At 75.5% G+C, this 55,980-nt stretch carries 54 protein-coding genes and 1 tRNA gene (2 of these 55 running past the window's edge); 22 read left to right on the forward strand and 33 right to left on the reverse strand.

The genetic code is table 11. The annotated features are described in order from the left end of the window. Window positions 1–113 carry the 3' end of an alpha/beta hydrolase gene (locus tag EDF32_RS03725; RefSeq protein ID WP_123307269.1) on the forward strand. Its footprint begins 880 nt before the window's first position, so only the last 113 of its 993 coding nucleotides appear in the window; its start codon lies off the left edge, out of view; its stop codon occupies window positions 111–113. On the opposite strand, the gene EDF32_RS03730 is transcribed toward EDF32_RS03725, so the two are convergent. Then, window positions 110–1,369: a hypothetical protein gene (locus tag EDF32_RS03730; protein WP_158614048.1), complete on the reverse strand. Its 1,260-nt coding sequence runs from the start codon at window positions 1,367–1,369 to the stop codon at window positions 110–112. The two genes, EDF32_RS03725 and EDF32_RS03730, sit on opposite strands and share 4 nt — an antisense overlap. A gap of 214 nt (window positions 1,370–1,583) precedes the next feature. On the opposite strand from EDF32_RS03730, the gene EDF32_RS03735 reads away from it, so the two are divergent. Beyond that, window positions 1,584–2,435 carry a bile acid:sodium symporter family protein gene (locus tag EDF32_RS03735; RefSeq protein WP_158614049.1) on the forward strand — a complete coding sequence of 284 codons (852 nt, stop codon included), beginning with the start codon at window positions 1,584–1,586 and terminating at the stop codon, window positions 2,433–2,435. Window positions 2,436–2,438: 3 nt separating this feature from the next. Here the strand turns inward: EDF32_RS03735 and EDF32_RS03740 are convergent, their stop codons facing one another. The 6 genes from EDF32_RS03740 to EDF32_RS03765 form a co-directional block, all read right to left on the reverse strand. Next, window positions 2,439–2,741 carry an MTH1187 family thiamine-binding protein gene (locus tag EDF32_RS03740; RefSeq protein ID WP_123307144.1) on the reverse strand — a complete coding sequence of 101 codons (303 nt, stop codon included), beginning with the start codon at window positions 2,739–2,741 and terminating at the stop codon, window positions 2,439–2,441. Between the two features lie 27 nt (window positions 2,742–2,768). Then, on the reverse strand, window positions 2,769–4,292 hold the full coding sequence (locus tag EDF32_RS03745) for an NAD(P)/FAD-dependent oxidoreductase (RefSeq protein ID WP_123307145.1): 1,524 nt from the start codon (window positions 4,290–4,292) through the stop codon (window positions 2,769–2,771). A gap of 1 nt (window position 4,293) precedes the next feature. Next, window positions 4,294–4,908 (reverse strand): nitroreductase family protein, encoded by a 615-nt coding sequence (locus EDF32_RS03750; protein ID WP_123307146.1) that lies wholly within the window; start codon window positions 4,906–4,908, stop codon window positions 4,294–4,296. A 161-nt stretch (window positions 4,909–5,069) separates the two neighbouring features. Beyond that, entirely contained in the window at window positions 5,070–7,940 is a 2,871-nt protein-coding gene (locus EDF32_RS03755) for an FAD-binding and (Fe-S)-binding domain-containing protein (protein WP_123307270.1), read from the reverse strand. Window positions 7,941–8,294: 354 nt separating this feature from the next. Next, on the reverse strand, window positions 8,295–10,499 hold the full coding sequence (locus EDF32_RS03760) for a YhgE/Pip domain-containing protein (RefSeq protein ID WP_123307147.1): 2,205 nt from the start codon (window positions 10,497–10,499) through the stop codon (window positions 8,295–8,297). Beyond that, window positions 10,496–11,227 carry a hypothetical protein gene (locus EDF32_RS03765; RefSeq protein ID WP_123307148.1) on the reverse strand — a complete coding sequence of 244 codons (732 nt, stop codon included), beginning with the start codon at window positions 11,225–11,227 and terminating at the stop codon, window positions 10,496–10,498. Before EDF32_RS03765 ends, EDF32_RS03760 begins: the two co-directional genes overlap by 4 nt. Before the next feature lie 82 nt (window positions 11,228–11,309). On the opposite strand from EDF32_RS03765, the gene EDF32_RS03770 reads away from it, so the two are divergent. Together EDF32_RS03770 and EDF32_RS03775 are read left to right on the forward strand one after the other, a co-directional pair. After that, entirely contained in the window at window positions 11,310–11,969 is a 660-nt protein-coding gene (locus EDF32_RS03770; RefSeq protein WP_123307149.1) for a TetR/AcrR family transcriptional regulator, read from the forward strand. Window positions 11,970–11,985: 16 nt separating this feature from the next. Next, window positions 11,986–13,137, forward strand: coding sequence for an NAD-dependent epimerase/dehydratase family protein (locus EDF32_RS03775; RefSeq protein ID WP_123307150.1), 1,152 nt, complete (start codon window positions 11,986–11,988; stop codon window positions 13,135–13,137). 21 nt (window positions 13,138–13,158) lie between these two features. Here EDF32_RS03775 and EDF32_RS03780 read toward each other — a convergent pair whose 3' ends face one another. Then, window positions 13,159–13,599 (reverse strand): OsmC family peroxiredoxin, encoded by a 441-nt coding sequence (locus EDF32_RS03780; RefSeq protein ID WP_123307151.1) that lies wholly within the window; start codon window positions 13,597–13,599, stop codon window positions 13,159–13,161. 160 nt (window positions 13,600–13,759) lie between these two features. Between EDF32_RS03780 and EDF32_RS03785 the strand changes: the two genes are divergently transcribed. Continuing rightward, the gene (locus EDF32_RS03785; protein ID WP_123307152.1) at window positions 13,760–15,610 is read left to right on the forward strand and encodes a DUF4012 domain-containing protein; all 1,851 of its coding nucleotides are present in this window, start codon (window positions 13,760–13,762) and stop codon (window positions 15,608–15,610) included. A gap of 234 nt (window positions 15,611–15,844) precedes the next feature. Continuing rightward, window positions 15,845–16,564 (forward strand): peptidase, encoded by a 720-nt coding sequence (locus EDF32_RS03790; protein WP_148061561.1) that lies wholly within the window; start codon window positions 15,845–15,847, stop codon window positions 16,562–16,564. Window positions 16,565–16,673: 109 nt separating this feature from the next. Here the strand turns inward: EDF32_RS03790 and dtd are convergent, their stop codons facing one another. From dtd to EDF32_RS03830, 8 genes are all read right to left on the reverse strand, one after another. Beyond that, window positions 16,674–17,099, reverse strand: a complete 426-nt coding sequence (gene dtd, locus EDF32_RS03795; RefSeq protein ID WP_123307154.1) for a D-aminoacyl-tRNA deacylase — start codon at window positions 17,097–17,099, stop codon at window positions 16,674–16,676. Between the two features lie 13 nt (window positions 17,100–17,112). Continuing rightward, entirely contained in the window at window positions 17,113–18,108 is a 996-nt protein-coding gene (locus tag EDF32_RS03800) for an asparaginase (protein ID WP_123307155.1), read from the reverse strand. Between the two features lie 4 nt (window positions 18,109–18,112). Next, complete coding sequence (locus EDF32_RS03805) at window positions 18,113–18,445, reverse strand: DUF2516 family protein (protein ID WP_123307156.1); 333 nt, start codon at window positions 18,443–18,445, stop codon at window positions 18,113–18,115. A 21-nt stretch (window positions 18,446–18,466) separates the two neighbouring features. Beyond that, window positions 18,467–18,892, reverse strand: a complete 426-nt coding sequence (locus EDF32_RS03810) for a type II toxin-antitoxin system VapC family toxin (RefSeq protein WP_123307157.1) — start codon at window positions 18,890–18,892, stop codon at window positions 18,467–18,469. Window positions 18,893–18,895: 3 nt separating this feature from the next. Then, window positions 18,896–19,165 carry a type II toxin-antitoxin system prevent-host-death family antitoxin gene (locus EDF32_RS03815; protein WP_123307158.1) on the reverse strand — a complete coding sequence of 90 codons (270 nt, stop codon included), beginning with the start codon at window positions 19,163–19,165 and terminating at the stop codon, window positions 18,896–18,898. A gap of 79 nt (window positions 19,166–19,244) precedes the next feature. Continuing rightward, window positions 19,245–20,342 (reverse strand): FUSC family protein, encoded by a 1,098-nt coding sequence (locus tag EDF32_RS03820; protein WP_123307159.1) that lies wholly within the window; start codon window positions 20,340–20,342, stop codon window positions 19,245–19,247. A 14-nt stretch (window positions 20,343–20,356) separates the two neighbouring features. Further along, entirely contained in the window at window positions 20,357–21,511 is a 1,155-nt protein-coding gene (locus EDF32_RS03825; RefSeq protein ID WP_123307160.1) for a folate-binding protein YgfZ, read from the reverse strand. Further along, window positions 21,508–22,083, reverse strand: coding sequence for an FABP family protein (locus EDF32_RS03830; protein WP_123307161.1), 576 nt, complete (start codon window positions 22,081–22,083; stop codon window positions 21,508–21,510). Before EDF32_RS03830 ends, EDF32_RS03825 begins: the two co-directional genes overlap by 4 nt. A 163-nt stretch (window positions 22,084–22,246) precedes the next feature. Between EDF32_RS03830 and EDF32_RS03835 the strand changes: the two genes are divergently transcribed. Continuing rightward, on the forward strand, window positions 22,247–22,660 hold the full coding sequence (locus EDF32_RS03835; protein WP_123307162.1) for a DsrE family protein: 414 nt from the start codon (window positions 22,247–22,249) through the stop codon (window positions 22,658–22,660). On the opposite strand, the gene EDF32_RS03840 is transcribed toward EDF32_RS03835, so the two are convergent. Further along, entirely contained in the window at window positions 22,657–23,397 is a 741-nt protein-coding gene (locus tag EDF32_RS03840; RefSeq protein WP_123307163.1) for a hypothetical protein, read from the reverse strand. The two genes, EDF32_RS03835 and EDF32_RS03840, sit on opposite strands and share 4 nt — an antisense overlap. Before the next feature lie 271 nt (window positions 23,398–23,668). Between EDF32_RS03840 and EDF32_RS03845 the strand changes: the two genes are divergently transcribed. After that, the gene (locus EDF32_RS03845) at window positions 23,669–24,412 is read left to right on the forward strand and encodes a response regulator transcription factor (protein WP_123307164.1); all 744 of its coding nucleotides are present in this window, start codon (window positions 23,669–23,671) and stop codon (window positions 24,410–24,412) included. Next, on the forward strand, window positions 24,409–25,332 hold the full coding sequence (locus tag EDF32_RS03850; protein WP_123307165.1) for an alpha/beta fold hydrolase: 924 nt from the start codon (window positions 24,409–24,411) through the stop codon (window positions 25,330–25,332). The genes EDF32_RS03845 and EDF32_RS03850 overlap by 4 nt, the downstream gene beginning before the upstream one ends. Here the strand turns inward: EDF32_RS03850 and nth are convergent. After that, entirely contained in the window at window positions 25,310–26,023 is a 714-nt protein-coding gene (gene nth / locus EDF32_RS03855; RefSeq protein ID WP_123307166.1) for an endonuclease III, read from the reverse strand. The two genes, EDF32_RS03850 and nth, sit on opposite strands and share 23 nt — an antisense overlap. Window positions 26,024–26,243: 220 nt before the next feature. Between nth and EDF32_RS03860 the strand changes: the two genes are divergently transcribed. Then, the gene (locus tag EDF32_RS03860; protein WP_199734814.1) at window positions 26,244–26,879 is read left to right on the forward strand and encodes a Crp/Fnr family transcriptional regulator; all 636 of its coding nucleotides are present in this window, start codon (window positions 26,244–26,246) and stop codon (window positions 26,877–26,879) included. Window positions 26,880–26,983: 104 nt separating this feature from the next. Here the strand turns inward: EDF32_RS03860 and EDF32_RS03865 are convergent, their stop codons facing one another. Together EDF32_RS03865 and EDF32_RS14650 are read right to left on the reverse strand one after the other, a co-directional pair. Continuing rightward, window positions 26,984–27,484 carry a RidA family protein gene (locus tag EDF32_RS03865; protein WP_123307168.1) on the reverse strand — a complete coding sequence of 167 codons (501 nt, stop codon included), beginning with the start codon at window positions 27,482–27,484 and terminating at the stop codon, window positions 26,984–26,986. Continuing rightward, window positions 27,484–27,648 (reverse strand): hypothetical protein, encoded by a 165-nt coding sequence (locus EDF32_RS14650; protein WP_199734804.1) that lies wholly within the window; start codon window positions 27,646–27,648, stop codon window positions 27,484–27,486. Before EDF32_RS14650 ends, EDF32_RS03865 begins: the two co-directional genes overlap by 1 nt. Before the next feature lie 113 nt (window positions 27,649–27,761). Between EDF32_RS14650 and EDF32_RS03870 the strand changes: the two genes are divergently transcribed. From EDF32_RS03870 to EDF32_RS03885, 4 genes are all read left to right on the forward strand, one after another. Next, window positions 27,762–30,068, forward strand: a complete 2,307-nt coding sequence (locus EDF32_RS03870) for a transglycosylase domain-containing protein (protein WP_123307169.1) — start codon at window positions 27,762–27,764, stop codon at window positions 30,066–30,068. Next, window positions 30,065–31,024, forward strand: a complete 960-nt coding sequence (locus EDF32_RS03875) for a metallophosphoesterase (RefSeq protein ID WP_233565672.1) — start codon at window positions 30,065–30,067, stop codon at window positions 31,022–31,024. Before EDF32_RS03870 ends, EDF32_RS03875 begins: the two co-directional genes overlap by 4 nt. A gap of 96 nt (window positions 31,025–31,120) precedes the next feature. After that, window positions 31,121–31,194: transfer RNA gene (locus EDF32_RS03880), tRNA-Pro, on the forward strand. 143 nt (window positions 31,195–31,337) lie between these two features. Beyond that, entirely contained in the window at window positions 31,338–32,591 is a 1,254-nt protein-coding gene (locus EDF32_RS03885; RefSeq protein WP_123307170.1) for an NAD(P)/FAD-dependent oxidoreductase, read from the forward strand. 6 nt (window positions 32,592–32,597) lie between these two features. Here the strand turns inward: EDF32_RS03885 and EDF32_RS03890 are convergent, their stop codons facing one another. The 4 genes from EDF32_RS03890 to EDF32_RS03905 are packed head-to-tail and all read right to left on the reverse strand — an operon-like array spanning window position 32,598 to window position 37,064. Next, complete coding sequence (locus EDF32_RS03890) at window positions 32,598–33,734, reverse strand: bifunctional 2-methylcitrate synthase/citrate synthase (protein ID WP_123307171.1); 1,137 nt, start codon at window positions 33,732–33,734, stop codon at window positions 32,598–32,600. 40 nt (window positions 33,735–33,774) lie between these two features. After that, window positions 33,775–34,668: a methylisocitrate lyase gene (gene prpB, locus EDF32_RS03895; protein ID WP_123307172.1), complete on the reverse strand. Its 894-nt coding sequence runs from the start codon at window positions 34,666–34,668 to the stop codon at window positions 33,775–33,777. After that, complete coding sequence (locus EDF32_RS03900) at window positions 34,668–36,242, reverse strand: MmgE/PrpD family protein (protein ID WP_123307173.1); 1,575 nt, start codon at window positions 36,240–36,242, stop codon at window positions 34,668–34,670. The genes prpB and EDF32_RS03900 overlap by 1 nt, the downstream gene beginning before the upstream one ends. Before the next feature lie 24 nt (window positions 36,243–36,266). Further along, window positions 36,267–37,064, reverse strand: coding sequence for a GntR family transcriptional regulator (locus EDF32_RS03905; protein WP_123307174.1), 798 nt, complete (start codon window positions 37,062–37,064; stop codon window positions 36,267–36,269). Window positions 37,065–37,123: 59 nt separating this feature from the next. On the opposite strand from EDF32_RS03905, the gene EDF32_RS03910 reads away from it, so the two are divergent. The 3 genes from EDF32_RS03910 to EDF32_RS03920 all read left to right on the forward strand — a co-directional run bounded on the left by EDF32_RS03910 (window position 37,124) and on the right by EDF32_RS03920 (window position 40,965). Then, on the forward strand, window positions 37,124–38,494 hold the full coding sequence (locus tag EDF32_RS03910; protein WP_148061562.1) for a DUF4232 domain-containing protein: 1,371 nt from the start codon (window positions 37,124–37,126) through the stop codon (window positions 38,492–38,494). Window positions 38,495–38,633: 139 nt separating this feature from the next. Then, on the forward strand, window positions 38,634–39,347 hold the full coding sequence (locus EDF32_RS03915) for an SDR family oxidoreductase (protein WP_123307176.1): 714 nt from the start codon (window positions 38,634–38,636) through the stop codon (window positions 39,345–39,347). A 73-nt stretch (window positions 39,348–39,420) separates the two neighbouring features. Next, entirely contained in the window at window positions 39,421–40,965 is a 1,545-nt protein-coding gene (locus EDF32_RS03920) for an FMN-binding glutamate synthase family protein (RefSeq protein WP_123307177.1), read from the forward strand. A gap of 123 nt (window positions 40,966–41,088) precedes the next feature. Here EDF32_RS03920 and EDF32_RS03925 read toward each other — a convergent pair whose 3' ends face one another. The 3 genes from EDF32_RS03925 to EDF32_RS03935 form a co-directional block, all read right to left on the reverse strand. Further along, on the reverse strand, window positions 41,089–41,736 hold the full coding sequence (locus EDF32_RS03925) for a hypothetical protein (protein WP_123307178.1): 648 nt from the start codon (window positions 41,734–41,736) through the stop codon (window positions 41,089–41,091). A gap of 54 nt (window positions 41,737–41,790) precedes the next feature. Beyond that, entirely contained in the window at window positions 41,791–42,552 is a 762-nt protein-coding gene (locus EDF32_RS03930) for a methyltransferase domain-containing protein (RefSeq protein WP_123307272.1), read from the reverse strand. Between the two features lie 156 nt (window positions 42,553–42,708). Then, window positions 42,709–43,500, reverse strand: coding sequence for a class I SAM-dependent methyltransferase (locus EDF32_RS03935; RefSeq protein WP_123307179.1), 792 nt, complete (start codon window positions 43,498–43,500; stop codon window positions 42,709–42,711). Between the two features lie 205 nt (window positions 43,501–43,705). Here EDF32_RS03935 and EDF32_RS03940 point away from each other — a divergent pair, with 205 nt between their 5' ends. Continuing rightward, window positions 43,706–44,782 (forward strand): HoxN/HupN/NixA family nickel/cobalt transporter, encoded by a 1,077-nt coding sequence (locus EDF32_RS03940; RefSeq protein ID WP_123307180.1) that lies wholly within the window; start codon window positions 43,706–43,708, stop codon window positions 44,780–44,782. A 27-nt stretch (window positions 44,783–44,809) separates the two neighbouring features. On the opposite strand, the gene EDF32_RS03945 is transcribed toward EDF32_RS03940, so the two are convergent. The 4 genes from EDF32_RS03945 to EDF32_RS03960 all read right to left on the reverse strand — a co-directional run bounded on the left by EDF32_RS03945 (window position 44,810) and on the right by EDF32_RS03960 (window position 49,371). Then, window positions 44,810–45,586 carry an anti-sigma factor gene (locus tag EDF32_RS03945; RefSeq protein ID WP_123307181.1) on the reverse strand — a complete coding sequence of 259 codons (777 nt, stop codon included), beginning with the start codon at window positions 45,584–45,586 and terminating at the stop codon, window positions 44,810–44,812. Beyond that, window positions 45,579–46,154: a sigma-70 family RNA polymerase sigma factor gene (locus EDF32_RS03950; protein WP_123307182.1), complete on the reverse strand. Its 576-nt coding sequence runs from the start codon at window positions 46,152–46,154 to the stop codon at window positions 45,579–45,581. Before EDF32_RS03950 ends, EDF32_RS03945 begins: the two co-directional genes overlap by 8 nt. A 68-nt stretch (window positions 46,155–46,222) precedes the next feature. Then, window positions 46,223–48,034 (reverse strand): glycoside hydrolase family 76 protein, encoded by a 1,812-nt coding sequence (locus EDF32_RS03955; RefSeq protein WP_123307183.1) that lies wholly within the window; start codon window positions 48,032–48,034, stop codon window positions 46,223–46,225. Window positions 48,035–48,270: 236 nt separating this feature from the next. Continuing rightward, window positions 48,271–49,371 carry a 3-deoxy-7-phosphoheptulonate synthase gene (locus tag EDF32_RS03960; RefSeq protein WP_233565688.1) on the reverse strand — a complete coding sequence of 367 codons (1,101 nt, stop codon included), beginning with the start codon at window positions 49,369–49,371 and terminating at the stop codon, window positions 48,271–48,273. 306 nt (window positions 49,372–49,677) lie between these two features. Here EDF32_RS03960 and EDF32_RS03965 point away from each other — a divergent pair, with 306 nt between their 5' ends. The 4 genes from EDF32_RS03965 (at window position 49,678) to EDF32_RS03980 (ending at window position 54,989) form a co-directional block, all read left to right on the forward strand. Next, entirely contained in the window at window positions 49,678–50,559 is an 882-nt protein-coding gene (locus EDF32_RS03965) for a putative protein N(5)-glutamine methyltransferase (RefSeq protein ID WP_123307185.1), read from the forward strand. An 80-nt stretch (window positions 50,560–50,639) separates the two neighbouring features. After that, window positions 50,640–52,544 carry an ABC transporter ATP-binding protein gene (locus EDF32_RS03970; protein ID WP_233565673.1) on the forward strand — a complete coding sequence of 635 codons (1,905 nt, stop codon included), beginning with the start codon at window positions 50,640–50,642 and terminating at the stop codon, window positions 52,542–52,544. Further along, entirely contained in the window at window positions 52,541–54,358 is a 1,818-nt protein-coding gene (locus EDF32_RS03975) for an ABC transporter ATP-binding protein (protein WP_123307186.1), read from the forward strand. Before EDF32_RS03970 ends, EDF32_RS03975 begins: the two co-directional genes overlap by 4 nt. 133 nt (window positions 54,359–54,491) lie before the next feature. Then, the gene (locus EDF32_RS03980; RefSeq protein WP_123307187.1) at window positions 54,492–54,989 is read left to right on the forward strand and encodes an NUDIX domain-containing protein; all 498 of its coding nucleotides are present in this window, start codon (window positions 54,492–54,494) and stop codon (window positions 54,987–54,989) included. A gap of 20 nt (window positions 54,990–55,009) precedes the next feature. Here the strand turns inward: EDF32_RS03980 and EDF32_RS03985 are convergent, their stop codons facing one another. After that, on the reverse strand, window positions 55,010–55,744 hold the full coding sequence (locus tag EDF32_RS03985) for a glutamine amidotransferase (RefSeq protein ID WP_123307188.1): 735 nt from the start codon (window positions 55,742–55,744) through the stop codon (window positions 55,010–55,012). After that, window positions 55,741–55,980: the final stretch of a bile acid:sodium symporter family protein gene (locus EDF32_RS03990; protein ID WP_123307274.1), read on the reverse strand. It continues 735 nt past the right edge of the window; the window shows 240 of its 975 coding nt (coding positions 736–975); its start codon lies beyond the right edge, outside the window; it ends in the stop codon at window positions 55,741–55,743. The genes EDF32_RS03985 and EDF32_RS03990 overlap by 4 nt, the downstream gene beginning before the upstream one ends.

The raw sequence follows: 55,980 nt of genomic DNA on the forward strand, positions 1-55,980 counted from the left end.
CCCTCGTGCGGATCCCCGGGGGCGTGCACGACCTGACGATGTCGGCCCCCGCGGTCCGCGCGCGCCTGTACGCCGAGATCACCCGGTGGGTGGCCGGGTACGGCTGGGACTAGGAGAAGCGGGAGCGGAACGCGTCGGTGAGCGACGGGCCCCGCTCGCCCAGCCGCCAGACCGACCAGCCCTCCGCGGTGTAGCTGCCGGACGCCGCCACGGCCGCCGAGTCCGGGCTGCGGTAGCGCGTGCCGTCCGCCAGCTCGATGTAGCCGTCGACGAGCAGCGTCGCCTCGAAGCGCTGGCCGCGGCGCGGGCGCGTCCACACGAGCGGCGTCGGGCGCCCGAGCGCGCGGGCGAGCGCGTGCAGGTCGGAGTCGTCCTCGTCGAACGGCGCCGGGCCGGGGTCCGGCGGGACCGGGGCGAAGGGCGCGGGCTCGTCCGGCGGCGCGTCGTAGGTCGGCAGGTCGTAGCTGGGCGGCGCGTAGACCGGCGGCTCGAACGACGGCGCCTCGTCGACGGGCGGCTCGTCGGCCGGGGGCACCGGCGCGGGCTCCTCGTGCGCGGGCCCGTCCTGGGTGAACGCCCGGAACGGCTGTGTGTCGAAGGTCCCTGCGGCGAACCGGTCCTCCCGGGACCGGCGCGAGCGCCGGCCGAGCTCCGCGCGACGCTCGCGCTCGTCGTCGAACACCGAGACCGGCGCGTGCCAGACGGGGGGCGCCTCGGGCTCGGCGGCCGCGGCGACCGCCTCGGCGCGCCGCCCCGCGTCCTCGGGCTCGATCGTCATCCGGCCGGGCGCCTCGCCGGTGGAGCCCTCGATCGCGAGCGGGGAGACGTCGACGAACCGCCGCCCGTCCTCGGCGTGCACGACGCCGGCCGTGAGCACGGTCGTGCGGCCGCCGGCCTGGCGGACGAAGTCGACGGCGTCGAGCACGTCGTCGCGGGCGCTCGAGCAGATCACCACGAGCCGCGCGCCGGAGCCCGGACGCACCGACGGCGGGCGCCGGCCCGCGAAGGGCAGCGTGTCGAAGAACGTCTCGAGGTCGGCCGCGAACCGCTCCGGCCCCTGGGCGTAGCGCCGCGCGAGCTCGCCCCGCGTCAGGCGGCCGGCCGCCCCGGCGCGCCGGAGCGCGGTGTGCAGCGCGGACTCGTCCAGGTCGGCGACGACCTCGATGACCACGGGCGATCCCGTGGCGTCGATCGCCAGCAGGTGGGGGTCGTCGGCGCCCGAGCGTTCCGCCACCGGGAAGATGCGTTCACCGAGCAGGGAGTCGATCTGGCCGTCCACGACCCGCTGCGCGGTCGTCGGGAGGCGGTCTCCGTCGTGCTCGTTCTGGACCAGGACAGGCTGTTCGGGATCGACCTCGAACAGGGGCATCGTGACTCTCCAGGGGTGGCTCGGTGCGCCTAGCCTACGTCCCTGGCGGGGGTGCCCGGAACGGGTCCGGGCGAACTTCTGCGACCCGTCCCCCGGGCCCCGGGGAGCGCCGCCGACGCGGTGCCGGCGCGCAGCCGCTAGTGTCGCGACGACACGACCGACGACACGTCCGGCGCACGGCCGGGCCCGGGCGCGGCACCGAGGGGACATCGACATGGACGACGCGCTGATCGCCGTCACGAAGGTCGGGATGCTGGCGTTCGTGGTGGCCGGCATGCTCTCGATGGGCCTGCGGCTGACCGTCCGGAGCATCGCCGCGCCGCTGCGCGACGTGCGTCTCGTCGTCGGCCTGGTGCTGGCGAACTTCGTCGTCGTCCCCGGGCTCGTCGTCCTGCTGACCAAGGTGCTGCCGATGGACGACGCGACCGGCTCGGCCCTGGTCCTGCTGGGCTGCTGCGCCGGCGCGCCGTTCCTGCCGACGCTCGCGAAGCTCTCCCGGAGCGACCCCGCGCTGGCCGTCGGCAGCATGGTGCTGCTCATGGTGCTGACGATCGTCTACGCGCCGCTGGTCGTCCCGGCCGTCATCGAGGGCGCGACGGTCTCCGCGGGCGACATCGCGAGGTCCCTCGTCGTGCTCATGCTCGTCCCGCTCGTCATCGGCCTCCTCGTCCGGGCCCGCTACCCGGAGGTCGCGGACCTGTGGGACGACGGCGTCGGCAAGCTCTCGACGCTCGGGCTCGGCATCGGTCTCGTCGCGGGGCTCGTGGTCAGCTGGCAGGACGTGCTGAGCTCGATCGGGTCGTGGATCTTCGTCGGGACGCTGCTGCTGCTCGTCGTCGGGCTCGTGGTCGGCTACCTCGCCGCGACCGGACGCCCCGGCGGCGACAAACAGCTCGTCGCCCTCGGCGCCGCCCAGCGCAACATCTCGGCGGCGCTGGTCATCGCGGTCTCGCTCGGGGACGACGTCGTCGTGCGCACCCTCGTCGCGGCGCTGATCGTCCCGATCCTGCTCATCCTGCTCGCGGCGGAGCTGGGCAAGCGGCACGAGGCGCGGGCGGGCGCCTGACGCTCAGTCCTCGCGGGCGAGGCGCTCCTCGACGCGGGCGACCTTCCCGTCGATCTCGCCGGTGCGCCCGGGCCGGAGGTCGGCCTTGACCACCAGCGAGACCCGGTGGCCCCCGGCGCCGACGGCCTCGGTCGCCGCCCGGATCACGGGCATGACGTCGTCCCAGTCCCCCTCGATCTCGGTGAACATCGAGGTGGTGCGGTTCGGCAGGCCCGACGCCCGGACGATGCGCACGGCCTCGGCGACGGAGTCCGCGACGGACTCCCCGGCGCCGAGCGGGGACACGGAGAACGCGAAGATCGCCATGCCCCGGATGCTACGCGGCGGCCCGCCTCACGCACCCCGCCCGCGCACCGGGGCGTCGCCGGGGCCGAGCTCGGGGGTGCTCCGCACGCCGAACACGTCGCGCAGCGCCCGGCGCGCCGCGTACCAGCCGCCGAGCCCGTGCACCCCGGGACCGGGCGGCGTCGACGCCGAGCACAGGTAGACGGCGGCGGGCCCGGCCGTGGGCACCCGGTAGGGGTCCGCCCGTGCCGTCGGCCGCGCGAGCATCTGCCGCATCGAGACCGCGCCCGCCGCGATGTCGCCGCCCGCATAGTTCTCGTCGTGCTCGTCCATCCGCGCGGCCGGCACGCACCGCGAGGCGACGACGACGTCGCGGAACCCGGGCGCGTAGCGCTCGACGTGCGCGGTGACGGCCTCGGTGACGTCCGCGTCGGAGCCCGCCGGGACGTGCGCGTAGGTCCACAGCGGGCGCAGCCCGCCCGATGCACGCGTGGGGTCGACGACGGTCGGGTCGCTGAGCAGCGTCATCGGCCGCGCGGCGTGCCGGCCCGCGGCGACGTCGGCCTCGGTCGCGGCCATCTCGGCGCGCGTCCCGCCGACGTGCACGGTCCCGGCGCGGGCGACCTCGGGGTCTGCCCACGGGACCGGGCCGTCGAGCACGAAGTCGACCTTCGCCGCGGCGTCGCCGTACCGGAAGCGGCGCAGCGCGCGGGCGGCCCGGGGCGCGACCCGGTCGCCCAGCACCGCGAGCAGGGTGCGCGGCGTGGTGTCGAACAGGTGGGCCCGCGCGGGCGGCAGGTCCCCCGGCCCGCCGACGCGCAGGCCGGTGACCACCGTGCCGCCGTGCGCCTCGAGGTCCGCGCGCAGCGCCGCGACGACAACGCCCGAGCCGCCGCGCGGCACGGGCCAGCCGTCGCCGGCGTGCGCGAGAGCGGCGAGCAGCAGCGCCGTCCCGGCACCGGCGAGCGACGGGAGCCGCGTGATCGCGTGCGCCGCGACGCCGGTGAGCAGGGCGGGCGCCACGTCGCCGCGGAACCGCAGGTCCCACGCGCGCGTGCCCTGCTCCGCGACGGCCGCCCCGAACCGCGCGGCGGTCGTGATCCCGCCCGGGAGCAGGCCCGCGGGCAGGGAGCGCTTGTCGCCCAGCGCGAGCCGGGCGACGTCGGGCCACTCCTGCGCGAGGCGGCCCACGAGCGAGCGCCAGGCCGGACCGTCCTCCGCCAGCCGCTCGACCGTGCGGTCCAGGTCGCGGTACGCGATCCCCGCCGGGCCGCCGAGCAGCGGCTGCGCGTACGACACCTCGGGCACCAGCAGCTCGACGCCGCGCGCGGCGAGGCCGAACGCGCGCAGGAAGGGCGACGCCCAGGCCATCGGGTGCACGGCCGAGCAGACGTCGTGCACGATCCCGTCCGCGAGCCCGAGGTCCAGCGTCCGCGCCCCGCCCCCGGCGGTGGGCTGCGCCTCGAGCACGGTGACGCCGAGCCCGGCACGCGCCATCGTCACGGCGGCGGCGAGGCCGTTGGGCCCGGACCCGACGACGACGATGTCCCGCGCCCCGCCGCGCCCGCTCACCTCAGCTCCCCCACCGGCCACGGTGCACGACCTCTGCGAGCGGGCGCCGCGCCCGCCGCGTGACCGAGCCGCGCGGCGCCTCGCCCGGTGCGGGGTGACCGACCGTCACCGCCCCCGTCGGGGACCAGGCCTCCGGCACGCCGAACGCCGCGCGGAACGCGCCCACCCGCGCGGGCGGGACGCCGAAGAAGCACGCCCCGAGCCCCTCGTCGACCGCCGTCTGCAGCATCAGTAGCGCCGCCATGCCGGCGTCCACGTGCCAGTACGGCGCGGACCAGCGCTCCTCCGCCCGGTCCGCCCAGCCCTTGTCGTCCTGCGCGTACCGGTCGAGGTAGGCGTCCTTCGACGCGAGGACCACGACCACGACGGGCGCGGTCCGCATCCCCGCCAACCACGCCGACGGCGGGTCGCCCGCCTCCGCGGGCGACGTCGCCGCCCAGAACCGGGCCACGTCCTCGGGCGCGTCGAGGACGAGGAACGACCAGCCCTGAGTGAAGCCCGCGCTCGGGGCGCGGACGGCGTTGCGCAGCATCCGGTCCACGGCGCCGGCGTCGACCGGCTCGGGCGAGTAGCGCCGCACCATGCGCCGGCGTCGGACGACCTCCTGGAGCTCCATCGGGCCATCCTCCCCCGACGCGCGGCCGGGACTGCCCCGAGCAGCTCCGCGAGGTAGTGACTTCTCGTCGAGCCGGTGGTTCGAGGCCTCTGCCTCGACGAGAACTCACTACCGCGGCGCCGGGCCGGCTCCGACGGGGGGCCCGGGCCGGCGCGCGAGGGTCAGAGCCGCGCCGCGAGCAGCTCCGCGAGCGTGGTGCCGGCGACGCCGGCGAGGTCGTCCGCCTGGGTGCGGCACGAGAACCCGTCCGCGAGGTACACGTCGCCTTCCTCGGCGGCGGCGAGCGCGGGCAGCAGCGACGCCTCGGCGACCTTCACGGAGACCTCGTAGTGGCCCTTCTGCATGCCGAAGTTCCCGGCGAGCCCGCAGCACCCGGCGAGGGTCTTGAGGGTGGCGCCCGCGTCGGTGAGCAGCTTCTCCTCCGCGCGGAAGCCCATGACGGCGTGCTGGTGGCAGTGCGGCTGGACGACGGCGCTGACGTCCGAGAGGTCGGGGACCTGCCAGCCCGAGGCCGCGTCGGGCCGCGTCGCCGGGTCGGTGAGCAGCTGGGCCAGCGTGCGCGTCGCGTCCGCGACGGCCCGGGCGCGCGGGTCCTGCGGGAACAGGTCGACGAGGTCCGAGCGCAGCACCGCGGTGCACGAGGGCTCGAGACCGACGATCGGGATGCCGTTCACCGCGTACGGGCCGAGCACCGAGAGCAGGTTCGCGAGCCGCTTGCGCGCGCCGTCGAGCTGGCCGGTGCTGATCCACGTGAGCCCGCAGCAGGCCTCCTGCTCGGGGACGACGACGTCGTACCCCGCCGCGCGCAGGACGCTCAGGGCGGCCTGGGGCACGGTCGGGTCGAAGGCGTCGGAGAACGAGTCCGTCCACAGCACGACCCGCGGGCGCCGCGAGACGACCGGCCGCCCGGGCGCCGCGTCGAGCGCCAGGCCGGGCACGCCGTGCGTCGCGCCGCCCCGCTTCCACCACGTGCGGAACGGCACCTCGGCGAACTCCGGGACGCTGCGCCGGGTGTCCATGCCGCCGAGGGCGAGGACGGTCCGCGCGAGCGGGCGCCAGGACAGCAGCCGGTTCGCCAGGCGCGGCATGCCACCGGCGAGCCGCGCCCACCGGGGCAGCCAGCCCAGCGAGTAGTGGTCCACCGGGCGGAGCCGGCCCCGGTACGTGCGGTGCAGCACCTCCGACTTGTACTGGGCCATGTCGACGCCCGCCGGGCAGTCGGACGAGCAGGCCTTGCACGAGAGGCACAGGTCCAGCGACTCGCGCACCTCGGGCGCCGCGAGGCCGCCGACGAGCGTGCCGTTGATCGCGTCCTGCAGCACCCGCGCGCGGCCGCGCGTGACGTCCTTCTCGTCCTTGGTCGCCAGGTAGGACGGGCACATGAAGCCGCCCGACGCCGTCGAGTCGGCCCGGCACTTGCCGACGCCGACGCAGCGGTGGACCGCCTGGGTCAGGTCGCCGTGATCGTGGGCGAAGGAGAACCCGACGTGCCCGGTCCCGCGCGCCGCCCGGCCCGAGCCCGGCCCGGCGATCGAGAGGACCGGCTTCGCCTGGGGGCGGCGCAGGTCGGCGTCCACGGGCCGCGGGTGGACGACGACGCCGGGGTTCAGCAGGTTCTTCGGGTCGAAGAGGTCCTTGAACCGCTCCATCAGCCGCATCGCCTCGGCCGAGTACATGATCGGCAGCAGCTCCGAGCGCGCCCGCCCGTCGCCGTGCTCCCCGGAGAGCGAGCCGCCGTGCTCGGCGACGAGCATCGCCGCGTCGGTGAGGAACGTGCGCAGCACGGACCCGGACTCCTCGAGCGGCACGTCGATGCGCAGGTGCACGCACCCGTCGCCGAAGTGCCCGTACATCAGCCCGTCGAGCCCGTACCGGGCCATGAGGGCCTCGAGCTCGCGCAGGTAGGCACCCAGCCGGTCTGGGGGCACCGCGGAGTCCTCCCAGCAGGGCCACGCCTGCTCCCCGGCCGGCGTGCGACCGCCCAGCCCCGCGCCGTCGGCCCGGATCTGCCACATCGCGGTGGCCTCGGGCCCGGCGGGCAGGATGCGCGTGGCGGTGCTCGCCGAGGTCGCGACGATCCGCTCGGCGTTCGCCAGGGCCTCCTGCGCGCTGGCCCCCGCGACCTCGACCATGAGCCAGCCGCCGCCCGCGGGCAGCTCGGGGACGGCGCCGGCGCCCTTGGCGCGGCGGACCACGTCGACGAGCCGCGCGTCGAGACCCTCGATCGCGAGGGCGCCGAGCGGCAGGAGCGCCGGGACGTCGTCGGCCGCCGCGGGCATGTCGGGGTAGCCGAGCACGACGAGGGTGGGGCGGCTCGGGACCGGGACGAGCGCGACCGTCGCCTCGAGGACGGTGACGGCCGTGCCCTCCGTGCCGACGAGCGCCTTGGCGAGGTCCGAGCCGTTCTCGGGCAGCAGGTGCTCGAGCGAGTACCCGGACACCTGCCGGCCGAACCGGCCGAACTCCGTGCGCAGCAGCGCGAGGTTCTCCTCGACGAGCTCGGCGAGGCCCGGCACCTGAGGGAACGTGCGGTCACCGGCACCCGCGACGAAGCGCCGCCCGCGGCCGTCCACGACGTCGAGGGAGACCACGTTGTCCACCGTGCGCCCGTAGGCCACCGCGTGCGGCCCGCAGGCGTTGTTGCCGATCATCCCGCCGAGGGTCGCGCGGTTCTGCGTCGAGGGGTCGGGGCCGAACCGCAGGCCGTGCGGCGCGGCCGCCCGCTGCAGCGCGGACATGACCAGCCCGGGCTGCACGCGCGCCGTGGCCGCTCCCGGGTCGATCTCCAGGACCTGGTCCAGGTGCCGCGAGACGTCCAGGACCACGCCGGGCCCCACCGAGTTCCCGGCGGTGGAGGTCCCGCCGCCGCGGACCGTGAGGGGGACGCCGAGCTCGCGGGTCAGGGCGGCCGCCGCCGCGAGCTCGTCCGTCGACGCCGGGAACGCCACGACCTCGGGGACCACGCGGTAGTTCGACGCGTCCGTGGAGTACTCCGCCCGGCGTCGCGTGCCCGTCTCGACCTCACCCGACATCACCGTGCGCAGCGCCACCGCGAGCGCCTCGCGCGCCGTCGCGGACGCCCGCGCGGCGTCCGCCCGCGCCTCCTGGACCGTCGTCGCGGTCACGTCGGAGCCGCGGGGCGCGGGGGTCGGTGCCGGGGTGTCTGCCGTGGGTCCTGCGGGTGAGATGTCGGGCACCGTCGGATTCTCGCACCACCCGCCACCTGCCCGCAGGGCCCTCCCACCCGGCGGACGCGCGCCCCGGCCGGGATCGGGGCAGGGTGGTCTGGCGCGTGGAGGAGCGCGAGAACGACCTGCCGGGGTTCACGCTGCCGACCTGGGACGAGATCTCCCGCACCGCGCGGGAGTACCTGCGCGACCCGGGGCTCAGAGCACGAGCTCGGGCTGCAGGCGCGTCGCCGTCCACACCCGCTGACGGCGGGCCGCCCACGTCGTGAACCCCAGCGCGACGACCAGCACCCCGCCGAGCACGAGCGCGTCGGCGCCCGCCGCGGCGAGGCTGCCGCCGTACAGGAGCTGACGCAGCCCCTCGACCCCGTAGGTCATCGGCAGCAGGTAGTGGATCGAGCGCAGCGGCTCCGGCAGCGTCTGCCACGGGAACGTCCCGCCCGCGGTGACGAGCTGGACGAGCATCAGCACCAGCCCCAGGAACTGCCCGGCCGCCCCGAGCCAGGCGTTCAGCGCCTGCACGATCGCCATGAACGCCGCGGTGACGAGCACGAGGAACCCGAGCGTGAGCCACGGGTGGGCGACGTCGATGCCGAGCGCGAGGGTCGTGACGAGGAACATCACGGTCACCTGGGCGACGCCGAGCAGGAACGGCGTGAGCCACCCGCCGACCGCGACCATCCAGGACGGCCGGCCCGCGGCGAGCGCCCGCGTGGACAGCGGACGCACCAGCAGGAACAGCACGTACGCGCCGATCCACGTGGCCAGGCTGAGGAAGAACGGCGCGAGGCCGGCGCCGTACGTGCCGGCGGAGGAGAGGTCGTCGCTGTGCACGGCGACCGGGTCGCCGAGGTTCGACGCCGTCGCGTCGGCGGTCTTCTGGTCGGGGTCGGGGACCTGCCCCAGCCCGTCGGCGAGTCCCGCGTGCAGGCGCGTGGCCCCGTCGACGAGGTCGTCGGAGCCGTCCGCCAGGTCGGACGTGCCCGAGGCGAGCCTCGCGGCACCCGAGGAGAGCGTCGCCGTGCCGTCCGCGAGCGAGCCGGCGCCCGTGGCCAGGGTCCCGGTGGCGTCGTGCAGCGACGCGGCGCCGTCGGCGAGGTCGGAGGCCCCGGAGTCGAGCGTGCCGGCCCCGTCCGCGAGGTCGGACGCGCCGTCGTCCAGCGTCGCCGCGCCGTCGGCCGCGTCGTCCACCCCCTGCGCGAGGGCCGGGGCGGCGTCCGCGAGCCGCGCCGCGCCGTCAGAGACCTGCTGCGCCCCGGACGAGAGGGTGTCGAGCTGCGTGGAGGCGTCCTTCACCTGGTCGCCCGCCGCGTCCAGCGGCGCGCGGGCATCGTCGAGGTCGGCGAGGAGCGCGTCGATCTGGTCCTGCGACAGACCCTGGTCCGCGAGCGTCGTCGAGGCGTCGGCGCGCCACGCGTCGAATCGGTCGCCGAGCTCGTCGACGCCCTGGGCGGCCTCGTCGCCGTACTGCGCGACCTGCGCGTTCCCGTCGGCGACCTGCGCCGCACCGTCCGCGAGCTCCTGCGTCTGCCCGGGCAGGTCCTTCGTCCCCTCGCGCAGGGTGCCGAGGCCCGAGGACAGCGTGCCGGCCCCGTCGGCGAGGTCGTCCGCGCCGTCGTGCAGCCGGCTCGCTCCGTCCGCGGCGTCGGACGCGCCGGACGCGAGGCGCCCGGCGCCGTCGTCGAGGTCCTGAGCGCCGGAGGACAGGCGGGCGGCGCCCTCGGCCGCCGTGCCCGCGCCGTCCGCGAGGTCGTGCGCGCCGTCGTCGGCGGTCCCGATCCCGTCCTGCAGCGTCCTGGCGCCGTCGGCGAGCCGTGCGGCACCGTCCACGGCGTCGGACAGGTCGGTGTGGATGTCGTGGAACCCAGCGAGGAACGTCGACGCCGCCTCGGTGCCGACCTGCGACGCGACCGAGTCGCGGACCTCGCCCACGATGGTGTTCGCGATGGTCGTCGCGAGGTAGTTGTTCGCGTCGTTGGTGACGAGCTGCAGGCTCGCCTGGTGCGGGTCGAGCTCACCGCTGGAGACGAGGTCCGCGGAGAAGTCGGGGCCGACGATCAGCGCGGCGTCGTACGTGCCGTCCCGGACCCCGTCCTCGGCGTGCTGCCGGTCGGTCTCGGTCCAGTCGAAGCCGCCGTCGTCCTGGAGCTGGTCCGCGACCTCGGCGCCGTAGCGGACGTGGGTCTCCTTGCCCGACGTGGCGTCGGTGGTCGTCGCGCCCTCGTCCTCGACGACGACGGCGGCGGGCACCTCGGCGAGACGCCCGTACGGGTCGTGGTTGGCGAAGAGGTAGAGGCCGGCGTAGAGCGTCGGGATGATCGCCATCGCGAGGATCGCGAGCCGGGGCATCGTGCCCGTCGTGAGCCGGCGCAGCTCGCTGATCGAGAGCCGGAACGGGGTCATCGGGGGTCCTCCGAGTCGGGTGCGGGCGTCGCGGTGAGCGCGACGACGGGCGGCGCGTGCCACGGGTCCACGCCCCCCGTGCCGCGGGCCTCCGGCAGGTCGGCCCCGAGCATCCGGGCCGAGGACCGCGTGGCGCCGACGAGCACGCCGTACCCGCGCGCCGCCCACGCGAGCGCGAGGTCCCACCACTGCGCGGGGTCGCCGCCGTGGCGGTCGGGCAGCACGAGCACGAGGAAGCGCACCCGCGGGTCGGCCGCGCCGAGCGCGAGGAGCAGGGCGACGCGCTGCGGACCGGTGAGCTGGTCGACGCGGGTGCCGCGGTCGACGTCGCGCGTGCTCGCCGCGATCCAGCCGCGCACGTCGCGGGGCCGGTCGGGGCGTCCCGCGAGCGAGAGGCCCTCGGCCACGACGTCCGCCACGGTCAGGGCCTCGTCGGGCTCGGACACGCCGGGCACGTCGACGACGGCGGTGACCTCGCGCAGGAGCGCGGGCAGCGGGCCCTCGGGCGTCGCGGCAGCATCGGCGGAGCCGGCGTCGCCGCCCGCCAGCAGCACGAGCCCCTCGGAGGGGTGCATCCGCCCGGACGCGACGAGGGCGAGCGCCGTGTGGCCGTGGCCGGGCTCGCCCGCGACGAGGACGGCGCTGCCGGTGGCGACCGCGACGGAGAACCGCGACAGGAGCGGCTCGCGCCGCCCCCGGACTCCCACCTGCTCGAGCGTGATCTGCACGTCGACGACCCTTCTGTTGACCTCGGATCAACAGCGTACGCCTGCTGTTGACCAGAGGTCAACGACCTGCTACCACTGGACCATGAGCGCACGCACCGCCGCCCGCCGCGACCCCACCGAGCGCCGCGACGAGCTGCTGGACGCGGCCCTGCGGGTGGCGACCCGCCACGGGCTCGTCGGGCTCTCCCCCGCGGGCGTCGCCCAGGAGTCCGGCCGGTCCAAGGCGCTCGTCTTCCACTACTTCGGCTCGACCGACGGCCTGCGCCGCGCCGTCGCGCGCGTGGCGATCGACGACCTGGACGCCCAGGTGCACGCCCCCGAGGACGTCCCCGCCGCGCAGCGCCCGGCGCTCGTCGCCCGGCGGTTCCTGGACGCAGTGACGGGACGGGCCCCCGTCTGGCGCGACGTCTGGCGCGGCACGCTCGCCGCGGACGCCGAGACCGCCGCGGCGCTCGAGGCCGTGCGACGTGCCCTCGTCGAACGCATGGCACGCGCGGCCTCCGACGCCGGCTTCGACCCCAGCCCGCGGGCCGCCACCCTCGCCCGCGGCTGGGTCGCCCTCGTCGAGACCGTCACCGCGCAGTGGCTCGACCAGGACGGGCCGGGCCCGCTCGGGCGCGCCGACGTGGAGTCCCTGGCCGTGCAGAGCCTGGCCGTCCTGGTCCCCGAGGTCCCCGCGGACCTCGGCCGCCGGCTGACCGCGGTCGCGCGCGCGGCGGCGCGCCCGGACGCGAGCCGATAGCGTCGGAGCACGAACGGTGCGGCGCACCCGCGACGCACCCGCGAACCAGGAGGTCGGCATGCGCGTGGTCGTCGTCGGTGCGAGCGGCAACGTCGGGACGGCGGTGCTCGCCGCGCTCGCCGTCGAACCGGTGGTGACCTCCCTCGTCGGGGTCGCGCGCCGCGTGCCCCGCGCGGGCGGCGCCAGCACCGTCGACTTCCCGCACGACGCCGCGAGCTGGGTCCGGCTCGACGTCACGGCCGGTGGCGCGGACGACGTCGTCGACCGGCTCGCCGGCGTGATGGCGGGGGCAGACACCGTGGTCCACCTGGTCCGCACGCCGCGGCGGCGCACCTCGGCACGGGACCGCCGCACCGGTGACGTGGAGGCCGCGCGGCGCGTCTTCGCCGCCGCCGGCCGCGCGGGCGTCCGGCACGTGGTCGCCGCGTCCTGCACCGGCGCGTACGCCGCGAGCGGCGGCGACGAGCCGCGCGTCGAGTCGTGGCCGGTGCGCGGCGGCGACACGAGCGGGAGCGCCCCGTGGGCCCGCGCGGAGAACGCCGACGGCACGTCCGCCGCGACGGACCGGCCGATGACCGCGACGGCGGAGGTCGAGCGCCTGCTCGTGCGGCTCTCCGCAGAGCACCCCGTCGTGGTGACCTCGGTCCGCTCGCCGATCGTGCTGCACCGGAGGGGTGCGAGCCAGCTGGTGCGCGACGTCGTCGGTCGCCTGCCGTCCGTCCCGCTGCGCAAGGACGGGACCGTGCCCGTGGTGCTGTGGCCCGAGGGCCTGCGCGTCCAGGTCGTGCACGCCGACGACCTCGCCCAGGCCTACCGGCGCATCGTGGTCCAGCGCCAGCCGGGCGCGTTCAACATCGCCGCGAGCGACGTGCTCGACGGCCAGACGTTCGCCGACGTCGTCTCCGGCGGCAGGCTGCGCCCGATCCCCGAGCAGGTCGCGCGCATGTCGCTGTCGTCCGCCAAAGCGCTCGGCGTCGCGCCGGTCGACGCGCGCTGGCTCGACACGCTGTTCGACTCGCCGGTGCTCGACACCACGCTCGCCCGCGCGATCCTGCACTGGGCACCGCAGCACGACGCCCGCTCGGCGCTCGAGGAGATCGTCGCCGGCATCCGGGACGGGGCGGGCGCCCAGACGCCGCCGCTGCTGCCGCTGCGGCCTACCGACTGACCGCCCGCCAGTCGCCCCGGCTCAGGACTCCAGCGTCGCCTCGAGCGTGATCGAGGTGCCGGCCAGCGCCTTCGAGACCGGGCAGGTCGCCTTGGCGTTCTCGGCGGCCTCCTGGAACGCGGCGGCGTCCATGCCGGGGACCTCGCCCTTGACGGTGATCGCGATCGACGGGATGCGGAACCCGCCGTCGGGGTCCGGCTCGAGGGTCACGGTCGCGCTGACGTCGAGCGACTCGGGCGTGGCGCCGGTCTCGCCGATGACCGCGGAGAGCTGCATCGCGAAGCACGAGGAGTGGGCCGCGGCGATGAGCTCCTCCGGGCTGGTGACGCCCTCGGCGTCGTCCGCGGCCCGGCGCGGGAAGGAGACGTCGTAGGTCGCCAGGCCCGAGCTGCTGAGCTCCACCTGCCCCGACCCCTCGGTCAACGAGCCGTTCCAGGCGGTCCGCGCGGTACGTGCAGGCATGTGCTGCTCCTTCGGTTCGGGGATCCGGCCGCGCCTCCCGGGCGACGGCCGGCGGTGGTGCCCCGGGTCGTGCGCGGGGCTCCGACCACGGTAGTTCGTCGGCCCGTTCTTCACCCGGCGCCGGTCGGGAGGCCGGGCGCCGGCGTCCTACAGTGTCCGCATGAGCGCCCCGTCGACGCCGGTCGAGAGCCCGTCCGACCGCCCGACGGGCCGCCCCGCCCGACGCCGGCGCCGCCGCCACGTCGCCCGCTGGGTCCTGCTCGTGGTCGGTGTCCTCGTCGTGGCCGTCGTGGTGGGCGGCATCGTCCTGGCGAAGCAGGCCCTGACCGCGCAGGACGCGCTGCGCAAGGCCGCGACCATGCTCCCCGCGGCCGAGGACGCCGTCCGCGCCGGCGACGTCGATGCCGCGTCCGCGGCCCTGGACGACGTCCGGCCGCTGACCCACCGGGCCCGGGTGAACACCGACGGTCCGCTGTGGGCGGTCGCGGCCCACGCCCCCGGCATCGGGCCGGACCTCGCCGCCGTGAGCACGACCGCCGCGTCGGTGGACCGCCTGACGCAGGACGTGCTGCCGCCCCTCGCCCAGGTCGCCCAGGTGCTGGACGGCGACGGGCTGCGACCGGTCGACGGGACGATCGACCTCGCGCCGCTGAACGCGGCGGTTCCCGTCGTCAGCGCCGCGTCCGACTCCGCGGACGAGGTCGCGGCCGACCTCGACGCGGTGGACACCGACGACCTGCTGCCCCTCGTCGCGGGCCCGGTCACGGACCTGCGCGACCGCACGACCGAGCTCGCGGCGACGCTGCGCACCGGCGAGCGGCTCGTCCGGCTCCTGCCGCCCGTGCTCGGCGCGGACGGGCCGCGCACGTACCTGCTGATGAACCTCAACAACGCCGAGCTCCGTGCCGCGGGCGGGATCCCGGGGTCGCTCGCGGAGATCCACGCCGACGCCGGCCGGATCACCCTGGGCACGCAAGCCTCGACCGGGGCCGTGGGCCCGTTCGACGAGCCGGTGGCGAAGCTCGCGCCCGAGGACGAGAAGCTCTACTCCGACCGGCTGGGCCGCTACGTGCAGGACACGGTGCTGACGCCCGACTTCCCGACGTCGGCCGCGCTGACCGCCGAGATGTGGCGCCGCAGCCAGGGCACGGAGGTGGACGGCGTGCTCGCCACCGACCCGGTGGCCCTGTCCTACCTGCTCGGCGCGACGGGGCCCGTGACCACGCAGGGCACGACGCTCACCGCGGACAACGCGGTCTCCTACCTGCTCTCGGGCGTCTACGCCGACCACGAGGGGCACGAGGCCACCGACGCGTTCTTCGCCGGGGCCGCGGCCGCCGTCTTCGGCACCGCCCTCGGCGGGAGCGTGGGCGCGGGCGACGTGCAGGGGGCGCTCGCGCACGCCGCGGACGAGCACCGGCTCCAGTTCTGGTCCACCCACGCCGAGGAGCAGAGCCTCGTCGCGGACACCGAGGCCTCGGGCGCGATCGACACGGCCGAGCGCGCCGACGGCTCGCTCGGGGTGTTCTTCAACGACGCCGTCTCCGGCAAGCTCACCTACTACCTGGACTCGGACATCGAGGTCACCGGCAGCCGGTGCACCGCCCAGGGCCGGGTCGACAGCCTGCGCATCACGCTCGCCTCGCGGGTCCCGAAGGACGCCGCCACGAGCCTGCCGGACTACGTGCTCGGCGACGAGCAGGGCGCCGAGCGCGTGGACCTGACCACGTACGTCGTCCTCTACCCCCCGCGCGGAGGATGGGTCTCGGACATCGTGCGCGGCAAGGACAACCTCGGTGGGCAGAGCGCCGTCGTCGGCGACCGGCGAGCGATCGAGCTGCCGCAGACGCTCGCGCCCGGCGCGTCGGCCACGATCACGCTCGACGTGCACGGGCCGGGCGCGGCGCCGACCGACCCGGTCGTCCCCGGCGGCACCGACCGGCGGGTCGACCTCTGGTCCACGCCGACGGCGACGGAGCCCGGCCTGCAGACGTTCACCGCCCCCTGCTGATCCGCCTGCCGGCCGGTCCGGTCACGAAACGGTGACAGATCCGCCCGGCCGCCGTTTTCACCCACACCACCTCTGCCGCGGTGCACGTCCGCGCCGATACGCTGGCGACGTCGCGACGACCTGTCGCCTCCGGCGGCTGCCACGGCCCCGGACGGCGCGAGGCACGACGCGGCGAGGAGTTCTCGGGAACCGGCCGCACGGCCGGGGACCCTCGGAGTCGATCGATGGGCAGTGATGACAATGTCGGGCACCACACCGAGGCACCGCTGGTCGGCCGCGCTCGCCGCGGGCGTCCTCGCCCCCCTGCTCCTCGCCGCGCCCGCGACGGCGGCCGAGGGTGACGACGGGTACGCCCCTGAGGCGGCGTTCTCCGTCCTGACGCAGCAGCCGATCTGCGACGGCGACGTGCCGTACCTGGGCTATGACGTCGAGGTCGAGAACACCGAGGCGACGGCCCTGACGATCACCTTCGTCAACCCTTCCGGCGAGGACTACGTCGTCGACGGGCTGACGGTCGGCTCGGGCCGCATCCTGTGGCCCGGCGCGACCGTCGACTCCGCCGGCAACCCCACCGGCTGGCCCGGCTGGGTCCAGCAGGACGACGGCACGTGGGTCGAGGGCGGGCCCTACCAGTGGGTGCGCGACTCCACGCAGGTGCGCTTCAACGTCAACCCCGAGGCCACCGTCACCGTGTCGTACCCGCCGTCGAGCCCGCAGTGCGCGACGCAGCCTCCCGGCACGCCGCCGATGACCCCTCCCGGTGACACGCCCGGGAACGACGCGACCCCGGTCGCGAACGCCGAGGGCGGCAGCAGCAGCACGCCGGGCCTCGCGGTCACGGGCGCCGAGATCGGCGCCTACGCGGGCGGCGCGGTCGTGCTCCTCGCGCTCGGCACGGGCCTCGTCCTGTGGACGCGGCGCTCGCGCAAGGGTTCCGCGGACGGCCAGGCCTGACGGCCCGCCACACCTGACAGCCGGTCACGGCTGACGAGCCCCGCCCGACCGGCGCACCGGTCGGGCGGGGCTCGGTCGTTCAGGCCGAGCTCTTTCAGGCCGAGTTCTTTCAGGCCTCGACGAGCACCGTGAACGGGCCGTCGTTGACCAGCTCGACGGCCATGTCCGCGCCGAACACGCCTGTCGCGACCTCGATCCCCCGGCCCCGCAGGGCCGCCACGACGGCGTCGACCAGCGGCTCGGCGACCGGTCCCGGCGCGGCCGCGTTCCACGTGGGCCGCCGACCCTTGCGCGTGTCGCCGTAGAGCGTGAACTGGCTGACCACGAGGACGGGCGCGCCGGCGTCCTGCACCGAGACCTCGCCCTCGAGGAGGCGCAGCTCCGCGATCTTGCGCGAGACGGTCTCGACCTGCGCGGGACCGTCCCCGTGCGTCACGCCCAGGAGCACCGCCAGCCCGGGCCCGTCGATGCGACCGACGACCTCGCCGGCGACCGTCACGGACGCGCGCGTCACGCGCTGGACCACCGCTCTCATCGCCTCCCCCCGCTCAGAACGCGGCCCGGACCTCGCCGACGGGCACGCCGCCGCCGAGGACGGGCACATGCTCGAGACCGTCGAGGGCGTCAAGAGCGCCCGCGTCGAGGCCGAGGCCGTCGAGGGCCGCCCGCCGCAGCGCCGCCACCAGCACGGCGGGGCGCGGCCGCGCCGAGCCGTCGAGGACCTTGAAGGCGATCGAGGCGCCGTCGGGCAGGCCGACCGCGAACATCCCGTCGACGCCGTCCTTGGCGACGACGCCGGGGAGGGCGCGCATCACCGCGGTGCCCTCGCGGCCGGTGCCGGCGACCATCTCCGGGTGCGCGGAGACCGCCGAGGCGACCCGCGCCTGCGCGGAGCCCGGAGCGCGTGCCGGGCCCGCGGCGACGCGGCCCGTGGCGCGCGCGAGCCCGCGCAGCGACGTGGCGAACAGCGGCGCGCCGCACCCGTCGGTGCTCACCGGCAGGTCGGGGTCGTCGCCGGTGAGCTCGGAGATCGTGGCGCGCACCGCCTGCTGGAGCGGGTGGGCCGGGTCGAGGTAGGTCGCGGTGTCCCAGCCCGCGCCGACGCAGGTCAGCAGCATCGCGGCGTGCTTGCCGGAGCAGTTCTGGGTGATCCGGTCGGGGCCGTGGCCCGCCACCTGCCACGCCAGCGCGGCGGCGGGCAGCAGCGGCAGGTCCGGCTCGTTGCGCAGCGCGGACTCGTCGAGGCCCGCGGCGCCGAGGATGCGCCGGGCACCGGCGAGGTGGACGGCCTCCCCGTTGTGGCTGGCCGCCGCGAGGGCCAGGAGCTCGGGCGGCAGGTCCAGCCCGGCGCGCACCATGGCCACGGCCTGCAGCGGCTTGACGCACGAGCGCGGCCAGACCACGACGTCCGGGTCGCCCACGGCCAGGCGCACGGCGCCGTCGCGGTCCAGGACCACGAGGTGGCCGAGGTGCACGGACTCGACCATGCCGCTGCGCACCACGTCGGCGAGGCGGCCCGCCCGGGCCGCGACGTCGTCGGTCACCGGGTCACCACCCGCCCGGGCGTCCGCCGCCCTGGCCCGGCCCGGGGCCCCGGCGCGGCGAGTACGGCGCGACGCGGGGCTTGACGTCGACGAGGTAGATGATCGCGGCGACGATGGCCACGATCCCGAGGAAACCGAGCCCGCCGCCGCCGAGGCCCACGAACCCGAGCGCCGCCGCGACCCCGAGGATGATCAGCCAGACGTTCTTGGTGAGCTTGCCCTCCGCGACGAACGCGCGCGCCGGCCGGCGGGCGCAGTCCACCAGCGCGTAGACCTGCACCACGAACGCGACGACGGACAGCAGCAGCAGCACGAGGGCCTGGGCGGAGGAGAGCACGGATCGAGCCTACGGGACCTGCTACGGCACCACCACGAGGCCCTCGGAGCGGGCGGCGGCCGCGACGTGCTCGTCCCAGGCGGCGACCACCGTCTCCGGGTGGCGGACGGCGAGCGCGCTGGCGACGTGCACGGCGTCGCCGCCGCGCAGGGTCGCGGGCACGCGGGCGACCAGGTCGGCGGCCGTCGCCGCCACGGACGCCGTGAGCTCCACGACGTGCAGGGCCGGCCACAGCTCCTCCCAGGTCCGTACGGCGGCCGCGTGCTCGGCGGGCTCGAGCGCCCCGGCCCGCAGGCCGGCCGCGAGGACCGCCCGGATCTCCGTGTCGGCGAGCCGGCTGGTGACGACGACGTCGGCCCGGTTCCACAGGGCGGCGGTCAGCCGCGAGCCCGAGCCGGGGACGCACAGGTGCACGAGCGCGCTCGTGTCGAGGTAGACGAGGGCCACGGCTCAGCGCCGGATGCGCCGGACGAGCCCGGACATGCCGCGGCTGCCGGCGCGCTGCTCGGCGCGGGCCGGGGCGCGCACGACCGGACGCTCGGTCGCGGGGGCCGTGAGCAGGCCCTCACGCGTGAGCTCGGTCAGCAGGTCGGCGGTGCCGATCCCCGCGAGACGCGCGACGGGGATCCCGCGGTCGGTCACGACGACCTCCTCGCCGTCCCGCGCTCGCTCGATCCACTGCTTCAGCTCGGCGCGCAACGCGCTGACGGCGACCTCCATGCCGGACAAGGTAGCGGTCGCCGGCGTCTCGGCGCACCCCTGGCACACCTCTGCCGTGCCCGTGGCGCGCCCGCGGACGTCAGAGCGCGGGCAGGGCGTCCCGCGCCGCCGCGCCGTCGAGCTCCGCCATCTCCAGCAGGTCGACCACCGGGGAGCGCAGCAGCAGCACGAGCGACTGCACGTGCCAGTCGTCCGTGCGGTGCGGGTCGAGGTCGTGGGCGACGTCCACGAGCGTCTCGCGCGCCACCGCCGGGTCGCGCCCGGCGCCGAGGGCGTCCGCGAGCGTCTCGGTGGCGGTCGCCAGCCGGGCCAGCAGGGACGCGACCCACGCGGCGTCGTCGTCCGTCGGGACCTGCACGACGGCGCGGCGGGCCAGGACGCGCGTGCTGTTCATCGCCCGGTGCAGCAGCACCGCGTCGCGCACGTGCCGCGACAGCTCGTCCTGGTACCGGTGCGCGACGGCGTTGACGCGCGAGAGGTCGTAGGAGGACCCGGCGACCGAGCGCCACTCCTCGATGGCGGGCTCGGCGGCGCGGCCCCGCACGAGCGCCGTGGCGAAGCCGTCCGGGTCGCTGTCCCGGGCGGCGTCGGCGAGCAGCGAGAACGTCGCCGAGAGCTCGGCGACCGCCGCGGTCGCGGCGGACCGGGGCCCCCGGCGGGCGTCGCCCGGCGTGAGGACGGCGACCAGCAGCGCCACGGCCGCGCCGGCGACGGCGTCGCCGAGCCGGTTGAGCGGGTCGGTTCCCGACGTCGTCGGCAGCCCGATGATCACGAGCGCCTGGGCGCCCGCCTGCGACGTCAGCAGCGCGCCCCGGTCCACGAAGCGGGCGATGAGGGTCGACGACGCGAGCAGCACGGCGACCTGCCACCAGCCGTCCCCGATCCAGTGCACGACGAACCCGCCGATGCCGACCCCGATCGCGACGCCCACGCCGAGCTCCGCGACCTTGCGGATCTGCCGGTCGGAGGTGAACCCGAGGCACACCCACGCGGCGATCGGCGCGTAGATCGGGTAGGGGTGGCCGAACACGTAGACGCCGACGAGGTAGGCCAGCGCCGCGGCCAGGGAGGCCTGGACGATCGGCCAGAACGCCGACCGCACGCGCGAGGTGCCCTGGCGGACCCGCGCCCGCAGCACGAGCGAGCGCATCGCACGCTCGGCGACCGGGGGGACCATGCGCCCAGCGTCCCCTAGATCATGCTCCGGGGCGCGCCGTCGCCGCGGGGCGTGACGCCGCGCGCGACGGGGGCCCGCGGCGCCGGGCGGTCGGCCGAGACGCCGTCGCCGGGCACGACGACCTCCTGCGTGGCGCTGACGTCACCGCCCTCGCAGTCGACGAGCAGCTCGACGTCCGACGGCGCGGAGCGCTTGAGCACGGCGAGCGCGACCGGGCCGAGCTCACGGTGGCGGGCCACGCTGGTCACGGCCCCGAGCACGCGGCCGCCGGCCTCGGCGCGGACCTCCGCGCCCGGCACCGGCAGCAGGTGCCCCGACCCGTCGAGGTGCAGCATCACCAGGCGCCGCGGCGGACGGCCCAGGTTGTGCACGCGCGCGACGGACTCCTGGCCCCGGTAGCAGCCCTTGTGCAGGTGCACGGCGGTGCGCAGCCAGTCGAGCTCGTGCGGGATCGTGCGGTGGTCGGCGTCCGCGGCGAGCCGCGGGCGCCAGGCGGCGACGCGCTCGGCCTCGGTGGCCCAGGTTCCCGCGAGGCGCCAGCCGGCGGCCTCGCGCGCCTCGACCTCGGCGACGAGGTCGGCGCGCGGCACGAGCACGAGGCGCCAGGCGCGCTCGGCACCGGGGTGCTCGTCGCTCGGCGGCCCGTACCGCGTGCCGCCCTCGGTGACGCCCGGCCACGGGTCGGCCCACGTCACGGGCTCGCCCTCGGCGCCCTCGGCGCGCAGCGGCTCGCCGAGCGCGGCGACGTCGTCCGAGACGTCCGTGACCTCGACCCGCATCATGAACCGCATGCGGTCCAGCCACGTCGCGAGGCCGGCCGCGGCGGGCCCCTCGGTGACGAGCCAGACCGCCTCGCCGTCGTCCACCACGCCCGCCGCGTGCTCGACGTGACCCTGCGGGCTCAGCACGAGCAGCTCGGTGGAGACGCGGGGCGCGAGGTCGAGCAGGTGCTGGGAGGTGATGGAGTGCAGCCACGTCAGGCGGTCCGGCCCGGCGACGCGCACCACCCCGAGGTGCGACTGGTCGACGACGGCGCCGCCCGAGGCGAGCGCGCGCTGCTCCCCCGCCGGATCGCCGTAGTGCCAGGCGACCCCCGCGTCGGCGCCTGAGGCCTCGACCGCGCCGTGCCGCTCGAGCAGGGGGCTGCGGCGTGCCGCCGTCGCGGTCACCGGCGCACCAGCCGGGCCGACGCGTAGGACTGCAGGGGGTGGCCGAACGCGGCGAGCTCCTCGACCCACAGGAGGTCGCCCTCGACGAGCCCGTACATGCGGTGCGACGCCCCGACCTCGGCCGCCGTCGCGGTCCGCGCCACGAGGTCGCTCGCCAGGTCGATCCGCCCGCGACCGACGGCGCCGACGTACACGCTCACGCGACCCGCGGCGTCGGCCATGACGACCTCGAGCGGGAAACGGTCCTCCTCCAGGCCCTCGGGACGCTCGCTGGCCACCCGCCAGTAGCCGGACTCGGCGGACCAGACGGTGCCGGGCAGCTCGGCGTCGCCGTCCAGCGTGCCCGCGGGCAGCGCGCTGCCGCCCGGCACGGGGACGGGGGCGTCGAGGATGCGCAGCGTGGAGGCGTAGCGCAGGTACGGGCCGCCGTCGTGGTCGACGACGACCTCGGTGACGAACGGCGCCTCGTCGACGCCGGGGTAGGACACGACGCCCTCGCCGCGCCACGTGCCGACGAGCCAGGCCAGGGGATAGACGTCCGGGGAGAGGTCGTCAGGGATCGCGAAGGTCATGCTCGCGCTCAGCGCTGGCCCTTGAAGAGCTTGTAGACGACGAATCCGGCGAACCAGACGATGGTCACCGTCGCGACGAGCAGCAGGCCGATGTAGAAGATCTCGAGGGCGTGGTTCGACATGCCGCGATCCTACCGCCCGGGGTTCTCGTAGTCTTCGCCCCATGACCGCGCACCCGCCCGCCCCGCTGCCCGACGACGTCCCCGCACCCCCCGGCGCGCGGTCGCTGGTGATCAAGGCGACCTCCGGGCTGGAGCGGCCGGAGGCGGTCAACCAGGCCTTCACGGTGGCGGCCGCGGCCGTCGCGGCGGGCGCGCCGGTCAGCCTGTGGCTCACGGGCGAGTCGGCGTGGTTCGGCCTGCCGGGCCGCGCGGCGGAGCTCGAGCTCGAGCACGCGGCGCCGCTGGGTGACCTGCTGGAGGCGGTGCTCGCCGCCGGGACCGTGACCGTGTGCACGCAGTGCGCGGCGCGCCGCGACATCACCGAGCCCGACCTGCTGCCGGGCGTGCGCATCGCCGGCGCGTCCGTCTTCGTGGAGGAGGCGCTGCGCCCGGGGGCGCAGGCCCTCGTGTACTAGGCCGCGCCGAGCACCCGCCCGACGACGTAGACGAGCGACCCGCCGAGGGACACCGGCAGCACGATCGCGGCGAGGGCAGCCGTGCGGCTCGTGCTCGCCACCTCGAGCCGGCCGAAGAGGGCGTGCGACGCCGCGACGAGGAGCCCGGCGACGAGGCCGGTCCCCAGCCCGCGCACGAGACCGACCTCCGCGAGCAGGGCGCCCGTGACCCCGGACGCGACCACGCCGACCAGGACGGTGAGCCCCTCGCCCCACCACGCGTGGAAGTCCACGGCCGAGAACGCGGCGGCCACGGCGAGGCCCGCGGCGCACGCGACGACGACGCCGACCCCCGCCTCGCCCGGGCCGGTCGCGAGCCAGCCCGCGCTCGCCACCGCGACGACGGCGCCCGCCACGCTGCCGGTCACCGAGTCCACGAGCCGCACCCGCCCGTCGCGACGCGCCATCTCCGCGGCGAACGCGACGACGACCGCGAACGCCAGCACCAGGGGCAGGTTGGCCAGCGCCTGGTCGCCGTCGGTGAGGTGGACCGTGCCGACGGCCGCGACGCCCGCGAGGGCGATGACGACCCGCGTCACGAGCGGTGCGGGCAGGTCGAGGAGCGAGGGCCACCCGGCGGCCAGGAGTCCGGCCAGGGCGAGCAGCACGAGACCGAGCGGAACCTCGCCGAGGAAGGCGGCGGCCGCGAGCGCGGCGGCGGCGACGGCCGTCGCGACGGCGCGCGTGGACGCGGTCACGACCGTGCTCCTGCGGCGGGGCGGCGTCGTTCACGGTCGGGGCTCGGCACGGGGGAAGTCTGTCAGACTCGCCCCGGCGCGCCGAACGGTGCCGATCCTGGCAGGGCGGCGCGTCGTGCCGACGTGCGTGCCGAGACGCGCGCACGGCGTCGTCGCACCACGCGATACCGTTACCCACCATCACGAAGCGTCACCAGAACCGTCACCGGGTGTGACGAACCGTCGCCCCCGCGCGGCGTCCACCGAGACGTGGTCCGAAGGAGGTACTCCGGTGGCCGATCTGCTGATCCTGACCCCGTCGACCGGCGGGTCGTCCGAGGTGCTGCCCGCCCTGGGGCTGCTCTCGCACCGGGTCCGGGTGCTGCCCATGGAGCCGTCGGCGCTCGTCGACGCGCCGGAGTCCGACGTCGTCCTGCTCGACGCCCGGCGCGACCTCGTGGCCGCGCGGACCACGTGCCGCATGCTCGTGGCGACCGGGATCGCGGTGCCGATGGTCCTGGTGCTCACCGAGGGCGGCCTGACCGTCGTCACCGCCGAGTGGGGCGCGGACGAGCTGCTGCTCGAGTCGGCAGGCCCCGCGGAGGTGGAGGCGCGGCTGCGCCTGGTGCTGGAGCGCAGCGCCTCCGGCCCGGACAACGGCGACCCGCAGGAGATCTCCGCCGGCGAGCTGGCGATCGACGTCAGCGGCTACACGGCCCGGCTCAAGGGCCGGCCCATCGATCTGACGTACAAGGAGTTCGAGCTCCTCAAGTACATCGTCCAGCACCCGGGCCGCGTGTTCACCCGCGCCCAGCTGCTGCAGGAGGTCTGGGGCTACGACTACTACGGGGGCACCCGGACCGTGGACGTGCACGTGCGGCGCCTGCGCGCGAAGCTCGGCCCCGAGCACGAGCAGCTCATCGGCACGGTCCGCAACGTCGGCTACCGGTTCGACCCCCCGAAGGAACGGCGCCCCGCGCCCGAGCCCGGCACGGAGGGCTCCACGGACACGCAGACCGCCGGGAACCGCGCGTGACGTCCGACTACACGACCGCCCTGCAGGAGGGCCCCTGGCGGCACGAGTTCGTGCCCGCGAACGGGTGCCGGTTCCACGTCGCCGTCGCCGAGCCCGCGGGCGGCGCGGCGCGCGGGACGCCGCTGGTGGTCCTCGTGCACACGTTCCCCCAGTTCTGGTGGGCGTGGCGCGCCCAGCTCGCCGCGCTCGCCGACGCCGGCTACCGCGTCGCCGCGATCGACCTGCGCGGCACCGGCGGCTCCGACAAGCCGCCGCTGGGCTACGACATCCCGACGCGCACGCGCGACGTCGCCGGCGTCGTCCGCTCGCTCGGCGCGGACCGGGCCTACGTCGTCGGGCACGGGACCGGGGCCGCGATCGCCTGGGCGACGGCCGCGCTGCAGCGCGACGTCGTCGCCGGGGTCGTCGCGCTCTCGGCGCCGCACCCCGCGCGGCGTGAGCTCCCGGTGCGCCGGGCGCTCACCCCCGCCGCCCGCCGGCACGTCGCGTTCGCGCAGCTGCCGACCCTCCCCGAGCGGGCCCTGACGACCGGGAACCTCGTCGCGGAGCTGCTCACCGAGGGGTCCGTGGCGCCCGTCGCGCCGGAGGTCGTGGACACCTACCGCACCGTGCTCCAGATCCCGTTCGCCGCGCACAGCGCGATGGAGGCGCTGCGCTGGAGCGTGCGCTCGCGGGCGCGGCCGTCGGGCGCCCGGTACCTCGCCGCGGTCCGCCGGCCGCTCGACGTGCCCGCGCTGCAGATCCACGGGACCGAGGACCCGTGGGTGCGCCCGGCCGGCATCGGGGCCGACGGCGCGGCCCTCGCCCGTTCCTTCCGGCTGCAGCTGGTGCCCGGCGCCGGCCACTTCCTGCCCGAGGAGGCGCCCGAGCGCGTCTCCGCGCTCCTGGTCGACTGGCTCAGCGCGGCCCGGAGGTCTTGACCAGCTTCTCGGCGCGGACCGGGTCCTGCTCGCCGATCCCCGCCGAGTCGCAGAGCCCCGCGACGGGGCACGCCCCGCACGCGGGCCGCCGCGAGTGGCAGATGCGCCGGCCGTGGAAGATCAGCCGGTGCGAGAGCGGCGTCCACTCCTTCTTCTCGATCAGCGCGCCGACCGCGTGCTCGACCTTGACCGGGTCCTCCTCCGCGGTCCAGCCGAGCCGCCGCACGACGCGCCCGAAGTGCGTGTCGACCGTCAGCCCCGGCAGCCCGAACGCGTCGCCGAGCACCACGTTGGCCGTCTTGCGCCCCACTCCCGGCAGGGCCACGAGCTCCGGCATGCTCGCCGGCACCTCGCCGTCGTCGCGCTCGACGAGCGCCTGCGCCAACCCGGTGACCGAGCGCGCCTTGGCGCGGAAGAAGCCGGTCGGGCGCAGGATCTCCTCCAGCTCCGCGCGGTCGGCGCCGGCGAGCGCGGCCGCGTCGGGGTAGCGGGCGAAGAGGGCGGGCGTGGTCGCGTTCACGCGCACGTCCGTCGTCTGCGCGGACAGGACCGTGGCGACCAGCAGCTCGAGCGGCGTGCGGAAGTCGAGCTCGCACCGGGCGTCCGGGTGGGCGAGCGCCAGCTCCCGGTTCGTCCGGCGGGCGCGGCGCACCAGGGCGAGCGGGGGCCGTTCCGGAGGCGGCGACGTCATCGGCCCAGCGTAACGACGACGGCCCGCTCGCGGACGGGCGGCGGCCCGACGGAACGGAGCCCGAAGTTGCGGCCATGGTGCAGACTGGACCCTGGATTCCGCACGGGGTCCCCGGTCTTCGCGCGCCCCGGACGGCGGCGCCGCGTCGACGGTCGGACGACGACGAAGGACAGCTCGCGTGGACGACGACGTAGTGCTCTCGGCTCCGCTCTTCGCGACGATGGAGCGCGAGGAGACCAAGCGCCTCTTCGACTCGATGTCGCGGATCGAACTGGCGCGCGGAGAGGTGCTCTTCCGCGAGGGGGAGCCCGGCGACCGGCTCTACGTGATCGCCCAGGGCAAGATCAAGCTCGGCCGTCGCTCCAACGACGGGCGGGAGAACCTGCTCTCGATCCTCGGTCCGAGCGAGATGTTCGGCGAGCTGTCCCTGTTCGACCCGGGCCCCCGCACCGCCACGGCGAGCGCGGTCTCCGAGGCGCTCGTCTACGAGCTCGGCCACGCCCAGCTCGTGTCGTGGATCGAGATCCACCCCGGCGTCGCGACCCACCTGCTGCACGCGCTGGCCCGCCGGCTCCGCCGTACGAACGAGACGCTCGCCGACCTCGTGTTCTCCGACGTCCCCGGCCGCGTGGCCAAGGCCCTGCTCGACCTCTCGAACCGCTTCGGCGAGTCGACCGACGAGGGGCTGCGCGTCGCGCACGACCTCACGCAGGAGGAGCTCGCCCAGCTCGTGGGCGCGTCCCGCGAGACGGTCAACAAGGCGCTCGCCGACTTCGCCGCGCGCGGCTGGGTCCGGCGCGAGGGCCGCGCGATCGTGCTGCTCGACCTGGACCGCCTGGAGCGCCGCGCCCGCTGACGCGCTTGCCCCGCTGACGTGCTCTGCCGAGAAGCCACTCTCCGCCCCTGAGATCAACGATCTCGGGGCGGAAAGTGGCTTCTCGGCGCTGGGGGCGGGTGCCCTCAGTCGGTCAGCTCGACGACGATCTCGACCTCGACGGGCGCGTCCATCGGCAGCGCCGCGACGCCGACCGCCGAGCGGGCATGCACGCCCGCGGCCCCGAAGATCTCGCCGAGCACGGTGCTCGCGCCGTTGACCACGGCCGGGTGCCCGGTGAACGACGGGTCGCTGGCGACGAAGCCCACGACCTTGACCACCCGCGCGACCCGGTCGAGGCTGCCGACGACGTCCTGCACGGCGGCCAGCGCGTTGAGCGCGCACGTGCGCGCCTGACGCGCCGCCTCCTCCGGCTCGACGAGCCCCTCCCCGGCCCCGACCTTGCCCGTCACCGGCAGCGCCCCGTCGACGAACGGCAGCTGGCCCGAGGTGTAGACGTAGCGGCCGCTGACGACGGCCGGGACGTAGGCGGCCAGCGGCGCAGCGACCTGCGGCAGCTCGATGCCCAGCTCCGCGAGCCGCTCGGCGACGGCGCCTGACCTGCCCGACCTGCCCGGTGCGGCCACTACGCGTCCCCGGACGGGCGCTTGAGGTAGGCCACGAGCCCGGCGCCGTCCGGCCCGGGGACGACCTGGACGAGCTCCCAGCCGTCGGAGCCCCACTGGTCGAGCACCGCCTTGGTGTTGTGGATGATCAGGGGGATGGTCGCGTACTCCCAGGTGGTTGCCATGGGGTGAGCCTAGCCAGGGGCGCACCCGGTCCGCAGGACTCACACATCATGTCCACACCGGAACGCGTCACAGTCCCCGTATCCTCCGTGGACCCTCCCGTACGCTGGTCGGCATGTCTTCTCCTGCCCGGGCCGACGGCCGTCACGTCAACGTCTTCCAGCTCGTCGCGCTCCTCCTCGCGCTCGTCCTGGTCGCCGGCGTCGGCGGTCTGCTCGTCGGCGGGATGTTCCTCCCGTTCGCCGCCGCGACCAAGACCGCCACGGACTCGGCGGTGCAGATCTTCGACGACCTGCCCGACGACCTCGAGCCGGGCCCGCTCTCCGAGCAGAGCCGGATCTACGCGAACGACGGCAAGACCGTCATCGCCCGCTACTGGACCGAGAACCGCATCGTCGTCCCCGGCGACCAGGTCTCCCAGTACATGAAGGACGCGGTCGTCGCCACGGAGGACAAGCGCTTCTGGGAGCACGGCGGCGTCGACATCGAGGGCACCGCGCGCGCGGCGGTCAACAACGCGTTCCACACCGACACGCAGGGCGCGTCGACGCTGACGCAGCAGTACGTGAAGAACGTGCTCATCGAGAAGGCGACACGCGACGGCGACGAGCTCGCCGCGCTCAACGCCCGCGAGGACACCATCGAGCGCAAGATGCGCGAGGCGAAGCTCGCGATCGCGCTCGAGAAGAAGATGTCGAAGACGCAGATCCTCGAGTCGTACCTGAACATCTCGCAGTTCGGCGTCGGCGTCTACGGTGTCGAGACCGCCGCCCGCTACTACTTCGGCAAGAACGCCGAAGACCTGTCGCCGGTGGAGGCCGCCACGATCGCCGGCGTCACCAAGGCGCCGAGCGCCTACGACCCGACGAAGAACCCGGACGAGGCGAAGTCCCGCCGCGACACCGTGCTGAACCTGATGTACCAGCAGAACTACATCACCAAGGACCAGTACGACGACGCACGCTCGAAGACGATCAAGGAGACGCTCGACGTCCACCCGGTCGGCGCCGGCTGCTCCGCCTCGCAGCAGTACGCGTTCTTCTGCCAGTACGTCACCGACGAGATCACGAACGACCCGGCGTTCGGGAAGACCGCCGAGGAGCGCAAGGACCTGCTCTACCGCGGCGGCCTCGACATCGTCACCACCGTCGACCCGAAGATGCAGAAGTCGGCGTTCGAGCAGGTCACAAAGGCCGTCCCGGCGGACGACTCCAGCGGCCTCGAGGACGCGCTCGTGAGCATCGAGCCCGGCTCGGGCAAGATCCTCGCGATGACCCAGAACCGCGAGTACGACCCGAGTGACGACCCGGCGAAGGGCACCACCTCGCTGAACTACAGCGCGGGCTACGGCCAGGGCGGGTCCCGCGGGTTCCAGGTCGGCTCCGCGTTCAAGCCGTTCGTGCTCGCGGAGTGGCTGCGCAGCGGGCGCACCCTCAACGACGTCGTCAACGCCAACCACGCGTCGTACCCGATGTCCTCGTTCACGACCTCCTGCAAGCGGCTCACCGGCAGCCCCTGGGCGCCCCGCAACTCCGAGTCCACCGAGACCGGGAACATGAGCGTGCTGCGGGCCACGTACGACTCGGTGAACACCGCGTACGCGCGGATGGGCAACCAGCTCGACCTCTGCGGCATCCGCGACACCGCCTGGGACATGGGCTACCGACCCTCGAACGTGGCCGACCCGACCGAGGACGACATCGAGGTCTTCGCCCCGATGATCATCGGCACCGGCCTGTCGTCGCCGCTGAGCATGGCCTCGGCCTACGCGACGATCGCCGACGAGGGCACCTACTGCGAGCCGATGGCGATCACCAAGATCACCGGGTCCGACGGCAAGGCGCTCGAGGTGCCGAAGAAGTCCTGCAAGGACAACGCGCTCGACCCGCGCATCGCGAACACCATGATCTACGCGATGAAGGACGTGCTGACGCAGGGCACCGGCGCGGGGCTCGAGCTCGCCGACGGCCGGCCCGCGGCCGGCAAGACGGGGACCGCGCAGCTCGGTAGCCAGACGTGGTTCGCCGGCTTCACGCCGTACGTCTCGACCGCCGTGTGGGTGGGGAACGCGGAGTCGAACGACGACCACAGCGACCTCACCGTCAACGGCACGAAGTACGAGCCGTTCCTCTACGGGAACTCGGTCGCCGGTCCCATCTGGCAGTCGTACATGAACACCGCGACCTCGGGGATGCCGAAGACCGACTTCCCGGGCCCGGACGCCTCCATGGTCGGCCGCGCCCCGGCGCCGCCCGCGCCGAAGACGGAGGCGAAGTCCGACGACTCCAAGGCGGACGACTCCAAGGCCGACGACGCCAAGGCGGACGACAAGAAGGCCGACTCGAAGGCCGACGACAAGAAGGCCGCCGAGAAGAAGGCGGACGACGCGAAGAAGGACGACAAGAAGTCCGACAAGAAGTGAGCGCCGCCGCACGCCGGGCGGCGCGCGCGCTGGCGGGAGCCGCCGCCCTGGGGGCGGCGGGCGTCGCCTACGCGCACGTCGAGACGAAGCTCTTCACGGTGCGCGAGCGGACCGTTCCGGTCCTGCCTGCCGGCGCGCGGGACCTGAAGGTCCTGCACCTCTCCGACCTGCACCTCACGCCCGGCCAGCACCGCAAGATCGCGTGGGTGCGCTCGCTCGCCGGGCTCGAGCCCGACCTCGTGGTCGACACCGGGGACAACCTCGCGCACGTGGACGCGCTGCGGCCGCTGCTGCACGCGCTGGAGCCGCTGCTCGCCGCGGCGCCGGGCGCCTTCGTCATGGGGTCGAACGACTACTACGCCCCGACGCCCCGGAACCCGGCGCGCTACCTGCTGCCCGACTCCCGTCCGCCGCGGACGGACCGGCCGGCGGACCTGCCGGCCGACGAGCTGGCCCGCGCGCTCGTCTCCGCGGGCTGGCGCGACCTGACCAACCGGCGGGACGTCGTCGTCGCGGACGGCCGGCGCATCGAGCTCGTGGGCGTCGACGACCCCCACCTGGACCGCGACGAGATGCCCGCGCCCGGGGGGCTGCCCGAGCGGCCCGGCTCCCCCGCGGCGTCCGACGACGACCTGCGGCTCGGCGTGACGCACGCGCCGTACCGCCGGGTGCTGGACGCGATGCACGACGACGGGAACGACCTGATCCTCGCGGGCCACACGCACGGCGGCCAGCTCTGCGTCCCGTTCTACGGCGCGCTGGTGACCAACTGCGACGTCGACCGGCGTCGGGCCAAGGGTCTGCACGGCTGGCCGGGCGCGCGCCCCGACGAGCCCGGCGGGCGCGGCTCCACGTGGCTGAACGTGTGCGCCGGCGCGGGCACCTCGCCCTACGTGCCGCTGCGGTTCGCATGCCGTCCGGAGGCCACCCTCCTGACCCTCACGGCCCGCGGCTGAGCCAGTTTCGTCGTAGGGGGTTCCGTCGGCTATATTGGGCAGGCTTCCTCAGCGGGACGCACCGCTCCGGCGGCAGCGCCGCGGAGGTAGACCACTCGGGGTGTGGCGCAGCTTGGTAGCGCGCGTCGTTCGGGACGACGAGGTCGCAGGTTCAAATCCTGTCACCCCGACAGCGGGTCCTCCGAGGACCAGGGAACGGGTCGAGCCTTCGGGCTCGGCCCGTTCTGTCGTTACGCGCCGGACACGTCCCCGCAGCACCGCGTGACCCTGCCGCTGCCACACTGGCCGCACTGTCGTCGGCTGCGGAGGCATCATGGGTGAGTCGTTCGTCCTGGTCGGAGGTGGGCTCGCCGCGGCGAGGGCCGCCGAGACGCTCCGCGCGGAGGGGTTCGGCGGGCGGCTCGTGCTCGTCGGGCGCGAGGGACGCCACCCGTACGAGCGGCCGCCGCTGTCCAAGGACTACCTCGCCGGGAAGGCCGACGCGCACAGCCTGCTGGCTCTGGACGAGTCCTGGTACGCGGAGCACGACGTCGAGCTGCGGCTGCACGCCCCCGCGGTCGGGATCGACACCGAGAGCCACCACGTCACGCTCGCGAGCGGCGCGCTGCTCGCCTACGACCGCCTCCTCGTCGCCACCGGCTCCACCCCGCGCGCGCTCCCCGTCGCCGGCGGCGAGCTGGCGGGCGTCCTCTCGCTGCGGACCCAGGCCGACGCCGACCACCTCGCCGCCGCGATGCAGGACCTCGCGGCCGGGAGCCCGGCGCACGACGGCGCGGGCCGGGTCGTGATCCTCGGCTCCGGCTGGATCGCGCTCGAGGTCGCCGCGGTGGCGCGCGCCCGGGGGCTCGACGTGACCGTCGTCGGGCGCTCCACGGTGCCGCTCGCCGGCGTGCTGGGTCGCGAGCTGGGCGGCTTCTTCCTCGACGTGCACCGCCGCGAGGGCGTGCGGTTCGTGCCCGACGCCGAGCCGGTCGCCGTCACAGGGCGCGACGGCCGGGTCGACGGCGTCCGGCTCACGACCGGCGAACACCTGGCGGCCGACCTCGTCCTCGTCGCGATCGGCGCCGTCCCGTCCACCCACCTCGCCGAGGACGCGGGCCTGGCGCTCGACCCGACGACCGGGGGCATCGGCGTCGGGCCGAGCCTGCGCGCGTCCGACCCGGACGTCTGGGCGGCGGGCGACGTCGCGTCCGTGCCCTCCGAGCGCTACGGCCGCACCCTGCGGATCGAGCACTGGGCGCGCGCCGACGACCAGGGCCGGCACGCCGCCCGCGCGATGCTCGGCAGCACCGACCCGTACACCGCGCTCCCCTTCTTCTTCACCGACCAGTACGAGCTCGGCATGGAGTACACCGGCCACGTCGCGGCCCCGGACGACGCGGAGCTGGTCGTCAGCGGGTCGCTGGACGACGGTGCGGCGTCGCGCGCGGTCGTCTTCTGGCTCGAGGACGACCGCGTCGCCGCGGGCATGGCGCTCAACGTGCGGGACCGGACGCCCGAGGTCGCCGCCCTGGTCGAGCGCCCCGGCCCCGTCGACCGCGACGCCCTGCGCGGCTTCGTCGGCTGAGAGGGCCTACGGCACCTCGCGCCGCTCGGGCCCCACGTACTCCGACAGCGGCCGGATCAGCGCGTTGGCGGCCCGCTGCTCCATCACGTGCGCCGTCCAGCCGACGACGCGGCTCGCGACGAACAGCGGCGTGAACGTCTGCGTGTCGAAGCCCATGAGGTGATAGGCGGGCCCCGCCGGGTAGTCGAGGTTCGGCAGGATGTCCTTGCGCTCGGCCATCGCGCCCGCCAGCGCGTCGTACAGCTCGCCGAGATCGGGGCGGTCGTAGTGCGCGACGAGGTCGTCGAGCGTCGCCTTCATCGTCGGCACGCGGGAGTCGCCGTGCTTGTAGACGCGGTGCCCGAACCCCATGATCTTGCGCTTCGCGGCGAGCGCCTCGTCGAGCCAGGCCTCCGCGCGGTCCGCGGTGCCGATCTCGTCGAACGCCGCCATGACGGCCTCGTTCGCGCCGCCGTGCAGCGGTCCCTTGAGCGCGCCGACGGCGCCCGTGACGGCGGAGTAGAGGTCGGCGAGCGTCGAGGTGATCACGCGCGCCGTGAAGGTCGAGGCGTTGAAGGAGTGCTCGGCGTACAGCACCATCGACACCTCGAACGCGTGCACGACCTCCGGCGCCTGCTCCTCGCCGAACGTCATCCACAGGAAGTTCGCCGCGTAGGAGAGGTCGTCGCGCGGCCCGACGAGCCCGAGGCCGTGCCGGCGCCGCTGGTCGAGGGCGACGACGGCGGGCAGCATCGCGAACAGCCGCTCGGCCTTCGCCTGCTCGGCCTCGGGCGAGGAGTCCTCGGCGTCCGGGTCGTGCGCGCCGATGACGGACACCGCGGTCCGGCACACGTCCATCGGGTGGCACGTCGTCGGCAGCGCCAGGACGGCCTCGCGGACGGCGCCGGGCAGCGCGCGCCCGGACCGCTCGGTCTCGACCTGGGCGGCCAGCTCCGCGTCGGTCGGCAGCTCGCCGTGCCAGAGGAGGTAGGCGACCTCCTCGAACGAGCGGCGCGCCGCGAGGTCCTGCACCGGGTAGCCCCGGTACAGCAGCGAGTTCGACGCCGGGTCGACCTTCGAGACCGCCGTGACGTCCGCCACGACGCCGGCGAGGCCCTTGCGGACCTGGGGACCGTCGTCGGGCGCGGGTGCTGAGGTGCTCATGCTCACTCCTTCGTGTGCTGCGGATCTCGGGGAGGGGCCGTCAGGGGCGGTAGGTGAAGATCTCCGAGTCGAACGTGTTGTACCCGGCGTAGTCGACGAGCTCGTAGAGCCGCGCGCGGGTCTGCATCTGGTCGACGACGCCCTGCTGGGTGCCGGTCGCGACGATCTCGTCGAGGGCGCGCTCGGCCGCCCCCATCGCGGCACGCAGCAGCGTCACCGGGTAGATGACGATCTTCGCGCCCGCGTCGGCGAGCTGCTGGGACGTGAACAGCTCGGACTTGCCGAACTCCGTCATGTTGGCCAGCACGGGCACGTCCACGGCGGAGGCGACGGCCTCGAACTCCGCGAGGTCGCGCATCGCCTCGGGAAAGATCGCGTCCGCTCCCGCGTCGACGAGCGCCTTCGCGCGGTCGACGGCGGCGTCCAGGCCCTGCGCGGCCCGGACGTCCGTGCGGGCCATGACGAGGAAGCTCGGGTCGCGCCGCGCGTCGACCGCCGCCCGGACCCGCTGGACGGCCGTCGCGAGGTCGACGGTCTGCTTGCCGTCGAGGTGCCCGCAGCGCTTGGGGTTGACCTGGTCCTCGATGTGACAGCCGGCGACGCCGGCATCCTCGAGGCTCTGCACGGTGCGCGCGACGTTCATCGGCTCGCCGAACCCGGTGTCGGCGTCCACGATCGCCGGCAGGTCCGTCATCCGCGCGATCTGCTGGGACCGCCCCGCGACCTCGCTCAGGGTGGTCAGGCCGATGTCGGGCAGCCCGAGGTCCGCGCTGAGCACGGCGCCGGAGATGTAGAGCCCCTCGAAGCCCTTCTCCTGGATCAGCCGCGCGGACAGCGGGTTGAACGCCCCCGGGAACCTGAGGATGCCGGGGCCGGCGAGCGCCGCACGCAGCGCCTCGCGCTTGGCGGCGGGGGTGGTCTGCGCGTACAGCATCAGCGGGCCTCGCTCTCGTCGGTGGTGCGCTCGTCGGTGGGGGTGTCGCGCCCGAGCTCGAACAGCCCCGTCGGGGCCTCGACCGAGGCGAGCAGCCCCGGCCGCGCGACGATGCTCAGCTCCCGCACCTCGGCCGGCGTGAGCTCGGGCAGGCGCTGGGCCAGGTCGAGGAAGCGCTCGATCTCCTCCTCCGTCAGCACGCCCTCGGCCAGGGTGCGGAACTTCGCGACGTACTGCTCGCGCGCGAACGGCCGCGCCCCCAGCGGGTGCGCGTCGGCGACGGCGATCTCGCGGACGATCGTGCCGCCGTCGGCCAGCGTGATCTCCACCCGCCCGCCGAACGCCTTCTCCTCGGGGTCGGTCGAGTGGTAGCGGCGGGTCCAGCCCTCGTCCTCCGCCGTGGTGATCTTGTGCCACAGCGCGACCGTGTCCGGGCGCGCGCCGCGCTCCGGGGCGTAGCTGTCCACGTGGTGCCAGCCGCCGTCCTGCAGCGCGACCGCGAAGATGTACGGCACCGAGTGGTCGAGGGTCTCGCGCGACGCCGTCGGGTCGTACTTCTGGGGGTCGTTCGCGCCGGAGCCGATGACGAAGTGCGTGTGGTGCGAGGTGTGGATGACCACGGATGCCACGTTCTCGGGGTCGGCGAGCTCCGGGTGCTCGGCGTGCAGGGCGCGGGCGAGGTCGATCAGCGCCTGCGACTGGTACTCCGCCGAGTGCTCCTTGGTGTACGTGTCGAGGATCGCGGTGCGCGGCTCCCCGGGGGCCGGGAGGACGACGTCGTAGCTCGCCCCGGGCCCGTCCAGCAGCCAGGCGACGACGCCGTCCTCGCCCTCGTAGATCGGCTCGGGCGACGTCTGGCCGCGCATCGCCCGGTCCACGGCCTCGACGGCGACCTTGCCGGCGAACGCCGGCGCGTGCGCCTTCCATGTCGAGATCTGCCCCTTGCGGGACTGGCGCGTGGCCGTCGTCGTGTGCAGCGCCTGGCCGATCGCCTGGAACACCGTCTCGGTGTCGAGCCCGAGGAGGGTGCCGATCCCGGCGGCGGCGGACGGGCCGAGGTGGGCGACGTGGTCGATCTTGTGGGCGTGCAGGCTGATCGCCCGGACCAGGTCCACCTGGACCTCGTACCCCGTCACGATGCCGCGCACCACCTGGGCTCCCGTGGCGCCCACGTGCTGCGCGACGGCCAGGACCGGCGGGATGTTGTCGCCCGGGTGCGAGTACTCCGCCGCGAGGAACGTGTCGTGGAAGTCGAGCTCGCGCACCGCGACGCCGTTCGCCCACGCCGCCCACTCGGGGCTCACGCGGGCGGCGAGCACGGCGCCGGAGACGGTCGCGCCCGGGACGTACGGGTGGGCGAGCGCCTGCGCCCGGGCCGCGACGGCCGGGCCGCGGGTCAGCGAGGCGGCGCTCACGGCGGCGTTGTCGATGACCCGGTTGATCACCATCTCGACGACCTCGGGCGTGGGCTCGACCGGGTCCGTGGCGAGCTCGGCCAGCTTCCACGCGAGCTGGTCCTCGCGGGCGAGGTGCTCGGCGCTCGGGTGGACGGTCAGGGTGATGGTCTGCGGCATCGGTCTCTCTCGGGTCGGGTGCGGTCAGGTCAGGGAGCGCGCCGCGAGCGCGGCGCTGCGGTCGATGTGGCGGCGCATCGCGAGCTCGGCCGCGTCGGCGTCGCCGGCGCGGATCGCGGCGGCGACGGCGCGGTGCTCGGTCACGTGGTCGGTGCCGCCCATGCGCTGGTGGGCGGCCAGCGCCCGGTAGCGGTCGACGTGCCCGTGGATCTGGCGCAGCAGCGCCGAGCACCAGCGGTTGGCGGCGAGCGTCTCGACGACGCCGTGGAACTCGGCCCCGATGCGGAGCACCTCGGCCTCGTCACCGGCGACCCGGGACATGAGCTCCACGAGCCGGTCGAGCGCGGCGACGTCGTCGGGCGTGGCGCGCTCGCAGGCGTCGCGGGCGAGCAGGCCCTCGAGCCGCGACCGCACGTCGTAGACGCGGCCGAGGTCGCCGGCGTCGAGCGGGGCGACGCGCACGCCACCCGTGCTGAGCTCCTCCACGAGCGCCTCGGCCTGCAGCAGGCGCAGCGCCTCGCGCACGGGGGTCCGGCTGACGCCGAGGCGCTCGGCCTGCACGGGCTCGGTCAGGCGCTCGCCCGGCGCGAGCTCGCCGGAGACGATCTCCGCGCGCAGGTGCTCGTAGACGAGCCGGGCGCCGGACTGGCGCCGCGCGCCGAGCGGAGCGCCGATCCCGAGGGTGCCGACGTCGGCGGGCAGGCGGGTGCGGGAGACGGAGGCGACCGATCGGCGCACGGCCTCGACGCTACCCGTGGGCGGACGCCGCCCGGCGGGGGCCGGTCCCGCGGGCAGGGGCTCGGCGGGGCGCGGCGTCGTCATCGCCCCATGATGCGCCGTTGCACACCTGTATACAAGCGGTGGCCGCCTACGCTGGGCCCGTGCTCCCCCGCCGTCGCGCCGCGCTCGCCGCCGCCCTCGCGCTCGCCGGCACCGCGGCCCTCGCCGGCTGCGGGGAGGGTCCCGGTGACGCCTCCGGCGCCCCGGCGGCGCTCGTCGACCGCGCCGAGGAGATCACCGCCGACCTGACGGACGAGGTCCCGGGGATCGACGGCGTGGAGGTCACCTACCGCGGGCCGAGCGAGGCGTCCGCCGGCCGGCGCGCGACCTGGTGGATCGACGTCGGCCCCGCCCTCGACGGCGACGAGGCCACGGCGGCGCAGAAGCTGCTCGCGCGGGAGGCCGACGGCCTCGCCTGGGACGCCTGGTACCAGGACGGGCCGCGCACCGGCGACCTGCCCGCGCGCCGCTCGGTCCACGCGCCGCCCGGCCTGATCGCCGCCGACGCGTTCGCCATCGCCCACTCCCCCGGGGTCGTCGAGGCGACGATCGACGGGGCACGCAGCAGCGTGCGGACCACCTTCGGCCACGACCTGGTCAGGGTGGCGCAGGCCGTCCGGGAGGGCGGGACCCCGCTGGCCCGGCTCGCCGCGGCCCAGGACACGGTCGCGACCGGCGACGGCGGGCCGCCCGCGACCGAGGCGATGCAGATGCTCGCCGACCTGCGCGACGCGCCCGGGTTCGTCGGCGTCGCCTACGACGACCGCACGCTCGCCGGGTCCGGCGCACGGTCCGGGGCGGGGCGCGTCGAGGTCGTCGTGGCCGACCGCGACGCGGCCCGGGCGGTCGCCGGAACGCTCGACGCCGGGGGCTGGGCCGAGGCCTCGCACCCGATCGCCTACACCGTGCGCGTCGGCGCGACACCACCGGCGCAGGCCGCGCGCGCGGCGGGCGGCGACCTGACCGGCTGGGTGTCGCGGCGCGACCCAGACGGCGGCACGCCCGCGGCCGACACCGACGCGAGCGAGCCCTGCGGCACGTTCACCGGGAAGGCCCTCGGGCAGGACGCCGCGTCCGGGCGCCGCTGGATCACCCTCGCCCTGACGAACGGCGGCACCGCGACCTGCACCCTCGACGGCGCGCCGGAGCTCACGTTCGGCACGCTGAGCGGCGGCACGGCCGACGTGGGCGTCACGCACGAGGCCGTGCACCTGAGCGAGGCGGGCCGGGCGACCGGGCCCGTCGCCGTCGCGCCCGGGGCCACCGCCCGCGTCGAGCTGTCCTGGCGCGGCGGGTCGACCGCGCTCGACCCCGACGTCACCACGCGGATCGGCGTGCGTGTCGCCGCCGGGACGCCGGACGTCGAGGTCTCGCTCGCGGACCAGGCGGCCGCGGGTGCGCCCACCTCGCTCGACCTGCTCGACGGCGGGAGCGTGGACGTCGGCGCCTGGTACGCGCCCGCCGCACCCTAGGCCCGCCGAGCACGGCATTGCCGCCGCATCGGCGACCCTGACCCGGCGGAGACGCCGTGCTCGGCGGGCGGCAACCCCGTGCTCGGCGCGATGCGTTCTCGGGGGGGCGGCTGTCAGGGGCGTGCGGTAGGCATGCCCCATGGAGATCTCCGTGATCGGTGCCACCGGGACGCTCGGTCGCCCCGTCGTGCGCCTCGCCCGCGAGCGCGGGCACACCGTCCGCGAGCTCGGCCGCTCGTCGCCCACCTACCCCGTCGATCTCGCGACAGGTGCGGGGCTCGCCGAGGCGCTCGCGGGGTGCGACGTCGTCGTCGACGTGTCCCAGGGTCCCCGCGAGACCCTCGTGGACGGGACCCGCAACCTCCTGGCCGCGACCGCCGAGGCCGGCACGCCCGTCGTCGGCGTCTCGATCGTCGGCTGCCGCGAGGGCGGGCTGCGCTACTACGGGATCAAGGCCGAGCAGGAGGAGCTCCTGCTCGCCTGCCCCCGCGCGCGGGTCGTCGCCGCCACCCAGTTCCACCAGCTGCTCGACGGGCTCCTCGGCTCCGCCGCGCGGTACGGGTTCGGGCTGCGCAGCGGCGCGCCGTTCCAGCCCGTGCTGCCCGACGACGTGGCCGCGGTCCTGGTCGACGTCGCCGACGGGACGCGCGCGGGCCGGGTGACGACCGTCGTCGGGCCCCGGAAGGTGACGCTCACCGACCTCTCGCGCCACCGTGCCCGCGTCACCGGGCACGGCCGCGTCCCGCTGCCGCTCCCCGCCCCGCGGCCCATCCGCAGCGGGTCGCTGACCAGCGACGCCGCCGACGTCATCGGCACGACCACGTGGGAGCAGTGGCTGCGCGCGGGGCGCTGACCGGCGAGTCGCCCGCGGGCGCGGCAGACTCCGGAACGGCATCAGGACATACCGAGGAGCACGGAGGCAGCACATGGCGGGCGCGAGATCGTGGACGGCGGGGATCGGCACGGCGGTCGGGGCCGGGGTGGCGGGCCTCGCAGCATGGGACCTGCTCCAGCGCAAGCACACGATCTTGCGGCGCTACCCCGTCGTCGGGCACCTGCGCTACCTGCTCGAGGACGTCCGCCCCGAGCTGCAGCAGTACTTCATCGAGCGCGACTGGGACGGGCGGCCCTTCGACCGCGACACCCGCGCGCTGATCTACGAGCGCGCGAAGGGCGTCAACGAGGAGAAGCCGTACGGCACGGAGCTCGACGTCGACCGCGTCGGGCACGAGCACCTCGTGCACACGACCGCGCCGCTCGAGGCGCCCGACGAGCCCGCCCGCGTCACGGTCGGCGGCCCGGACTGCGCCCGCCCGTACTCGATGGCGCTGCTGAACGTCTCGGCGATGAGCTTCGGGTCCCTGTCCGCGAACGCGGTCCGGGCGCTGAACAAGGGCGCCCGGATGGGCGGGTTCGCGCACGACACCGGCGAGGGCGGCCTGTCCCCGTACCACCTCGAGCACGGCGGGGACATAGTCTGGGAGCTCGGCACCGGCTACTTCGGGGCGCGGACGAAGGACGGCGACTTCGACGCGGACACCTTCCGCGACACCGCGGCGAAGGACCAGATCAAGACGGTCTCGCTCAAGCTGAGCCAGGGCGCGAAGCCCGGCGTCGGCGGCGTGCTGCCCGCGGCCAAGGTCACCGCCGAGATCGCCCGCACGCGCGGCGTCCCGCAGGGCGAGAAGTGCGTGAGCCCGCCCGGGCACAAGGTCTTCTCCACGCCGACCGGGCTGATCGAGTTCGTCGCGCGGATGCGCGACCTCGCCGGCGGCAAGCCCGCGGGCTTCAAGCTGTGCGTCGGCTCGCGCGTCGACGTGCTCGCGATCTGCAAGGCGATGATCGAGGTCGGCACCGCACCCGACTTCATCATCGTCGACGGCTCCGAGGGCGGGACCGGCGCGGCGCCGCTGGAGTTCGAGGACCACGTGGGCACGTCCCTGACCGAGGGGCTGATGACCGTGCACAACGCCCTGGTCGGCGCCGGCCTGCGCGACCGCGTGCGGATCGGCGCGAGCGGCAAGGTCGCGGGCGCGAGCGACCTGGTCAAGCGCCTCGTCCAGGGCGCCGACTACACCAACTCCGCCCGGGCGATGATGATGGCGGCGGGCTGCATCCAGGCCCAGCGCTGCCACACCGACAGGTGCCCGAGCGGCGTCACCACGCAGAACCCGCGGCGCGCGCGGGCGCTCGACGTCGGCGACAAGTCCGAGCGCGTCTACCGCTACCAGAAGGCCACGGTCGACGAGGCGATGCGCCTCATGGCCGCGATGGGCGTGCGCGACCCCGCCGAGCTGACCCCCGCGCAGCTGCGGCGCAAGGAGTCGGCCACGCAGACGCGCTCCTACGCCGAGCTCTACGAGTGGCTCTCCCCCGGCGAGCTCCTCGACCAGCCGCCCGCGACCTGGGCCGCCGACTGGGCGATCGCGTCGCCCGACCGGTTCGGGCCCGTCGCCGCCGCCCTGCGCTGAGGCCGGTCCACCCACCGCCGTCGCGCACCACCCACCGCCGAGCGCGTCATCTGTCGGCCGAAACGGCCCGGAGGGCCGACTGATGACGCGTTCGGCGGTGGGGATGGGACTTCCGGCACGCGATCAGCCGACGACGGTCGTGACCAGACGGGTCACCGTCGGTCGTCGGGGGCTCGAGCCGAAGCCGAAGCGCACCGGCGGGTCGACGTCGCGCAGCGCTCCCAGGTCGTCGCCGTCCCAGCGCGCGGACACCTGCAGGACCGCGTGCACATCGGTCGCGCCGTACGACTCCGTGCGCCCGGACCCCGCGCTCCCCCGGGTCCGCACCCCGCGCAGCACCATCCGCGCGACCGGGTCGGTGCACCGCGCGAACGTCGGCGAGGCCGCGAGCGCCGGCGGGACGAGGCGCAGGAGCCTGCCGAGCGCCGTCCGACCTCCCGTGCGCACCTCCGCCTCCAGCGGCCCCGCGCGCACGAGGAGGCGACCGGGATGCACGAGCCGCGAGACGTCGTCGGCCACCCGCCCCCGTCCGGCGGTGGCGGGGACGACACGCACGCCGGTCTCGACGACCTCGTCGAACACGTACGTGCCCGCGACGAATCCGGCAACGTGCGGCGGGGCGAGCAGGACCCGGTGGCCGTCGGGGCGCTCGACCATCACGTCGGCGAAGGCCCCGAACGGCGACGACGCCCAGCGGCCGACGACGACCCGCGTCCCGGACACCGTCCCGAACGCGAGGATCTCGCCGTCGAACCTGCGGGTCTGCGCCATGCGCCGGAGTCTGCCCCACCGGCGCGGGGCAGGCTCGCCCGGCCGCCGGGCACCTCAGCCGGTAAGCGTCGCGACGGCGAACACCCGGCGGAACTCGAGCACGGTCCCGTACGCCTCGGGCGGGTACGCGGTCGCGAGCCGCCGGCGCAGCTCCTCCTGGAAGGGCGGCCGCAGGTCCGCCGGCAACGCGTCCAGCACCGGCCGTGCGCCCGTCCCGACCAGCCACCGGTAGACGGCGTCGTCACCGGCGAGGACGTGCAGGTACGTCGTCTCCCAGGCGTCGACGCGGCGCCCGGGGCCGGCGAGCGCCTCGAGGTACTCGACCGGGTCATGGTCGCGCGGGCGAGGCTCGGGAGCGGACGTCGCGTACGGCTCCTCGTCCGCGAGCGCGCGCAGCGTCCGGTGGCTGGGCGCATCGTGGTTGCCCGGCACCTGGAGCGCGAGCGTCCCGCCCGGGGCGAGCGCGTCGAGGAACCCGGGAAGCAGGTCGAGGTGCCCGGGGACCCACTGGAGCGCGGCGTTGGTGACGATCAGGTCGGGGCGGCCGGGGACCGGCGTCGTGCGCAGGTCCCCCTGCACGTAGGTGCCCGAGGGGTCCGTCGCGCGGGCCGCGGCGATCATCTCCGGCGAGGAGTCGATGCCGGTGAGGGCGACGCCGGGCCACCGCTCGCGCACCGGCGCTGCGAGGTTGCCGGCGCCGCAGCCGAGGTCCACGACGGCGCGCGGGTTCCCCGGGACGCGGGCGAGGAGGTCGAGGAACGGGCGCGAACGTTCGGCGTCGAACTGCAGGTAGGTGGTCGGGTCCCAGCTCGGCACGGCGTGCTCCTTCACTGTTGTCAGCTCTCTCGATGTCACCCAGGTGCCGATCGGCGTCCGGCCGAACGCGCCATCAGTCGGTCCTCCGGGCCGTTTCGGCCGACAGATGGCGCGCTCGGCGGTGGTGCATGTGCGTGCGGTGCCCGACGCCGTCGCTCACCCGGGCTTGCGGGCCTCCACCAGGTGACGGGTGGAGTGGGCGACGAACGGGCCGTCGGCCTCGATCCGGGAGTGCAGCTCGCGCAGGCGCGCCTCGTGGGCCTCGACGGTGAAGCCCGGGACCATCCACACCACCTTGCGCAGGAAGTGGACGACGGCGCCGACGTCGAGGAACTCGATGCGCAGCCGCGCCGTGCGCAGGTCGACGATCTCGAGGCCGGCCGCGCAGGCCGCCGCCGCCTCGTCGTCGGGGTGGCGGCCGCGGCGGGCCTCGGGCTGCGGGCCGAGGAAGTGCTCGACGAGCTCGAACACGCTCGCCGGTCCGACGTGCTGGGCCAGGTACGTGCCGCCGGGCCGGAGCACGCGGTGGATCTCCGCCCACCACGGCACGACGGGATGGCGGCTCGTCACGAGGTCGAACGCGTCGTCGCCGAACGGCAGCGGCGGCTCGTCGTGGTCCGCGACGACCGCGACGCCCCGCGGGTGCAGGCGCGCGGTCGCCTCCGCGACGTTCGGCGGCCAGGACTCCGTGGCGGCCATGAGGCGCGGCAGCCGCTCCGCCGCCGCGAGCACCTCGCCGCCGCCCGTCTGCAGGTCCAGCGCGGCGCCGACGCCCGGGTCGCCGAGGCGCGCGGCCATGAGACGCGCATAGCCCCACGGGGGGCGCTCCTCCGTCGCGCGGCCCTCGAACCACGAGAAGTCCCAGCCCTCGGTCGGGGCAGCCACCGCCTCGGCGACCAGCGCGTCGAACGAGCGTCGCGGCGGGCGGGGAGCTGCGTCGTCGGGCATGCCGCCATCCTCGCGCGCCCCGTCCCGCCGCCGCACACGAATTCGATGCCGGCGCGCGAGCTCGATGCCGCCGGGGTCGAACTCGCGCCGCAGGATCGACCCCGCGGACCGTGACCCTCGCAGACCGTGACGGACGCGTAACAATCGCCGCCTATCGTGGTCGGCAGCGATCCGACCAGCGAGCAGAGCCCGAGGACCACCCCGCATGAGCCAGACCGTCACGACCGCAGAGCGCAGCACCGCAGCCGCGCCGTCCTCCCGACGCTCGCTCGTCGGGATGGTGGCCGCCGTCGCCGCGCTGCACGTGCTCGGCTGGGGCGTGCTGCTCCTCGTCGTGGTGCCGCAGCACTTCGCGATCGCCTCCGGCGGGGTGTTCACCGCGGCGCTCGGGGTCAGCGCCTACCTGCTCGGGGTACGCCACGCCGTCGACGCCGACCACATCGCCGTCATCGACAACACGACCCGCAAGCTCGTCGGCGAGGGCCGGCCCGCACAGACGACGGGGCTCTGGTTCTCGCTCGGGCACTCGTCCGTGGTGCTCGCCGCGGCGGTCGCGATCGCCGCGGGCGCGCGCTGGGTCGTCGACGCCGTGCACGACGGCGACAGCACCGGCGCGACGACGCTCGGGGTCGTCGGCACCATCGCCGCGGGCGCGTTCCTGCTGTTCCTCACGGTGACGAACGTCGTCACGATCGTCCGGCTCGTGCGCGCGCAGCGCGCCGTCCGCGCCGGGGACGTGCTCGACGAGGAGGCGCTCGAGCGCCACCTCGCCCGGCGCGGCACCCTCGCGGTGCTCCTCACCCGCCTCGCCCGGCGGGTGTCGCGGCCCCGTCACCTGTACCCGGTCGGCCTGCTCATGGGGCTCGGCTTCGACACGGCGACGCAGGTCGCGCTCCTGGTGCTCGCCGCCGGAGCGACGAGCGCGGGCCTGCCCTGGTACGCCCTCGTCGTCCTGCCAGTGCTCTTCGCCGCGGGGATGAGCCTCGTCGACTCCGCCGACGGCGCGCTCATGGCCCGCGCCTACCGCTGGGCCCTCGTGACGCCGGAGCGCAAGCTCCGCTACAACCTCGTCGTGACCACGGTCTCGGTCCTGGCGGCCGGGACGATCGGCGTCGTCGTGCTCGCCGGCCTCGCCGCCCAGACGTGGGGCGTCACCACCGGCCCGGTCGCCGCGGTCGCCGGCATCGACCTCGAGTACGCGGGCCTCGCGCTCATGGGCCTGCTGCTCGCCGTGTGGGTCGCCGCCCTCGTGTGGTGGCGGGCGGCTCGCCGCCGCGCCTGAGCGCGCGCGGGCGCCGGAGCGCGGACGTCAGGCCTGGAGCGTGACGATCGGGTCGCTCGTCGGCTGCTCCGACCCGCCCGCCGGCTCGAGCGTCATCGCCACGACCTCGCCGGCCGCCGCGCTGACGAGGGCCTGCGAGGAGTCGTCGGACGTGTCGAGCAGGCCCGCCGACGTGATGTCGTCGCCGGCGACGATCCACAGCTGATAGTCCTGGTCGTCGCTCGCCGCCGGCAGGTCGGACGCCGTGAACAGGACGTCGTCGCCCGAGACCAGCGCGCTCGCCTCGCCGCCGCCGGTCACCTGGCTCGTCACGAGCCGTGCGTCCGGGTCGGCGAGCATCTGCGCGACCCGGTCCGACTGGGCCTGCAGCTGCGACTGCTCCTGGCGCGCCTGGACGGCGACCGTCGTCGGGATCGCGACGGCGACCACGGCCGCGGCCGCGACGGCGACCACGCTCCAGCGGCGACGTCGTCGGGCACGCTCGATCGGGACGACGTCGGCGGGCCGGCCCTGGTCCGCGGCCGGCGCCGGTGCCTCCGCCGGCACGTCCCCCGTGATCGCGGCGATCGTCGCCGCGCGCAGCCCGGGCGGCGGCTCGGTGTCGACGACGAACGCCCCCACCGTCTCGCGGAACTCGTCCAGCGCGCGGCGGGCTTCGCCGTCGGCGTCCAGGAGCCGCTCGACCTGGCGCCGCTCGAGGTCGTCGACCGCGTCGAGCGCGTAGGCGGGCAGGAGGTCCCAGCCTTCGCCCGGGTCGCGCAGGTCGCGGACGTCGCCCCGCCCCCCGGAGGTCCGGTCAGCCATGGTTCACCCCCAGGCAGTCGCGCAGGCGGATGAGCCCGTCGCGGATGCGGGACTTCACGGTCGGCAGCGCCGCGCCCAGATCCTCGGACACCTCGCGGTAGGTGCGCTCCCCGTAGTACGCGCGCACCACGGCCTCGCGCTGGGTCTCGGTCAGCGACTCCAGGCAGTCGCGGACGGCGGCGCGCTCGAACCGGCCGTCCACCGTCTCGGCGACCGTGTCGCGCTCGCGCCCGACGACGCTCGCGTCCAGGTCCTTCTGGTCCCGCGCCCGCCGCGACTGCTCGGAGCGGACGCGGTCGATGGCGCGCCGGCGGGTCATCGTGATCGCCCAGGTACGCGCGGACGCACGGGTCGCGTCGAACCGCGCTGCCGTCTGCCACACCTCGACCATCACCTCCTGCGTCACCTCGGCCGCGTGGTCCCGGTCGCGCAGCACCGCCAGGGCGGCACCGAAGACGCTCGGCGACAACGCGTCGTACACCGGGCCGAACGCGTCGGAGTCACCCTCGGCGCACGCCGCGAGCGCGGCGTCCAGCGCGTCGGGCTCGCTCGTCCTCACGTGTGGCACGGGCCCAGTCTGCCTCAGGCCGGACACCGATGGTTCGAGGCCGGGGCGGTGGCGGATGGGTCGTGTCGTCAACGGCAGTCGACGGTGGCGTAGCCCACGCGCGTCGTGGCCGTGCGTGCCTCGCCGTCGACCGTGCCCGACGCCGTGACCGTCACCTCGCCCGGGGGCAGGGCCGGCCGGCGCGCGTTCAGCGCCGCGGAGGCGGACGTGCCCGGGCGCACCGTGCGCTCGGCGGGCGTGCCGTAGTCCGTGGCGATCCCGATCCGCAGCGCCCCGTCCTCGCCGTTGGTCGCGCGCACCGCCAGGTAGGCGTTGCCGCCGACGCAGCGCGGGACGACGGTCGTGTCCACCGCGAGCGCCGGGTCGACCGGGTCCACCGGGTCCGACGCGGCCGCGTTCATCAGCGCCAGGGCGCTGCTCTGGCACCCGACGCCGGTGGCGCCGGCGGGACCGGACCACGAGATGCCGTACTGGTCGAAGGCGTTGCGCGCCTGGGCGTGGGCGGTGTCGGCGTTGTGCGCCAGGTAGGCCGCGTACGGCTGCCCGTCCAGGGCGCCGTCGAGGTCGACGAGCCCGCGCACCGCGGCCGCCTTGAACGTCGCGCCGTCGCCGGCGCAGGTGTCCCAGCCCTCGGCCGGGTCACGCAGCACCCCGCCCGACGTCGTCAGCGCACCCGGCGCGGTCGTCGCGTCCGCGACGTCGCGGGCCGTGCCGAGGAGCGCCGCGTCGCCGGTCGCCGCGTGCAGGCCGACGAGGCCCGAGACCAGGACGCCCTGGTTGTAGGTGAACGTCGTGCCGCCCGGCGTGCAGGCGGGCGCCGTGACGCCGTCGGCCACCAGGTCGTCGTCACCCAGGAGACCGCTGCCGCGGAACCAGTCCCACTCCGCGGTGGCGCGCGCCAGGTACGCCGTGTCGCCCGCCACCCGCTCGTGCAGCAGGGCGTTGACCTGGAGGTACAGGCTGTTGGCGATGGCGGCCTTGTAGTCGCCGCCGACCTTCCAGACGACGCCCCCGCCGCACCGCTCGTCCCAGGCGTCGTGCATGTGCTCGGCCGCGGCGCGCGCGGTGTCGAGGTAGCGCTGCTCGCCCGTGAGGTCGTAGGCGTCGATCCACGCGACCGCCCACCAGCCCGTGTCGTCGACGTACTCGTTGCGGAACTGGCCGCCCTGCGCGTCGACGTTCGCGTCGTAGGTGCGGGCGATCGCGTACTCGTAGCTGCCCATGCCCGCCACGTCGGCGTTCTCGATGACCGCCGAGAGCGCGACGGCCGACGGCCACCACTGGTCGTGGTGGAACAGCCCGGTCTCGTTGTCGTAGGTCGCCATCATCGCGGTCGCTGCCGCCGTCGTGCGGTTGCCCGCGTTCCAGGTCGTGCGCGCCCAGGCGGTGCAGCCCGCCTGCCCGGCGACGCTCGCGCACGCGCGCAGCGCGCCGACCCGCTTGGTGGTCCAGTCGTCGTTGTTGTACATCAGCGTCCGTGCGCCCGACGCGCCGTCGGGCACGGTCGTGGCACCGAGCCGCGCGCCGTCCGCCCAGGTCTCGCCGCCGTCGAACGACCGGTCCAGCCACACCTCGTCGCCCGCCGCGGCGCCGTCGACCGACGCCCAGCCCATCGGGTCGGAGTCGCTCACGCGGAGCGTCACGGTCCGCCCGGCGACCGTGGCCGAGACGGGCGCGCGCTCGTCCGGTGCGAGCGACGCGTCGCGCCCGTCGCAGTGCAGGTTGCAGATCTCGGGCGCCGCCGGCTCGGCAGCGCCGCCCGCGGCCCAGGACCCCGCCGCGGGGACGAGCGTCGCGGCGACCGCGAGGGCCGACGCCGCGGCGGCGGCCCGGAGCGAGCGACCGCGAACCGATCGGCGGACGGAGAGACTGACGGACATGGCACACCCCTGCGGCTCGTCGACCCGGCACCGTTGCCGGCGGTCGCCGCAAGCCTGGCCGATGACAGCGCTGTCCGCAACGGCAGGGACTGCGCGCTGCCGATCCGCACCACGCGGCCCCGACGGCGAGCACGGGGTTGCCGTCTCGCGAGCACGGGGTTGCCGCCGGATCAGCACACCTGATCGGGCGGCAACCCCGTGGTCGGCGGAGAGGGGAGGGGGGAAGGGCGGGCGGGTCAGCGCGCCCGGCGCGCCCGGACCGAGGCCGCGAGCACGTCGAGCAGCTCCGCCGTCGTGTCCCAGTCCATGCACGCGTCCGTGACCGACCTGCCGTACTCCAGCCCCGACGGCGCGGGCGCCTGCGCCCCGGCCACGAGGAACGACTCCATCATCAGGCCCGTCACGCCCTGCTCGCCCTCGGCCAGGCGCGCCGCGACCTCGCGCACGACCTCGGCCTGGCGCACGTGGTCCTTGCCCGAGTTGCCGTGCGAGGCGTCCACGACGAGCCCGTGCTCGACGGCGCCCCCCAGGCCCGAGGTGCGGGCCACGTCGAGCGCGGCGGCGACGTCGTCGGCCCCGTAGTTCGGGCCGCCCCGCCCGCCGCGGAGGATGACGTGGCAGTCCGGGTTGCCGGCGGTCTCGACGGCCGCGGCCCGGCCGGCGGAGTCCATGCCGAAGAAGGTGTGCTCGCTCGCCGCCGTGATGCAGCCGTCGACGGCGATGCGCACGTCGCCGTCCGTCGCGTTCTTGAACCCGACCGGCATCGACAGGCCGGACGCGAGCTGGCGGTGCACCTGGCTCTCCGCGTTGCGCGCGCCGATCGCGCCCCAGGAGACCGCGTCGGCGATGTACTGCGGCGACGTCGGCTCGAGGAACTCGCACGCCGCGGGCACCCCGGCGTCGAGCACGCCGAGCAGCACCTCCCGGGCGAGCCGCAGGCCGTGGTGCACGTCGTGCGAGCCGTCGAGGTGCGGGTCGTTGATCAGGCCCTTCCAGCCGACCGTCGTCCGCGGCTTCTCGAAGTAGACGCGCATGACCACGCACAGGTCGTCGGCGAGCTCGCGGGCGACGGCGGCGAGCCGGCGCGCGTAGTCGAGCGCGGCCTCCGGGTCGTGCACCGAGCAGGGCCCGACGATGACGAGCAGCCGGTCGTCGTCGCCGGCGAGGACGTCGCGGACCTCGCGGCGCGACGTCGTCACGAGGTCCGAGCGGGCGTCGCCGAGCGGAAGGGCGGCCAGCATGTCGGCCGGGGCCGGCAGCGGCGCGAGCGCGTGGATGCGCAGGTCGGAGGTGCCGGTGCGCGGGGCGTAGTCGGGCGTCGAGGTCACGCCGTCCATCGTCGCACCGCGGGCGACGGTCGTCGCCGGCGCATCCGAGGGCTGGGCGGGGGTGGTGGTGCTCATGCGGGGGGCTCCTGGTCTGTGTGGATCGGACGGCGCCGCTCACCGCGTCCGTGCCCGGAGCGGCCCGTCTGAATGACGAAGGGCCCGGACGCGTGTCGCGTCCTGGCCCTGTGCTGGCTCCGGTGGGGTGTGTCGGTCAGGCGCCCGCCCGCTCGGCCCCACCAGGAGCCGGCGTAAAGCGCCAATACCAACGGATGTCCACGGGGGGACCGTAGCACAGCGGCGCCGTAGCCTGAGGCGGTGCCTCACCGTCCGCGCCGCCGCCCCGCCGCGCCCACCCTCCCGGCGTCCGCCGCCGTCGCGTCCCGGTACGACGACGTCGTGCGCACCCTGCGCGCGGCCGGGTGCGTCTTCGCCGAGGACGAGGCGACGGTGCTGCTCGCCTCGGCCGACGACGTCGCGCAGCTGGACGCGACGGTCGCGCAGCGGGTGTCCGGTCTCCCGCTCGAGCAGGTGGTGGGCTGGGCGGAGATCTGCGGCCTGCGCGTCACCGTCGCGCCGGGCGTCTTCGTCCCGCGACGGCGCACCGAGACCCTCGCCCTCGAGGCGTCGCGCCTCGCGACCGTCGCCTCGGACATGGCCCGGGCGGCCGACGGCGTCCCGGTCGTCGTCGACCTCTGCTGCGGGTCCGGGGCGATCGCCCTCGTCGTGGCCCGCGCGCTGGAGGACGCGCGCCCGCCGCGGCCCGTGGAGCTGCACGCGGCCGACGTCGAGCCCGCCGCGGTCGCCTGCGCGCGGGCGAACCTGCGCGCCGTCGGCGGGGCCGTCCACGAGGGCGACCTGTTCGACGCGCTCCCCCGCGACCTCGTCGGCCGCATCGACGTGCTGACCGCGAACGTGCCCTACGTGCCGAGCGACGAGGTCGGCCTCCTCCCGGCGGAGGCCCGGCTGCACGAGCCGCTCGTCACGCTCGACGGCGGCCGCGACGGCCTCGTCCTGCTGCGCCGGGTCGCGGCGACGGCCCCGCGCTGGCTCGCGCCCGGCGGGCACGTGCTCGTCGAGACCAGCGAGCGCCAGCGGTCGGCGGCCGTCGACGCGTTCGACGCCGCCGGGCTGACGACGCGCGTGGTGAGCGACCCCGAGCGGGGCGCGACCGTCGTCGTCGGCACCCTGCCTGCCTGAACCACCGTGCCCTCCTGAACCAGTCCCGCCGGTCTGAGACACCTCATTACTCAGAGCAACGAAGTGAGAGGATCGGGGGCGTGCCCCCTCCCACCCCGCCCGGGCCCGGCACGGCCGCGTCGACGATCTCGACGCTGCGCCGTCTCGGCCCGTTCGTCCGCCCCGCCCGCACCCGGATCGCGCTCGGCGCGCTCGCCGCGCTGCTCGCGAGCCTGAGCGCGCTCGCGATCCCGCGCGTCCTCGAGCGCATCGTCGACGGCCCGCTGGCCGGCGGCGTCGCGACCGGCGACCGCACGGGCCTGTACGTGGGGACCGCGGCCGTGCTCGCGTTCGGCCTGCTCGAGGCCGCGTTCATCGCCGCGCGCCGCCGCCTCGTGCTCGTCCCCTCGACCGAGGTCGAGAAGGCCATGCGCATGCGGCTGTTCGCGCACCTGCAGGACCTGGAGGTCGCGTTCCACGACCGGTGGTCGGGCGGTCAGCTGCTCTCGCGCTCGATGAGCGACATCAACCTGCTGCGCCGCTGGATCGCGTTCGGCATCGTCATGCTCGTGGTCGACGCCGTCACGCTCGTCGTCGGCACGGGCCTGCTCCTCGCGACGAGCGTCCCGCTCGGGCTGATCTACCTGGCCGGCGCGGTCCCGGTGACGGTCATGGCGTTCCGCTTCTCGCGCCGGTTCCGGGCCGTGGCGCGGCTGTCGCAGGACCAGGCGGGCGACCTCGCGACGAACGTCGAGGAGTCGGTGCACGGGATCCGGGTGCTCAAGGCGTTCGGCCGCGGGCGCGACGCGATGGCCGGCTTCACCGCCCGCGCCACCACGCTGCGCGAGACCGAGATCCGCAAGGCACGCATCCTGTCCACCTTGCAGGGCTCGTTCACCGCGATCCCCGACGTCGCGCTCGGGTTCGCCCTGGCGCTGGGGATCTGGCTCGTCTCCGAGGGTGACCTCGGCGTGGGCGCGCTCGCCGCGTTCTTCGCGACGACGGCGGTGCTCGCCGCGCCCGTGATCGACCTCGGCATGCTGCTGTCGATGACGCTCAACGCGCGCACGGCGCTCGAGCGCTACCTCGAGGTGCTCGACACCCCGGTGGCGGTGACGGACCCCGAGCACCCCGTCCGGCTGACCGACCCGCGCGGGGAGCTCGAGCTGCGCGGCGTGCGGTTCCGCTTCCAGGACGCGACGACGGACGTGCTCGACGGCGTCGACCTCGTCGTGCCCGCCGGCTCGCGCACCGCGCTGGTGGGCCTCACCGGCTCCGGGAAGTCGACCCTCGCGATGCTCGTGCCGCGGCTGTACGACGTCACGGGCGGGCAGGTGCTGGTCGACGGCGTCGACGTGCGCGACCTGACACGCGCCGACCTGCGCACGGTCGTCTCCGTCGCGTTCGAGGACGCGACCCTGTTCTCCGCCTCCGTGCGCGAGAACATCCTGCTCGGTGCGCCCGCGGGCGCCCGCGACGGCGCGGCGGGCGAGGCGGCCCTGGCCCGGGCGATCGACGTCGCCCGCGCCGGGTTCGTGCACGACCTGCCCGACGGCGTCGAGACGACCATCGGCGAGGAGGGCCTGAGCCTGTCCGGCGGCCAGCGCCAGCGCCTCGCGCTCGCCCGCGCCATCGCGGCCGAGCCCCGGATCCTCGTGCTCGACGACCCGCTCTCCGCGCTCGACGTGGAGACCGAGGCCGCGATCCAGGCGCGCCTGGACGTCGAGCTCGCCGGGATCACGACCCTCGTCGTCGCGCACCGGCCCTCCACCGTGGCGCTCGCCGACCGGGTCGCCGTCCTCGAGGACGGGCGCATCACCGCGGTCGGGACGCACAGCGACCTGCTCGCCACCCACCCCTCCTACCGGCATCTCATCTCCACGCTCGACGCCGAGCAGCAGGACGACGACGCCCGGCACACCGACCCGGCCGAACCGGGCATCCTGCGCAGCAGCGCCCCCGCCGCCGACGGCAGGGCCAGCACCGGCGGAGGGAGGACCCGATGACGACCGCCCGGCACTCCCCCACCCAGGACGAGGACGACGCCGACCTCGGCCGCGACGAGCACCGCGCCGAGCGCCGGCGCTCCCTCGCGCTCCTCGGCTCGCTGCTCGCGCCCCAGCGCCGGTGGCTGGCGCTCGGCGCCGTCCTCGTCGTGCTGTCCACCGCGTCGCAGGTCGCGGGCCCGGCGCTCGTCGCGGTCGCCATCGACCGCAGCCTGCCCGCGCTGCGCGACGGGGACGCGAGCGGCATCCTCATGGTCGGCATCGGCTACGTGCTGCTCGCCGTGCTCGCCGGCGTCACCTACGCGGCGTACGTGCGCACGGCCGCCCGCGTCTCGCAGGCGATCCTGCTCGACCTGCGCCGCCGCGTGTTCGCCCAGACCCAGCGCCTCAGCCTGGAGTTCCACGAGCGGTACACGTCGGGACGCATCATCTCGCGCCAGACCTCCGACCTCGAGGCGCTGCGCGAGCTGCTCGACTCCGGGCTCACCGGGATCGTCTCGGGCGTGCTGCTCATGACGTTCACGGGTGTCTCGCTGTTCCTGCTCGACTGGCGCAGCGGCCTGGTGCTCGCCGTCGCGGTGCTGCCCGCCGCCGCGCTGACCCGCTGGTACCAGAACCGGTCCGCACGCCACTACCGGCGCACGCGGACGACGTCGGCCCGCCTGATCGTGTCGTTCGTCGAGACGATGACGGGGATGCGCGCCGTCCAGGCGTTCCGCCGCGAGCGCCCCAACGAGGCGACGTACGAGGCGCTGGCCGAGGACTACCGCGACGCCAACACCCGCGCGATCCTGCTCAACGGCACGTTCGACCCGGGCCTGGTGCTCATCGGCAACGTGACGCTGACGGTCGCGCTGCTCGTCGGCGGGCTGCGCGTGCTCGGGGGGACGCTCGCCGTCGGCGTGCTGCTCGCCGCCCTGCTGTACACGAAGCGGTTCTTCGGGCCCGTGCAGCAGATCGGGATGTTCTACAACTCGTTCCAGTCGGCGTCGGCCGCGCTGGAGAAGATCTCCGGGCTGCTCGCCGAGCGCACGACGGTCGCGCCGCCGTCGGACCCGGTGCCGCTGCCCGCGCACGTGGCCGGGGAGATCCGGTTCGACGGCGTCGAGTTCTCCTACGTCTCCGGGCGGCCCGTGCTGCCGAGGACGGACCTGACGATCCCCGCCGGGCAGACCGTCGCGCTCGTCGGGGCGACCGGCGCGGGCAAGTCGACGCTCGCCAAGCTCGTGACGCGCTTCTACGACGTGACGCAGGGCCGGCTGACGCTCGACGGCACCGACCTGCGCGACGCGGAGCCGACGGCGCTGCGCCGCGCCGTCGTCATGGTCACCCAGGAGGCGTACCTGTTCTCCGGGACGGTGCGCGAGAACATCCTCATCGGGCGGCCCGACGCGAGCTTCGAGGACGTCGAGCGCGCCGCGCGGGCGGTGGGCGCCCACGAGTTCGTCATGGCCATGCCCGACGGCTACGACACCGACGTGAACAAGCGCGGCGGCCGTGTCTCGGCCGGGCAGCGCCAGCTGCTCTCGTTCGCGCGCGCGTTCCTCGCCGACCCGGCGGTGCTGGTGCTCGACGAGGCGACGTCGTCCCTCGACATCCCCGGCGAGCGCCTCGTCCAGCGGGGGCTGCGGACGCTGCTCGCGGACCGGACGGCGATCATCATCGCCCACCGCCTGTCCACGGTCGCCGACGCCGACCGGGTGCTCGTCATGGAGCAGGGCCGGATCGTCGAGGACGGCACACCCGCGGAGCTCGTCGCGGCGGACGGCCACTACGCGTCGCTGCACCGGGCGTGGCGGGACTCGCTGGTCTGAGCGTGCGCCCTCTTCTCGCCGACCACGGGGTTGGCGCCGGGTCAGGGGTGCGGACCCGGCGGCGACCCCGTGCTCGCGGGGCGCCAAGGCCGTGGTCGACGGCGCCTCCGGTGACGGTCGGTAGGCTCGGCGCATGGCGACCCCCGAGTTCATCCTCGCCCTGCGCGAGCGCATCGGGACCGCACCGCTGTGGCTGCCGGGGGTGACCGGCGTCGTCCTGCACGACGACGGACGCATCCTCCTCGGGCGGCGCGTCGACACCGGCGGGTGGGCCCTGGTCAGCGGCATCCTCGAGCCCGGCGAGGACCCCGCCGTCGGGCTCGCGCGCGAGGTCCTCGAGGAGACCGGCGTCGAGGTCACCGTCGACCAGCTCGCGTCCGTGACGGTCACCGACGAGGTCGTCTACCCCAACGGGGACCGCACCCGGTTCCTCGACCTGACGTTCGTGTGCCGGCCGGTCTCCGTGGAGTCCGCCGCGGGCGCGCGCGTGGCCGACGACGAGTCCCTCGAGGTCGCGTGGTTCGAGCTCGACGCGCTGCCCGGCGACCTCACGCCCGAGAACCTCGACCGCCTGCACCACGCGATCCGCGCGGTCACGGAGCCGGAGCGCGGACCGTACTTCGTCCGCTGATCGTCGGCCGAGGCAGCGGCTCAGTCGCGGGCGTACCGCCGCACGAACGCCGCCACGATCCGGCTCGGCACCGAGACGTCCGCCGCGCGCACCCGCGCCGTGACCTCCGCCGCGGTCTCCGCCGGGAAGTAGCCGTACTCCTTGTAGACCTCGATCCGCTCGGCGATCCCGTCGGCGTCGAGCTCGGGGTGGAACTGCGTCGCGTACTGGTTCTCGCCGACCCGGAACATCTGCACGGGGCACGTCGCCGAGGACGCGAGCAGGACGGCGTGGTCCGGCAGCGTCCGGCATGCCTCCTTGTGGCCCACGAACGCGGAGAACGACGCCGGCAGGCCGGCCAGCAGCGGGTCCGCGCGGCCGTCGTCGGTCACCTCGACGGTGACGGGGCCGACCTCCTCGCCGTAGTGCTCGTCGATCACCGCACCCTGGTGCAGCCCCAGCGTCCCGACGCCGTAGCAGGCGCCGAGGAACGGGAAGTCGCGTCCGACGACGTCGTCCAGCAGCGGCTCGAGCTCCGCCTCGACGCGGCGCTGGGTCTCGGACTTCTCCGCGTCGGGCGTGCTCGCGTTGAACGGGCTGCCGCCGACGAGGACGCCCGAGTAGTCGTCGAGGTCGATCGGCGGCAACGGCCCGGCCTCCATCCGCACGCGGTGCAGCTGGTGCGGCTCGAGGCCGCCGAAGCGCAGGAACGCGTCCCGCTCGCCCACGGCCGCGACCTCCTCGGCGCGCGAGGCCAGCAGCAGGAAGGGCTTCATGCCGGTGAGCGTAGGTCGACGCCGCGCGGCTCGCCCGCGGCCGCAGGCCCGCTCACCGGGCGGCGCGCCCAGTAGGAGGCGAGCAACGAGCCGGAGAGGTTGTGCCACACGGAGAAGAGCGCGGCGGGCAGCGCCGCGGCGGGGCTGAAGTAGGTGGTCGCGAGGCTCGCGGCCAGGCCGGAGTTCTGCATCCCGACCTCGACGCTCACCGCACGGCGCGCCGTCTCGTCCAGCCG

Source organism: Cellulomonas sp. PhB143 (assembly GCF_003752595.1).
Lineage (GTDB): Bacteria > Actinomycetota > Actinomycetes > Actinomycetales > Cellulomonadaceae > Paraoerskovia.

Coding starts and splice junctions, on each gene's coding strand:
- EDF32_RS03770 (WP_123307149.1), top strand. CDS start 11,310: ATGAGCGCACGCACCGCCGCCCGCCGCGACCCCACCGAGCGCCGCGAC.
- EDF32_RS03750 (WP_123307146.1), bottom strand. CDS start 4,908: ATGGAGCTCCAGGAGGTCGTCCGACGCCGGCGCATGGTGCGGCGCTAC.
- EDF32_RS03760 (WP_123307147.1), bottom strand. CDS start 10,499: ATGACCCCGTTCCGGCTCTCGATCAGCGAGCTGCGCCGGCTCACGACG.
- EDF32_RS03815 (WP_123307158.1), bottom strand. CDS start 19,165: ATGGAGGTCGCCGTCAGCGCGTTGCGCGCCGAGCTGAAGCAGTGGATC.
- EDF32_RS03780 (WP_123307151.1), bottom strand. CDS start 13,599: ATGCCTGCACGTACCGCGCGGACCGCCTGGAACGGCTCGTTGACCGAG.
- EDF32_RS03945 (WP_123307181.1), bottom strand. CDS start 45,586: ATGGCTGACCGGACCTCCGGGGGGCGGGGCGACGTCCGCGACCTGCGC.
- prpB (WP_123307172.1), bottom strand. CDS start 34,668: ATGCTGTACGCGCAGACCACCCCCGCCGCCAAGCGCGAGGCGCTGCGT.
- EDF32_RS03790 (WP_148061561.1), top strand. CDS start 15,845: ATGACAATGTCGGGCACCACACCGAGGCACCGCTGGTCGGCCGCGCTC.
- EDF32_RS03985 (WP_123307188.1), bottom strand. CDS start 55,744: ATGAAGCCCTTCCTGCTGCTGGCCTCGCGCGCCGAGGAGGTCGCGGCC.
- EDF32_RS03980 (WP_123307187.1), top strand. CDS start 54,492: ATGGCGACCCCCGAGTTCATCCTCGCCCTGCGCGAGCGCATCGGGACC.
- EDF32_RS03860 (WP_199734814.1), top strand. CDS start 26,244: ATGGAGCGCGAGGAGACCAAGCGCCTCTTCGACTCGATGTCGCGGATC.
- EDF32_RS03740 (WP_123307144.1), bottom strand. CDS start 2,741: ATGGCGATCTTCGCGTTCTCCGTGTCCCCGCTCGGCGCCGGGGAGTCC.
- EDF32_RS03975 (WP_123307186.1), top strand. CDS start 52,541: ATGACGACCGCCCGGCACTCCCCCACCCAGGACGAGGACGACGCCGAC.
- EDF32_RS03820 (WP_123307159.1), bottom strand. CDS start 20,342: ATGGTCCCCCCGGTCGCCGAGCGTGCGATGCGCTCGCTCGTGCTGCGG.
- EDF32_RS03835 (WP_123307162.1), top strand. CDS start 22,247: ATGACCGCGCACCCGCCCGCCCCGCTGCCCGACGACGTCCCCGCACCC.
- EDF32_RS03735 (WP_158614049.1), top strand. CDS start 1,584: ATGGACGACGCGCTGATCGCCGTCACGAAGGTCGGGATGCTGGCGTTC.
- EDF32_RS03920 (WP_123307177.1), top strand. CDS start 39,421: ATGGCGGGCGCGAGATCGTGGACGGCGGGGATCGGCACGGCGGTCGGG.
- EDF32_RS03925 (WP_123307178.1), bottom strand. CDS start 41,736: ATGGCGCAGACCCGCAGGTTCGACGGCGAGATCCTCGCGTTCGGGACG.
- EDF32_RS03915 (WP_123307176.1), top strand. CDS start 38,634: ATGGAGATCTCCGTGATCGGTGCCACCGGGACGCTCGGTCGCCCCGTC.
- EDF32_RS03955 (WP_123307183.1), bottom strand. CDS start 48,034: ATGTCCGTCAGTCTCTCCGTCCGCCGATCGGTTCGCGGTCGCTCGCTC.
- EDF32_RS03900 (WP_123307173.1), bottom strand. CDS start 36,242: ATGCCGCAGACCATCACCCTGACCGTCCACCCGAGCGCCGAGCACCTC.
- dtd (WP_123307154.1), bottom strand. CDS start 17,099: ATGAGAGCGGTGGTCCAGCGCGTGACGCGCGCGTCCGTGACGGTCGCC.
- EDF32_RS03905 (WP_123307174.1), bottom strand. CDS start 37,064: ATGACGACGCCGCGCCCCGCCGAGCCCCTGCCCGCGGGACCGGCCCCC.
- EDF32_RS14650 (WP_199734804.1), bottom strand. CDS start 27,648: ATGGCAACCACCTGGGAGTACGCGACCATCCCCCTGATCATCCACAAC.
- EDF32_RS03890 (WP_123307171.1), bottom strand. CDS start 33,734: ATGAGCACCTCAGCACCCGCGCCCGACGACGGTCCCCAGGTCCGCAAG.
- EDF32_RS03940 (WP_123307180.1), top strand. CDS start 43,706: ATGAGCCAGACCGTCACGACCGCAGAGCGCAGCACCGCAGCCGCGCCG.
- EDF32_RS03730 (WP_158614048.1), bottom strand. CDS start 1,369: ATGCCCCTGTTCGAGGTCGATCCCGAACAGCCTGTCCTGGTCCAGAAC.
- EDF32_RS03785 (WP_123307152.1), top strand. CDS start 13,760: ATGAGCGCCCCGTCGACGCCGGTCGAGAGCCCGTCCGACCGCCCGACG.
- EDF32_RS03830 (WP_123307161.1), bottom strand. CDS start 22,083: ATGACCTTCGCGATCCCTGACGACCTCTCCCCGGACGTCTATCCCCTG.
- EDF32_RS03935 (WP_123307179.1), bottom strand. CDS start 43,500: ATGCCCGACGACGCAGCTCCCCGCCCGCCGCGACGCTCGTTCGACGCG.
- EDF32_RS03960 (WP_233565688.1), bottom strand. CDS start 49,371: ATGGACGGCGTGACCTCGACGCCCGACTACGCCCCGCGCACCGGCACC.
- nth (WP_123307166.1), bottom strand. CDS start 26,023: ATGACGTCGCCGCCTCCGGAACGGCCCCCGCTCGCCCTGGTGCGCCGC.
- EDF32_RS03885 (WP_123307170.1), top strand. CDS start 31,338: ATGGGTGAGTCGTTCGTCCTGGTCGGAGGTGGGCTCGCCGCGGCGAGG.
- EDF32_RS03755 (WP_123307270.1), bottom strand. CDS start 7,940: ATGTCGGGTGAGGTCGAGACGGGCACGCGACGCCGGGCGGAGTACTCC.
- EDF32_RS03870 (WP_123307169.1), top strand. CDS start 27,762: ATGTCTTCTCCTGCCCGGGCCGACGGCCGTCACGTCAACGTCTTCCAG.